Source organism: Salicola sp. AFF1 (assembly GCF_056783195.1).
This window is the reverse complement of record NZ_JBXAYL010000001.1, coordinates 227,723-285,393: the sequence shown is the minus strand read 5'-3', so window position 1 is coordinate 285,393 and position 57,671 is coordinate 227,723. Positions and strand designations below refer to the sequence as shown.

General features: G+C 60.6%; 52 protein-coding genes and 1 CRISPR repeat array (2 of these 53 running past the window's edge). Of the genes, 23 read left to right on the top strand and 29 right to left on the bottom strand.

Annotated elements, in window-relative coordinates:
- Positions 1 to 574, bottom strand: the 5' portion of a protein-coding gene (gene rluD, locus AC1RQI_RS01335; RefSeq protein WP_481903353.1) for a 23S rRNA pseudouridine(1911/1915/1917) synthase RluD. 398 nt of this gene lie to the left of the window's left edge; 574 of the gene's 972 nt are visible here — the first part of the coding sequence; the start codon lies at positions 572 to 574; the stop codon falls past the left edge of the window.
- 102 nt (positions 575 to 676) lie between these two features.
- Here rluD and AC1RQI_RS01330 point away from each other — a divergent pair, with 102 nt between their 5' ends.
- A complete protein-coding gene (locus tag AC1RQI_RS01330) occupies positions 677 to 1,564 on the top strand; it encodes an outer membrane protein assembly factor BamD (RefSeq protein WP_481903352.1) in 888 nt (295 codons plus the stop codon).
- 6 nt (positions 1,565 to 1,570) lie between these two features.
- Here the strand turns inward: AC1RQI_RS01330 and AC1RQI_RS01325 are convergent, their stop codons facing one another.
- A complete protein-coding gene (locus AC1RQI_RS01325; RefSeq protein WP_481903351.1) occupies positions 1,571 to 3,193 on the bottom strand; it encodes an NAD+ synthase in 1,623 nt (540 codons plus the stop codon).
- An 85-nt stretch (positions 3,194 to 3,278) separates the two neighbouring features.
- Here AC1RQI_RS01325 and AC1RQI_RS01320 point away from each other — a divergent pair, with 85 nt between their 5' ends.
- The 3 genes from AC1RQI_RS01320 to AC1RQI_RS01310 all read left to right on the top strand — a co-directional run bounded on the left by AC1RQI_RS01320 (position 3,279) and on the right by AC1RQI_RS01310 (position 6,955).
- On the top strand, positions 3,279 to 4,922 hold the full coding sequence (locus tag AC1RQI_RS01320; protein ID WP_481903350.1) for a two-component system sensor histidine kinase NtrB: 1,644 nt from the start codon (positions 3,279 to 3,281) through the stop codon (positions 4,920 to 4,922).
- Entirely contained in the window at positions 4,919 to 6,292 is a 1,374-nt protein-coding gene (locus tag AC1RQI_RS01315) for a sigma-54-dependent transcriptional regulator (protein ID WP_481903349.1), read from the top strand. The genes AC1RQI_RS01320 and AC1RQI_RS01315 overlap by 4 nt, the downstream gene beginning before the upstream one ends.
- 105 nt (positions 6,293 to 6,397) lie before the next feature.
- A complete protein-coding gene (locus tag AC1RQI_RS01310) occupies positions 6,398 to 6,955 on the top strand; it encodes a GspH/FimT family pseudopilin (protein ID WP_481903348.1) in 558 nt (185 codons plus the stop codon).
- A gap of 88 nt (positions 6,956 to 7,043) precedes the next feature.
- Here the strand turns inward: AC1RQI_RS01310 and AC1RQI_RS01305 are convergent, their stop codons facing one another.
- The 14 genes from AC1RQI_RS01305 to murJ form a co-directional block, all read right to left on the bottom strand.
- Complete coding sequence (locus AC1RQI_RS01305; protein WP_481903347.1) at positions 7,044 to 7,487, bottom strand: type IV pilin protein; 444 nt, start codon at positions 7,485 to 7,487, stop codon at positions 7,044 to 7,046.
- A gap of 8 nt (positions 7,488 to 7,495) precedes the next feature.
- Complete coding sequence (locus AC1RQI_RS01300; protein ID WP_481903346.1) at positions 7,496 to 10,702, bottom strand: pilus assembly protein; 3,207 nt, start codon at positions 10,700 to 10,702, stop codon at positions 7,496 to 7,498.
- A 15-nt stretch (positions 10,703 to 10,717) separates the two neighbouring features.
- Positions 10,718 to 11,074 carry a hypothetical protein gene (locus tag AC1RQI_RS01295; RefSeq protein ID WP_481903345.1) on the bottom strand — a complete coding sequence of 119 codons (357 nt, stop codon included), beginning with the start codon at positions 11,072 to 11,074 and terminating at the stop codon, positions 10,718 to 10,720.
- 32 nt (positions 11,075 to 11,106) lie between these two features.
- A complete protein-coding gene (locus AC1RQI_RS01290; protein ID WP_481903344.1) occupies positions 11,107 to 11,604 on the bottom strand; it encodes a pilus assembly PilX family protein in 498 nt (165 codons plus the stop codon).
- Between the two features lie 9 nt (positions 11,605 to 11,613).
- Complete coding sequence (locus AC1RQI_RS01285; protein ID WP_481903343.1) at positions 11,614 to 12,672, bottom strand: PilW family protein; 1,059 nt, start codon at positions 12,670 to 12,672, stop codon at positions 11,614 to 11,616.
- Between the two features lie 9 nt (positions 12,673 to 12,681).
- Entirely contained in the window at positions 12,682 to 13,188 is a 507-nt protein-coding gene (pilV, locus tag AC1RQI_RS01280) for a type IV pilus modification protein PilV (protein WP_481903342.1), read from the bottom strand.
- A 26-nt stretch (positions 13,189 to 13,214) separates the two neighbouring features.
- The gene (locus AC1RQI_RS01275; protein WP_481903341.1) at positions 13,215 to 13,799 is read right to left on the bottom strand and encodes a GspH/FimT family pseudopilin; all 585 of its coding nucleotides are present in this window, start codon (positions 13,797 to 13,799) and stop codon (positions 13,215 to 13,217) included.
- A gap of 308 nt (positions 13,800 to 14,107) precedes the next feature.
- Positions 14,108 to 15,829, bottom strand: coding sequence for a hypothetical protein (locus AC1RQI_RS01270; RefSeq protein WP_481903340.1), 1,722 nt, complete (start codon positions 15,827 to 15,829; stop codon positions 14,108 to 14,110).
- A 151-nt stretch (positions 15,830 to 15,980) separates the two neighbouring features.
- A complete protein-coding gene (gene ispH, locus AC1RQI_RS01265; RefSeq protein ID WP_481903339.1) occupies positions 15,981 to 16,937 on the bottom strand; it encodes a 4-hydroxy-3-methylbut-2-enyl diphosphate reductase in 957 nt (318 codons plus the stop codon).
- Positions 16,938 to 17,014: 77 nt separating this feature from the next.
- Positions 17,015 to 17,443 (bottom strand): FKBP-type peptidyl-prolyl cis-trans isomerase, encoded by a 429-nt coding sequence (gene fkpB, locus AC1RQI_RS01260; protein WP_481903338.1) that lies wholly within the window; start codon positions 17,441 to 17,443, stop codon positions 17,015 to 17,017.
- Complete coding sequence (gene lspA, locus AC1RQI_RS01255; protein WP_481903337.1) at positions 17,440 to 17,964, bottom strand: signal peptidase II; 525 nt, start codon at positions 17,962 to 17,964, stop codon at positions 17,440 to 17,442. The genes fkpB and lspA overlap by 4 nt, the downstream gene beginning before the upstream one ends.
- On the bottom strand, positions 17,957 to 20,776 hold the full coding sequence (ileS, locus tag AC1RQI_RS01250) for an isoleucine--tRNA ligase (RefSeq protein WP_481903336.1): 2,820 nt from the start codon (positions 20,774 to 20,776) through the stop codon (positions 17,957 to 17,959). Before ileS ends, lspA begins: the two co-directional genes overlap by 8 nt.
- Positions 20,777 to 20,803: 27 nt before the next feature.
- Positions 20,804 to 21,784 carry a bifunctional riboflavin kinase/FAD synthetase gene (gene ribF / locus AC1RQI_RS01245; RefSeq protein ID WP_416633743.1) on the bottom strand — a complete coding sequence of 327 codons (981 nt, stop codon included), beginning with the start codon at positions 21,782 to 21,784 and terminating at the stop codon, positions 20,804 to 20,806.
- Positions 21,785 to 21,865: 81 nt separating this feature from the next.
- Positions 21,866 to 23,455, bottom strand: a complete 1,590-nt coding sequence (gene murJ / locus AC1RQI_RS01240; protein ID WP_481903335.1) for a murein biosynthesis integral membrane protein MurJ — start codon at positions 23,453 to 23,455, stop codon at positions 21,866 to 21,868.
- Between the two features lie 152 nt (positions 23,456 to 23,607).
- Between murJ and rpsT the strand changes: the two genes are divergently transcribed.
- Positions 23,608 to 23,877, top strand: a complete 270-nt coding sequence (gene rpsT, locus AC1RQI_RS01235; RefSeq protein ID WP_416633741.1) for a 30S ribosomal protein S20 — start codon at positions 23,608 to 23,610, stop codon at positions 23,875 to 23,877.
- 75 nt (positions 23,878 to 23,952) lie between these two features.
- Here the strand turns inward: rpsT and proB are convergent, their stop codons facing one another.
- From proB to rplU, 4 genes are all read right to left on the bottom strand, one after another.
- On the bottom strand, positions 23,953 to 25,080 hold the full coding sequence (proB, locus tag AC1RQI_RS01230) for a glutamate 5-kinase (protein WP_481903334.1): 1,128 nt from the start codon (positions 25,078 to 25,080) through the stop codon (positions 23,953 to 23,955).
- Between the two features lie 11 nt (positions 25,081 to 25,091).
- The gene (obgE, locus tag AC1RQI_RS01225) at positions 25,092 to 26,264 is read right to left on the bottom strand and encodes a GTPase ObgE (RefSeq protein WP_481903333.1); all 1,173 of its coding nucleotides are present in this window, start codon (positions 26,262 to 26,264) and stop codon (positions 25,092 to 25,094) included.
- 110 nt (positions 26,265 to 26,374) lie between these two features.
- Positions 26,375 to 26,635, bottom strand: a complete 261-nt coding sequence (gene rpmA, locus AC1RQI_RS01220) for a 50S ribosomal protein L27 (RefSeq protein ID WP_416633737.1) — start codon at positions 26,633 to 26,635, stop codon at positions 26,375 to 26,377.
- A gap of 9 nt (positions 26,636 to 26,644) precedes the next feature.
- The gene (gene rplU, locus AC1RQI_RS01215) at positions 26,645 to 26,956 is read right to left on the bottom strand and encodes a 50S ribosomal protein L21 (protein WP_416633736.1); all 312 of its coding nucleotides are present in this window, start codon (positions 26,954 to 26,956) and stop codon (positions 26,645 to 26,647) included.
- Between the two features lie 217 nt (positions 26,957 to 27,173).
- Here rplU and AC1RQI_RS01210 point away from each other — a divergent pair, with 217 nt between their 5' ends.
- From AC1RQI_RS01210 to ispB, 3 genes are all read left to right on the top strand, one after another.
- Entirely contained in the window at positions 27,174 to 27,665 is a 492-nt protein-coding gene (locus AC1RQI_RS01210) for a hypothetical protein (protein ID WP_481903332.1), read from the top strand.
- On the top strand, positions 27,578 to 28,747 hold the full coding sequence (locus AC1RQI_RS01205; RefSeq protein WP_481903331.1) for a Na+/H+ antiporter NhaC family protein: 1,170 nt from the start codon (positions 27,578 to 27,580) through the stop codon (positions 28,745 to 28,747). Before AC1RQI_RS01210 ends, AC1RQI_RS01205 begins: the two co-directional genes overlap by 88 nt.
- Before the next feature lie 90 nt (positions 28,748 to 28,837).
- Positions 28,838 to 29,812 (top strand): octaprenyl diphosphate synthase, encoded by a 975-nt coding sequence (gene ispB, locus AC1RQI_RS01200; RefSeq protein ID WP_481903330.1) that lies wholly within the window; start codon positions 28,838 to 28,840, stop codon positions 29,810 to 29,812.
- On the opposite strand, the gene AC1RQI_RS01195 is transcribed toward ispB, so the two are convergent.
- Positions 29,804 to 30,820, bottom strand: a complete 1,017-nt coding sequence (locus AC1RQI_RS01195; protein ID WP_481903329.1) for a glutathione S-transferase family protein — start codon at positions 30,818 to 30,820, stop codon at positions 29,804 to 29,806. The two genes, ispB and AC1RQI_RS01195, sit on opposite strands and share 9 nt — an antisense overlap.
- A 120-nt stretch (positions 30,821 to 30,940) precedes the next feature.
- On the opposite strand from AC1RQI_RS01195, the gene AC1RQI_RS01190 reads away from it, so the two are divergent.
- The 3 genes from AC1RQI_RS01190 (at position 30,941) to AC1RQI_RS01180 (ending at position 33,696) form a co-directional block, all read left to right on the top strand.
- Positions 30,941 to 31,855 carry a LysR substrate-binding domain-containing protein gene (locus AC1RQI_RS01190; protein WP_481903328.1) on the top strand — a complete coding sequence of 305 codons (915 nt, stop codon included), beginning with the start codon at positions 30,941 to 30,943 and terminating at the stop codon, positions 31,853 to 31,855.
- Positions 31,856 to 31,895: 40 nt separating this feature from the next.
- Positions 31,896 to 33,323: a wax ester/triacylglycerol synthase family O-acyltransferase gene (locus AC1RQI_RS01185; RefSeq protein ID WP_481903327.1), complete on the top strand. Its 1,428-nt coding sequence runs from the start codon at positions 31,896 to 31,898 to the stop codon at positions 33,321 to 33,323.
- 154 nt (positions 33,324 to 33,477) lie between these two features.
- On the top strand, positions 33,478 to 33,696 hold the full coding sequence (locus AC1RQI_RS01180; RefSeq protein WP_416633731.1) for a DUF6316 family protein: 219 nt from the start codon (positions 33,478 to 33,480) through the stop codon (positions 33,694 to 33,696).
- Here AC1RQI_RS01180 and AC1RQI_RS01175 read toward each other — a convergent pair.
- The 8 genes from AC1RQI_RS01175 to glyA are packed head-to-tail and all read right to left on the bottom strand — an operon-like array spanning position 33,683 to position 40,264.
- Complete coding sequence (locus tag AC1RQI_RS01175; protein ID WP_481903326.1) at positions 33,683 to 34,189, bottom strand: phosphatidylglycerophosphatase A family protein; 507 nt, start codon at positions 34,187 to 34,189, stop codon at positions 33,683 to 33,685. The genes AC1RQI_RS01180 and AC1RQI_RS01175 overlap by 14 nt on opposite strands.
- Positions 34,182 to 35,141 carry a thiamine-phosphate kinase gene (thiL, locus tag AC1RQI_RS01170; RefSeq protein ID WP_481903325.1) on the bottom strand — a complete coding sequence of 320 codons (960 nt, stop codon included), beginning with the start codon at positions 35,139 to 35,141 and terminating at the stop codon, positions 34,182 to 34,184. Before thiL ends, AC1RQI_RS01175 begins: the two co-directional genes overlap by 8 nt.
- Before the next feature lie 16 nt (positions 35,142 to 35,157).
- Positions 35,158 to 35,631: a transcription antitermination factor NusB gene (gene nusB, locus AC1RQI_RS01165; protein ID WP_481903324.1), complete on the bottom strand. Its 474-nt coding sequence runs from the start codon at positions 35,629 to 35,631 to the stop codon at positions 35,158 to 35,160.
- Positions 35,628 to 36,107, bottom strand: a complete 480-nt coding sequence (gene ribH, locus AC1RQI_RS01160; RefSeq protein ID WP_481903323.1) for a 6,7-dimethyl-8-ribityllumazine synthase — start codon at positions 36,105 to 36,107, stop codon at positions 35,628 to 35,630. Before ribH ends, nusB begins: the two co-directional genes overlap by 4 nt.
- A gap of 26 nt (positions 36,108 to 36,133) precedes the next feature.
- The gene (gene ribBA, locus AC1RQI_RS01155) at positions 36,134 to 37,273 is read right to left on the bottom strand and encodes a bifunctional 3,4-dihydroxy-2-butanone-4-phosphate synthase/GTP cyclohydrolase II (RefSeq protein WP_416633726.1); all 1,140 of its coding nucleotides are present in this window, start codon (positions 37,271 to 37,273) and stop codon (positions 36,134 to 36,136) included.
- A gap of 22 nt (positions 37,274 to 37,295) precedes the next feature.
- On the bottom strand, positions 37,296 to 38,429 hold the full coding sequence (gene ribD, locus AC1RQI_RS01150) for a bifunctional diaminohydroxyphosphoribosylaminopyrimidine deaminase/5-amino-6-(5-phosphoribosylamino)uracil reductase RibD (RefSeq protein WP_481903322.1): 1,134 nt from the start codon (positions 38,427 to 38,429) through the stop codon (positions 37,296 to 37,298).
- A 21-nt stretch (positions 38,430 to 38,450) separates the two neighbouring features.
- A complete protein-coding gene (gene nrdR / locus AC1RQI_RS01145) occupies positions 38,451 to 38,969 on the bottom strand; it encodes a transcriptional regulator NrdR (protein ID WP_416633724.1) in 519 nt (172 codons plus the stop codon).
- 38 nt (positions 38,970 to 39,007) lie between these two features.
- Positions 39,008 to 40,264, bottom strand: coding sequence for a serine hydroxymethyltransferase (gene glyA / locus AC1RQI_RS01140; protein WP_481903321.1), 1,257 nt, complete (start codon positions 40,262 to 40,264; stop codon positions 39,008 to 39,010).
- A 257-nt stretch (positions 40,265 to 40,521) separates the two neighbouring features.
- On the opposite strand from glyA, the gene ettA reads away from it, so the two are divergent.
- The 12 genes from ettA to AC1RQI_RS01080 form a co-directional block, all read left to right on the top strand.
- Positions 40,522 to 42,183, top strand: a complete 1,662-nt coding sequence (gene ettA, locus AC1RQI_RS01135; RefSeq protein ID WP_481903320.1) for an energy-dependent translational throttle protein EttA — start codon at positions 40,522 to 40,524, stop codon at positions 42,181 to 42,183.
- Positions 42,184 to 42,246: 63 nt separating this feature from the next.
- Positions 42,247 to 42,612: a PilZ domain-containing protein gene (locus AC1RQI_RS01130; protein ID WP_481903319.1), complete on the top strand. Its 366-nt coding sequence runs from the start codon at positions 42,247 to 42,249 to the stop codon at positions 42,610 to 42,612.
- Entirely contained in the window at positions 42,584 to 44,266 is a 1,683-nt protein-coding gene (locus AC1RQI_RS01125) for an HAD family hydrolase (protein ID WP_481903318.1), read from the top strand. Before AC1RQI_RS01130 ends, AC1RQI_RS01125 begins: the two co-directional genes overlap by 29 nt.
- Positions 44,267 to 44,474: 208 nt before the next feature.
- Complete coding sequence (gene cas3 / locus AC1RQI_RS01120; protein ID WP_481903317.1) at positions 44,475 to 47,171, top strand: CRISPR-associated helicase Cas3'; 2,697 nt, start codon at positions 44,475 to 44,477, stop codon at positions 47,169 to 47,171.
- Positions 47,168 to 48,793 (top strand): type I-E CRISPR-associated protein Cse1/CasA, encoded by a 1,626-nt coding sequence (gene casA, locus AC1RQI_RS01115; protein ID WP_481903316.1) that lies wholly within the window; start codon positions 47,168 to 47,170, stop codon positions 48,791 to 48,793. The genes cas3 and casA overlap by 4 nt, the downstream gene beginning before the upstream one ends.
- Positions 48,790 to 49,395: a type I-E CRISPR-associated protein Cse2/CasB gene (gene casB / locus AC1RQI_RS01110; protein WP_481903315.1), complete on the top strand. Its 606-nt coding sequence runs from the start codon at positions 48,790 to 48,792 to the stop codon at positions 49,393 to 49,395. Before casA ends, casB begins: the two co-directional genes overlap by 4 nt.
- Positions 49,396 to 49,424: 29 nt before the next feature.
- Positions 49,425 to 50,462, top strand: a complete 1,038-nt coding sequence (cas7e, locus tag AC1RQI_RS01105) for a type I-E CRISPR-associated protein Cas7/Cse4/CasC (protein WP_481903314.1) — start codon at positions 49,425 to 49,427, stop codon at positions 50,460 to 50,462.
- Between the two features lie 14 nt (positions 50,463 to 50,476).
- Positions 50,477 to 51,199, top strand: coding sequence for a type I-E CRISPR-associated protein Cas5/CasD (gene cas5e, locus AC1RQI_RS01100; RefSeq protein WP_481903313.1), 723 nt, complete (start codon positions 50,477 to 50,479; stop codon positions 51,197 to 51,199).
- The gene (gene cas6e / locus AC1RQI_RS01095; RefSeq protein WP_481903312.1) at positions 51,199 to 51,894 is read left to right on the top strand and encodes a type I-E CRISPR-associated protein Cas6/Cse3/CasE; all 696 of its coding nucleotides are present in this window, start codon (positions 51,199 to 51,201) and stop codon (positions 51,892 to 51,894) included. Before cas5e ends, cas6e begins: the two co-directional genes overlap by 1 nt.
- Before the next feature lie 9 nt (positions 51,895 to 51,903).
- Positions 51,904 to 52,824, top strand: a complete 921-nt coding sequence (gene cas1e / locus AC1RQI_RS01090; protein WP_481903311.1) for a type I-E CRISPR-associated endonuclease Cas1e — start codon at positions 51,904 to 51,906, stop codon at positions 52,822 to 52,824.
- A 1-nt stretch (position 52,825) separates the two neighbouring features.
- Positions 52,826 to 53,119: a type I-E CRISPR-associated endoribonuclease Cas2e gene (cas2e, locus tag AC1RQI_RS01085; RefSeq protein ID WP_481903310.1), complete on the top strand. Its 294-nt coding sequence runs from the start codon at positions 52,826 to 52,828 to the stop codon at positions 53,117 to 53,119.
- Between the two features lie 111 nt (positions 53,120 to 53,230).
- Positions 53,231 to 56,859: a CRISPR direct-repeat array (repeat unit 29 nt; unit sequence CCGTTCCCCGCATACGCGGGGATCAACCG).
- A gap of 482 nt (positions 56,860 to 57,341) precedes the next feature.
- On the top strand, positions 57,342 to 57,671 hold the 5' portion of the coding sequence (locus tag AC1RQI_RS01080; RefSeq protein ID WP_481903309.1) for an L-serine ammonia-lyase. The gene runs 1,050 nt beyond the window's last position; the window shows 330 of its 1,380 coding nt (coding positions 1-330); its start codon is at positions 57,342 to 57,344; its stop codon lies beyond the right edge, outside the window.

Here is a 57,671-nt window from a genome sequence, read left to right as displayed (position 1 = left end):
CTATGGGCTCATCGATGCGCCCGCCGCCGGTCAGTTCACCCACGCACACAGCTTGATACTCACGCCCCATGCGCCGTTCCTGGAGCTGCTCCACCAGCGAGGTGTGGGCCTCCAGGCTGCGGGCCACGACCATGATGCCGCTGGTGTCCTTGTCCAGCCGGTGCACAATGCCCGCCCTCGGAATGCGCTCCAGCTCCGGGGCATGGTTGAGAAGCGCATTAACCAGAGTTCCGGCCTCATGCCCCGCCGCAGGATGGACAACCAGGCCCGCTGGCTTGTTCACCACGATCAAGTGCTCATCTTCATAGATGATATCAAGCTCAATGGCCTCCGCCTCCCAGCTCACTTCCGCTACGGGCGTGGCAGCCACCTCTACCTGGTCATCCACCAACACCCGGTCCCGGGGCCGGCGTTTCTCCCCATTAACCGTCAACTCGCCCGAGCGTACCCATCCCTGGATGCGCGAGCGGGAATGCTCCGGCATCAGCTGCGCAACAGCCTGGTCCAGCCGCTGGTCGCTGAGCTCCGGCGGTACGCTGAAGCTTGTTTCAATACGCTCTGTGCCGCTTGTCATCAAATGCGCCGTCCTGCCCTCTGCTGGTTCCGAATCATGATCCCGACCGTTACAATGGCCGTCAACTCAAAGCCTTCCCAACCACAGTATACAGGTAATCGCATGACGCGACGGGTTACACCCCACAATGCCCAAGGCACTCGCCCCCACACTGGCGCCAGAGTCATTGGCTGCGTGCTTGCCACGGTACTGCTCGCCGGCTGCGCCAGTACCAGCGAGGATGAAACCCTGCCCCAGGAAAAGTACTACGAGCAGGCTCGCAGCTCCATGAACGCCGGCAACTTCGAGTCCGCCCAGCAGAACCTGGAGGCATTGGAGACCTACTACCCGTTCGGCCGGTATGCGGAACAGGCTCAGCTCGACCTGATCTATGCCCGTTACCAGAACCTGGACCTCCAGGGCGCGCGGAGCGCCGCCGACCGTTTCCTGCGGCTCAACCCCCAGAGCGAGAACGCGGATTACGCCCTCTACATGCGGGGCATCGCCTCCTATTACATGGACCTTGGCCTTGGGGCCCGCTACTTCCCCATCGAAGTGGAAGCCCGGGACCCTGGCCAGCAACGCCAGGCCTTTAAGGACTTCTCCCAGCTGGTCAACCGCTACCCAGAGAGTGATTACGCGGCGGACGCCCGCCAGCGCATGATCGCCATCCGCAACCGGATGGCCGGGAAAGAGCTTGCAGCGGCGGAATACTACATTAAGCGGGAGGCCTATATTGCGGCCCTGAATCGCGCCCGCACCGTGGTGGAGGATTACAGCAGGACACCGGCGGCGGAAGAAGCCCTGATGATCATGGCGGAGATGTACGCACGCCTGGGGCTCGACCAGGAGCGCGCGGACACGGTGCGCGTACTGGCGCAGAACTTCCCGGAATCACCGGCGCTGGATGACAATGGGCAGTTCATACGCCAGAGCTTTGGCATCCAGGACCGCTCCCTGGCCAGCGTGCTGACCTTCGGGCTTCTCGGCGGCCCGAAAGAGGCCAGGTAGCGGGCATCAGCCGCCCGCCTGCCACCGGTTGGTGATCGGGTAACGCCGGTCCCGGCCAAACCCCCGCTTTGTAATGCGGGTACCAATGGGGGCCTGGCGGCGCTTGTACTCGTTAACGTCCACCAGCCGGACGGCCCGCCAAACCTCATCCCGATCATACCCCTCGGCAATGATGGCCTCAGCGCCAACGTCCTTTTCAACATACAACGCCAGGATCCGGTCCAGAACCTCATAGGGCGGCAGGCTGTCCTCGTCCTTCTGGTCCGGCGCCAATTCGGCCGAGGGGGGACGATCAATGATGCGCTGGGGAATCACGGTTTCATGGTGGTTGCGCCAACGTGAGAGCTGGTATACCAGCGTCTTGGACACATCCTTGAGCACACTGAAGCCCCCGGCCATGTCGCCGTACAAGGTGGAATACCCCACCGCCAGCTCGCTCTTGTTGCCCGTGGTCAGTACCAGGCTGCCGAACTTGTTGGACAGGCTCATCAACAGCATGCCGCGGATCCGGGCCTGCAGGTTTTCCTCAGTGGTATCCACGCCCCTGTCGCCAAAGGGGGCGGCCAGCGTATCCATGAAGGCATCGTAGATGGATTCGATGGAGAGGACCCGGTACTCAACGCCCAGCCCATGCGCCATGCGCTCCGCATCCTCCAGGCTCATGCTGGAGGTGTAGCGGAAGGGCATCATCACCGCGGAGACGCGGTCCGCCCCCAGAGCGTCCACGGCCACCGCCAGTGTCAGGGCGGAATCGATGCCGCCGGACAGCCCCAGCACCGCTGTCGGAAAACCATTCTTGCGCATATAATCCCGCAACCCCACACACAGGGCCTGATAGGCCACCGCCTCTTCACCGACTTCCGGTTGCCCCGCCGTCGCCTCAACCCCTCCATCATGGTTCACATGCACCGGGTGCAGGACCTGCTCAAAGCGTGGCGCCCGGGTGCATTCACGCCCCTGGGCATCAAAGGCCAGCGAGCCTCCATCAAAAACCAGCTCATCCTGCCCCCCGACGAGGTTGACATAGACAATCCCCAACCCATGGGACCGGGCCAGCGTTGCCAGCCGCTCCCGCCGCTCCGATTGGCGGTCCCAGTGGTAGGGGGAGGCATTGAGGTTGATCAGCAGACGGGCACCCTTTTCGGCGGCAGCGGCAACAGGCTGATCGTGCCAGATATCCTCACAGATGGTAACGGCCACGGGCAGCCCCCGCAGCTCAAAAACACACGTCTCAGTCCCGGGAAGGAACCAGCGCTTTTCGTCGAAAACATCCTGGTTGGGCAGATACTGCTTGACGGCCTCCCCCACCACCCGTCCGGCGTCCAGCACCATGGCCGCGTTGACCAGGCCCTCATCCGTCGCCCGTGGGGCTCCGAAAATCAGGATAACCTCCGGCATGGCCTCAGCAATGGACTCGACAGCCTGCTCGACACCCCCCTGCAGATCAGGCCGAAGCAGGAGGTCCTCTGGGGGGTAGCCGGTCAGTGCCAGCTCCGGGAAAACCACAATATCCGCGCCATGCTCCTGGACCGCTTCCCGGGTCATGGCAAGCATGCCGTCGGCGTTACCCGGGATATCCCCGACCGTGGCGTTGAACTGGGCCATCAGGACCCGCAAACCGGCTGTCATTCCCCTCTCTCCTGTCACCATAGGCATTGGAACGGTATTATAACCGCCTGAATCCATTTTGACGTTCCATCCAGAGGGAGTCCCCATGGAGGCGCCGCCACCGGCAGCAAGGCACGATCAGCGCGCCCGCCTGTTCCGGGTCTACAATTACTACCGGATCGTCATCAGCCTCCTCTTGGTGGCGCTGTTGCTGCTTGAAAGCGGGCTGGTCAGGACCCCCCTGTACAGCGAATGGCTCTTCCAGGCCACCGCGCTTCTCTACCTGGCCATGAATATTGGTACGGGCATGCTCATGCTGGCGGCCCACCGGCTCCGCGGCTGGCACATCACGGTCTCCATCCTGGCGGACCTGCTGATGATCCACCTGCTCGCCTTTTTCAGCGGCGGCATCAGCAGTGGCATTGTCAACCTGGGCATCATCAGCGTGGCGGCCGGCAATATCCTGATCCCGGGCCGGATCGGCATCTTCTACGCGGCACTTGCAACCCTGGCCTCCCTGCTCACGGCCGGCCTGCTGTTTTCCCAGGGTCTATCCGGGGCTGACGACATCGTTCGCGCCGGTGTTATGGGCGGGATCTATTTCGCCGCCGCTTTCCTGCTCCAGAACATCACGCGCCGCCTCGCCTCCAGTGAACAGCTGGCCTCGGAACGGGCACGCAGTATTGAGGAACTGGAACACCTCAACCATCAGATCATCCAGCGCATGCATACCGGCATCCTGGTGGCGGACCCCAATGGCACCATCCGCATGGCCAACGCCGCCTCCGGCGAGCTGTTGCTGGGTGAGCGGGCGGCCGCCCCCTGGCTTCTCGACCTTCCCCCCGCGCTGAAGCAGCGCCTCGACCAGTGGCTTGAGACCCCCGGTGCGCGCACCCCACCGTTCCAGGCACGCAACGAAACGCCCAGTGTTCAGGCCAATTTCATGCGGCTGGAGCAGCCATTGGAACACCTGATCCTGATCTTTCTGGAAGACACCGGCAAGATCACCCAGCAGGCCCAGCAGATGAAACTGGCCTCACTGGGACGGCTTACGGCCGGCATCGCCCACGAGATCCGCAACCCCCTGGGGGCGATCAGCCACGCGGCCCAGCTCCTCGGTGAATCCCAAACGGCCGACAAGGGGGACCAGCGGATGGCGGGCATCATCCAGCGCCACAGTGAGCGGGTGAACGCCATCATTGAGAATGTGCTGGAGCTTTCACGCCGGCGCAGTACCAGCGTCCGCCTGGTTGAGCTGGGCGAGTGGCTGGCACATGTCATCAACGACTATCGCGAGTCCGTCCCGGACCCCGTACTGATTGACCTCAAGCTCTCAAGTGCGCCCGGCTCGGCACGCTTTGACCCCTCACAGCTGCAGCAGGCACTGACCAACCTGATCGATAACGGCCTGCGTTACAGCCGCCAGCGTACCGGCGACGCCCAGCTCAGGGTGCGCACCGGTGTGACGGAGGACGGCCAGAGAGCCTATATTGATGTCCAGGACTTTGGGCCGGGACTGAATGAAAGCCAGCAGGCCTCCCTGTTCGAGCCCTTTCATACCACAGAAAAGAACGGGACAGGCCTGGGGCTCTATCTGGCCCGGGAGCTCTGCGAGGCCAACCAGGCCAGGCTCTTCCTTCTGGCGAACAGTGGGGAAGGGTGCTGCTTCCGCATCACCTTTGCGCATCCGGAGCGCCGGGCACTGGATGTTAGTGACTCGGGCGCCAACCTGACAGGGAATGAACCATGAGCGACTACAAGGCGTTGATCGTTGATGACGAACCGGACATCCGGGAACTGCTCGACATCACTCTCAGCCGCATGGCCATTGAGTGCACCACGGCCGCAACACTGGGCGAGGCGCGTGACCTGCTCGCCAGCCAGCCCTTCCACCTCTGCCTGACCGACATGAGTCTGCCGGATGGCAACGGCATCGACCTTGTGGAGTGGATGCAGAACCAGTATCCGGGCATACCGGTTGCCGTCATTACCGCTTACGGCTGCATGGACTCCGCCATAACGGCATTAAAGACCGGCGCGTTTGACTTTGTCTCCAAGCCCGTGGAGCTGCCGCGCCTGCGGGAACTGGTCGAGAGCGCGCTGCGGTTGCCCTCGGAAAGCGGCAACGATGAACCACCCGAAACCGCCCCCGAGGACGACGGCAAGCTCCTCGGCGAATCCCCACAGATCGAGGCGCTTAGGCGCCAGGCACGGAAGGTAGCGCGCAGCCAGGCGCCGGTCTACATCAGCGGGGAGTCCGGCAGCGGCAAGGAACTGGTCGCACGCCTGATCCATGAGCACGGGCCCCGTCGTGACCACCCTTTTGTACCGGTCAACTGCGGCGCCATTCCCCAGGAATTGATGGAGAGCGAGTTCTTCGGCCACCGCAAGGGCAGCTTCACCGGCGCCACCGAGAACAAGGATGGCCTTTTCCAGGCCGCCCATCAGGGGACGCTTTTCCTGGACGAAGTAGCGGACCTGCCCATGCCCATGCAGGTCAAGCTGTTACGCGCGATCCAGGAGAAGCGCATCCGCCCCGTAGGGGCCAAGGACGAAACCGCCGTGGATGTCCGCCTGCTGAGCGCCACCCACCACAACCTGGCGGCATTGGTGGAAGAGGGCCTGTTCCGCCAGGACCTGTTCTACCGCATCAACGTGATTGAACTCAGGGTTCCCTCGCTGCGCGAACGCGCCACCGACATCCCGATCCTGGCCCGGCACATCCTCGGGCGCCTGGCACGGGACTATGACCTGCCACCGGCGCAACTCAGCGACAACGCCCTCACCGCGCTCCAGGCACACCCGTTCCCGGGAAACGTACGGGAATTGGAGAACTGCCTGGAACGGGCCTTCACGCTGAGTGAGGACGACGTGATCCACGCCGAGGACCTCCAGCTGGGAGGCGGCCCCTCAACAGCCGGGGAGACCAGGGACAGAACGGACTTCCCCGACCCGGCCGAAAGCGGCATGGACCTGGAGTCCTACCTGGAATCCATTGAGCGCGCCACCCTTGAAAAAGCGCTGGAACAGACCGACGGCAACAAGACCGCCGCCGCCCGCCAGCTGGGGATCAGCTTCCGGGCCCTGCGGTATAAGCTCAAGAAACTGGGCATGGATTAACCACCCGGCCCTCAGGACCAGGCCATTGCCCTTTCCTGTCCCAATTGTCTAGAATCGATGTATCCGGACACGGATTGAACGGATTCGACAAGAGGGACTTCAGGGATGGAACGCACGGAAAGCGGTCTGACGCTGCTTGAGCTGGTCATTGTTCTGGTGATTGTGGGCATTGTGGCCAGCATGGCGGTTCCAGGCTTTCAAAGCCTTATCGAGGACACCACCCGCCGGAGCCAGATGCGGAGCATGGTGGGGCTCTTCAACCTCGCCCGCATCCGGGCCGTCAGCGAAGCCACAATCGTAACCGTCTGCCCTCTGGATGGCAGCGACCAATGCACGGGCGATTGGCATCAGCCAGTGCAGGTGTTCGCCGACCCGGACAACCAGCGAGCGCTCGCCAATAATACCACCGTCTTCCGCGTTAGGAAGCCGGTCCAATCTGGCATCTGGCGCGTGAACGTAGGCAATCGCGGCTATTTCCAGTACCGGCCCAATGGAATGGTCCGGGGTACGCTTGGCAACCTGACCTGGTGCCCAGAAAGCGGCAATGAGAAAAATGCCGGCCAGCTAATCGTCAATATGGGCGGCCGCCTGCGCTTCGCTCAGGACCACTCTGGGGATGGCATTGTTCAAGACAGCCGCGGGCAGCCTGTCAAATGCCCGTAATCCGCATGCAGGCAGTCACTACCATCAGAACCGGAACAGGGATCATGGCGAACGCGTAACCATCTCGTCGACTGCCAGACCACTGTCACTATTCCCAGTCATTTTCACCAGCGTCCACGGAACCGTTGTTATTTTCATCCCACCAACGCGTGCCGGTGTGATCCAACTCAAGCACGCCATCGCCCGACTGCGCATTTTTCGGTGTCGCGCGCAGTGTGTAGCTGGTTGCATCAACCGCACTGATGGTCAGATCGTAAAATTTCGGACTGCCGTCCTTCGGCACCTCATCGGGGTAGATGGAGGGGGCGCCCGTATCCGGGGAACCGGCGCCCGTATAGGTATTGTTCGAAGTCCGGTGACGCTCCATCGCGCTGGCCAGGCCCATCAGGGCCGCCTGGGCGTCAGAGCGCCGGGCGTCCTCAACGTACTTCAGGTAGCTGGGGTAAGCGATTGCCGCAAGAATACCGATGATCGCCACCACGATCATCAGTTCAATGAGGGTAAACCCGTTGCTCCGGCCTCGATTCCACATATTACCCTTTACTCCTCATACCAGTAGATCTTACGGACCAGCGAATCGGGCTCTGGTGTCTGAGTCGTTTCGGAGCCGGTCACGATGATTTCTTCGCCGTCAATCGTGATCGGTTTCGGAGACGGCGGTAGACCGGTTGTCTTCAGCTTCTTCTCGCGGTCCGAATTTGTCAGTTCCTCGTCACTGCCTTCACCATCATAGTTCATCACGGCACGGCCATCCCGAAGCTTCACATGGTAAAGGCGGCCCTGGCCAGCGGCCGGATTGCAGGGGTCCTCGTTGCCCGACGGTTCATAGGTGGAGATGTACACATCCCCACGCAGCGTGGTGCTGCTCGAAAGCACCTTCTCACCGGACCGAGTGAGCCGGATGTACCAGCCATCACTGTCAGCAAGGTCTTTTTCGGCCGCCTCTTTCTGAGAATCCGTTCCCTCCTGGATCAGGTTATCCGTCGTGTCATAGAGATCGTCTTCAGTCAGCGTTGTGTACTCAATGTTTCCATCGTCGTCGGTGGGCGCCGCAATACTTGATATATCAAGTTTGTAGAGACGGTCTTCGATCACCTCATCAAGCGGATGCGCCTGAAACCCCGAACCGATGACCAGATTAAGCTGTCGGGTGCCATTTTTGAGCGTACCGGACAGATCCGGCGTGTGGTAGAACCGGCGGTTCGAAGCCGCCGTATCGCCAGCAAGGTCCGCGATCACGCCACCGGTCGCAAAGTTGGATGCTGATTTACCGTGCGCAAAGTCCACCCGCCAGATCTGACCGCCCATGTCGCCGACGTAGATTTGATCGGCTAGATCATCCCCATTGACGTCAATTACGGCCGGAGTGGCAGGGATGCTGTAGTCCATGCTATCGAGTTCCAGATCGGCCCCACTGCCATCCGGTCCGGCCCACCAGAGGCGCTCGCCGGTGGTCGCATCCACCATGTAGATGGCGCGCCCCTGATCGTCAGCCGTGCGGGTATTGGCATCATCCTGATCCGGATCATAACCTCCACTGAAGATCAGCACATCCTTGACGGCATCCCCGATCCGTACTTTTTTCTTGACCGGGTCCGACCAGGACTGACCCAGCTCAGCGAAATCGCCCTGACCACCTTTGATCGTCCAGAGCATTTCCGGGGCCGAGCGATCGGTCACGTCCAGTCCATAGTAATTGCGGCCACCCCGGCGCATGCCGGAATAGATGTAGACGTGGTCTTCTCCGTTAACCTCATTATTGCCATCCTTATCCGCGAACCAACTGGTGATTGAACCATCCATCCCGTACGGGCGCAGGGACTCAGTTTCCTGATTCGCCATCAAAGCCGGTTGGTGCGCCAACAACGCCTCTGGGATGAAGGAGAAATGAGGCTGACCAGTCTCACCATCAATGGCATGGATGTAGCCCTGATTGTCCCCAAAGAAAACCGTCGTGTCGGGATCTTCTTCCGTGCCGCCGTAAACCTGGAGATTCGGTCGTGAGTGCAAAGGGTCTGCGATGTAATGCCGCGAATCGCTCACGTCGCCGTCTTGGTCAGCATCATTCACGTCGGCCCCGCGGGTCCACTTGATGAGCTTACTGTGATCCGCATCACTCATGTTCGCATCACCAAACATGGCCTTAGTGAGGTTATCGTTAGAGGTGGTCAACTCGTTCGCATTATCCGAGAGCGTCTGGCTTGTCGAGCCGCTGTAGTACGTGTACACCTCACGGCTCGCATTATCGTCAGGAAGCTGCTCTGCAACCCCGCCCTCTGACGCATCTCGGCCATCCGGCTCGTCACTCCAGTAGCTGCGAGCACCCTCCTTGAAGAATCCCGTCGCGGGATCAATCGCCGGCTCCCCGTTCTGATCGACAATCGTACCATCTGATTTGATACGGTACCGTTTCAGATTACCCGGCCAGCGCGGCTTGGTTGTCGGCTTAAATAACGCGTAATACAGGGAATCCAAGTGCTCAAGCTGATTGAAGTTATTGACACTGACACCCGGTGAAGAGAAGGTGTTGTCCGTGGAGAGCACTTTCTTGATGATGGCATTGAAAGCGTCCGTTAGGTCCTCCGCGTTATCGGCGAGATAGTATTCACCACCACCTTTTTCCGCCGTGCTAGACAACAAGTCCTGATCGGTCAGAAAACCAACCGTATGCGTCGTTACGCGCTGGTTACCGTTGTAATCATCCGCAATATCTGAGTTCTGCATATACCCGGCAATCTCATCCAGGCAATTACCGTCGCAACTGCCAATACCGAGCTCTCTCGCCATGTAGCCGGTGTGGTTATAGTCTTTGGTAGGCTTGCCGTCTGTCAGTACGACCGCATGATTCTGTTGACACTCGAGATTGATCGGGCTGTCGTACTGATTTCCATCCATTGCGCCAGCCGCCTGATCATCGGCATCACTGAGAAAGGGCGATTTGCCCTCATAATAGCGCTTAGCGCCAAATAGCGTCTCAGAAAGCGGCGTATTGGTCTCCGGCCCGAGCGCGTTCACACCCTCTTTAAACGTTTGCCGGTTCTGTTCGACATCAGCGACCGGAACAAGGATGCGCCCTCCTTCTCCCATGTACTGATTAATCCTTCTGTGATACCGGGTGTTGGCATTCGTATCAAATGCCATCATTCCAATATTAACGTTAGACAGCCCGTCAGCGAGATTATTCGATACTTCCTGAACAATCTCCAGCCGGGTCTTTGTTTGCGTCTCCCGATGATTATTGTACCAGTTCAGGTAATTCGCCGACATGAAAACCTGGGGCTCCTTGTTTGCCCAGTTAACCTGGTTATTCCCCTCGGCTTTGCATACCGTTGCAAACTCCGTGTTGTCGGTCCTGTTGAAAGATTGCCAGCCCTCGCCCCAAAACCCATCATAATAGTAGGACATGAGGTATGGAGCCGTTTTTCCCACCCTATCCAGCTTATTCAATACATCCTGACACTGAATTACATCTTTGCTTATTTTGTAATAATCACCATTGTCCTCATAATAGATGAAGCCATCATCAACCCTCCCAGAGTAATCCTTGCTACTGTCATAATCCGATGTTTGGACTTCTACCTGAGCGTCCATACTCCCGGAATTATCCAGAACAAAAAGAACGTTGGGACGACTAACATCCTGGTCGATGTTGAAAAATATCTCCGTATCATCAGCATGAACCGACGTTCCAAACGTCATAAACAGGACAGCGGATATGATACTCGTTAAAAATCGTTGGTACTTCATTACGTCCCCTCCCGACTACCGGGCGAAGAAGATGACCTTATCGGCCATCTCCGTTTCACTGTTGTAGATAATCGTGCCACCGGCGCCACTTAGCGCACTCGCTTCACGGGCTGTCAACGAACGCTCCCCCTGCTTAAACGCAATTGAATCCGCCGGAAGAAACCGCTCACCGGTACAGGACGGGCAAGGCTTAGCCACAACGCTGACAACCTCACCATCCTCATTAACATCGACGCGGACGTCAGAGCTCTCAACAGCCTTCTGAAGCAGCTCCATACCTAGCCCGCTACTCTGTGCCACTGACGCGGTTGGCCAGCTCATTAGAACCAACAAAAGAACCGTAATGCTCACCCCACCGTGAAACCGTTTCATCTCAAATCCTCCCCAAAACTGCGAGCGCCCCCTTAATTGGGAACAAACCCCTGTGTCACCGTTGCCCCTGCCTGTGTCGCTGTATTCTCAACAGACATACGCATTTCAAAACGCCTTGTGGGAAGGTCAGAATTCATGGATGATTCCTGCCCTTCTGCCGCAAATGGCGTATTTTCCCCCATGTAGGTCAGCACATACTCGGCGTTGAGCGACTGGCGCGACGTTCTGAACGTCTTGGGACTGCCGGGCTTACCAACGCCGCGCCTGATGGCGTTACCCAAATCCGCAGATGCCCCCCCCAGAATATCCTCATCCCGCATGGCCTGATCCAGCAGGCTCTCTGCCGACTGAAATGCGCGATTGCTGTCCTGAGCATTAGAGGCCATGCGCTCCTGCATCACGGACATTTCCATGACGCTGAGACCAAGCAGGGTCACCACCAGCAGAACAATCAGACTGACGAACAGGACTGACCCCTCATGGCGACCCACCAGCCTGCTTCCATCGTTACGGTAATGAAGGTTCTTCATGCCACTCCTCTATCTCGTCGGTATCTGATTACGCAGCTTGATCGTGGTGACGAACACCCGCCGAAGCCGTTGATCATCCGGGTAGGTCGCCGCTGCACCTGCCGTGCCAGCCGGCTGGACTGTCAGACCAGGCATGTTGTAGTCCTTGGCATCCGATGAAGGCATGACGCTCTGAGCGTCGCTGACGAGCAAACCGACGCGAATCGCTTCCACATCATTCCATTCGTCATTATTGACAGCCGCTGCGCCGGCGTACCGGATGTTGTCACCCTCCCGGACGCCATACTGCACCTGGAGCCGCTCAACCCCAGCCACGATTTCATTGCCATTCTGATATAGGGCGAATACAGCGTTTCCCTGATCATCCTCACGACCGGTGTCCTGAACCCAGTAAGTATCCGTCGAGAAATGAAAAACCTGTGACCCAGCCGGATAGACATTCGATAGCGGGTTGTGTTTAATCTTCTGGGTCTCACCGTCCTCGCTCTGAACCGTGAAAACATCGGCGTTGACGCAATTGGTGATGAGCGCGGCTTCGCTCTGAGTAAAATCCTGGGCACCCTTCTCATCGACAGTCTGGATCACACTTCCGGCCGTCGCCATGTCGGAATCAAGCACCGCTTTCGGCGCGGACGCACGATGCACCTGAACCACATCGGTTGCGGCAATGGCCGACGCCTTGATGTTATTCACGCCGATATGGTCGGCCGCCGAATCCCAGTTGCTGCCCCCTACTTCGATACCACGTAAACCGACACCGAAGAAATCGCCATCGAGTGAGGAGGCCGAAAACTTCGGAACAAGATCCTGCATTGGATCAGAGCACCCCTGAAACCCCGCCATCCGGATATCGCGGGTCATAATGCCAAGCGCAATACGGCCAGCCTCCTGCACCCGGGCCAACGACTGACTCATACGTGAGTTGTCACTTGAATCAAGGTAAACGGTCAGCACACCCAGCGTGAGAATCGAACTGAGCACCAGCGCCACCATTAACTCAATCATGGAAAGCCCTTCCTCACGGCGGTGGCATCGATCACGGAGCCAACTAATTCGATATGCGCTCATGCCAATGACCTATAGATTGAATGTCAGTTGAAAGGTCTGAGTCTGATCGGTCTCCTCGCCAGATCCCTCGTCCCACTGTGTCTCAACCCAATTGACCTCGACCGTGAGATCGTCACCATTCTGGGTCACTTTTCCCTGGGCCTCGGGAAGAAAAATAAAGTCACCTCCACTGCCCTGGATCGCCCTTGCCCATTGCGCTTTATCAGCCTCCACCAACTTGCTCGGGGAACATCCCGAACTACTACTGAGGCACTCCGGCACGCTGGTATCCGCATCTTTGGTGGTAAACCCTGCGTAGGAACTGACTTGCTCAGGGTTGAGCCGAATGCGGTCGGCCATGTCGTATGCCAACAGACTGGCCTGGGTTCTCAAGTAAGCGCTGCGATTGTTATTCAGGCCATCAAGTGTCATGGCTGCCACACCGAGCAGACCGACACTGACGATCACCATCGTGATCAGTACCTCGATAAGCGTGAGGCCACTATGGGGACCTGATCGTGTCTTAACATTGTTCATGGCGAGACGCTCTCCACGTATTCCGCTCACGGGCAGGTGATGGCGTTGCCATCATGATCCTGGCCATTCTTTACAAGACGGGTCTGGCCAGAGGCTGCGACAACAATCGCCCTCGCACCACTGACTCCGTCATCATTACACACCGTCAACGTCCCAACTCCAGCGCTCCCTGACGACGCTGATGGCATACCATTATCCTCAAACTGAATGCGCTTCCCGGTACCATCAAAACCAGTGACTCGCAGAGTGTTTCCCCCGGCCAACTCCGCGTGGACCCGCAGGACTTCGTCTCCGTCGCCGGCGTCAACGGATCCGTCACCGTCTTCATCCCGAAATACGATCCAGCCATTCTCCCATTTGCTGTTACCACTACACGACGTCTCATTGGACGACGAACAGATGGTCACCGTGGAACCGGGAGCGGTTGACGCGGCGCTTCGCGCATAGGCAATCAATCCGGACAGGGTGTTCACCTGGTTGGTCATCCGGTTGCTGGCCACCATGGCCTGGAACGATGGGACTGCGATGGCACTAACGATGCCCAGAATGGTCAACGTCACCAATAACTCCACTAATGTAAAACCGGCGTTGCCTTGTTTCTTCAACGGCATGATTGCTTAACTCCATGAATCCATTATCAGTTTAATCAAGGCCAACCGCCATCTCTACCACCAGACGACGGGCGGTACCGACTGTAGGATGGCCGGTCATACAATGTGAAATGGGCGTAACCCAGAACCACAAGGCTGTGTTACCCAACAGGCAATGAGTGATGAGGCAAAAGAATGAGCAGGAGGGAAATGTTTCAGGAAATAAAATTCAAAAACAGCCTCCCCGCACGCAGGGGGGAGGCTCCTGGAGACTCATTGAACAGCAATAAAGACGGTGCGACTACATTCAAAAAGAATGAGCTTCTTAACTAACCGGAAAGGTCAAGGAAGTCCTCAGCGGCTGACTCCCCTGTCTTCGGATCAGCCACAACAGTAAGCGTACCCGGGCCCACCGCATTGACACAGAACGTCTCGGCCACCCTGTTTCTGGGATTTTCTGACACGGTTCTCTCTGTCGTCTCGGAAGTGATTTCCCCGTCATCGTCGCTACCGTCGCTGTCAAATGAAAAGCTGATTGTGGTTCCGCTGGGCGGAGGCGTGGCATTGCCATTGCCTGTTTGGCCGGTAACCTCAGCGCAATACTGATTACCGCCATCGGTGGGGCCATTTAGCTGGATCTGGAGATTATCTGACGTCATCCAAAAGCCTGTTATCGCTCTCCAGATCGGCACAGGCCCTTCAGTACAGAACGAGGCACCAGCAGGGCAGCTGGCACCATCGTATGCGGAGGTTCCCGTAGTGCTGCGGCTCTCATTATTGTCTTGATCAAAGAAATACTCAGTATTGTCCCACGAGCCGTTCTGATTCGCGTCCAAATAGGGTTCACGTCTGGAGTTTCTGTATGGCTCGCCCTGGGAATATTCACGGTTCCCGTCTGTATCGGTGAAGCTCTCCTCACCCAGACTGCGAGCCATAATTGTCACGCGAGCATTGTCAGGTCTTGGCCGCTGGCTCCGCCACGTCACAGTACACTGACCACTGTCATCGAGAACACAATCCCCTTCGATGGAACCACCGGAGGTCACGAAGTTAACGACGGCGCCCCCCGAATTGTTGCCGTAGTTGTCAGTCGCCCGGACCGTGATTTCGGAGGTCACACCATCCGTGTTCCACGCAGCGGGAGGGAGCGCATCGGAGACCGATAGCGAGAACCCCTCCTGGGTTGGAATAGCACCATTGACAGCTATAGGTGCAGAAACCGTCCTGATAGCCGGGTTGTCCGCCAAAGATGCTGCTACACGAACAACCGCGTTACCTGTCCCTGCTGCAACACGAGCCGTCGCTTCACCAGAACTGCCTGTCTCAGCTTCTTGACTCTCCAACGAAGGCGCCCCGTCCCCACTAAGGCTCTCTGCACCAATCAGCTCAAATTCAACCTTTTCTCGCGCCACCTCCGCAGAAGCCTCTGCGTTCACGGTGAACACAACTTCAGAAATCTGCCCGCTGCCACTGACCCCTGAGCCCTTGGTATCCAGAGTTTGTGGCGATGGCGTGGCAGCACTGATCTTAAGATTTTCAGGAGGCGCGATATCAAGCGTGGAGCTGACCTCGGGAGTAGTGAAGTTGATCTCGCTGGATTCGTTTGCTCCGTCAACCGAGGATGCCGTGGCTGTTACTGTATCCTCCCCCTCGCATCCTTTTGCAGTGTAGCGTACGGATACATCGCCGGAACCGGTCTCAATTTCCAGTGGACCGTTGAGTTCCGCTTTTGGAGACGAACCCAACAGGCAGTTGGATCTGAAAGAAACCGCTATGGGGTCCCCATTATAGACCTGATTGCCTTTTTCCGTATTAACAATGTTAAAAGAAAGGTTGGTCGACCCACCAGCAGACAAGCTGTTAGTCCCAACCCGCATCTGCCCTGCCTGAAAACTATCTCCTGACCCTGTTCCTAGTGCCAAACTGACCTGCTCTGTGGTACCGGGGTCCTCATTACCCTCTTCGCTTTCATCAGACCCTTCGTCAGTACCGCAAGCAACGAGCACCATGCTCACGAGTAAAACCAAAAACTGTTTCGTCCAGGCAGACATTGAACTCCCTCTTATCTCTATAGTAACCAACAGTCGTAACGGACTGCTTACGTTGTGCAGATTAGCACACTCGGCAAAAAACGCCCTGAGACAATGCGTCCGGGCGTTACAGTTTGAAACCACGCTTACAAGAGGCCTTGATGGCCTGTCCTCAGGCCTCCACTTCCTTCGCCGGAATCCGCAACGCCTTAGGCATGCTGAACACCACGTTCTCCTGTTCGCCTTCCAGCTCATCCGGAGTCTGGCCACCGAACTCACGCAACCGCTCCACCACTTCCTCAACCAGAACCTCAGGCGCCGAGGCACCAGCGGTCACGCCCACGGCCTCAATGTTTTCAAGCCATGAAGCATCGATCTGGTCAGCGGTGTCGATCAGGTAACCTGGAGTGCCCATGCGCTCGGCCAGTTCACTCAGGCGGTTGGAGTTGGAACTGTTGGGTGAGCCTACCACCAGCATGATGTCACATTCGGCGGCCAGCATCTTGACCGCGTCCTGCCGGTTCTGAGTAGCGTAGCAGATGTCATCCTTGCGTGGGCCCTGAACGGACGGGAAACGCTTCTGTAGGGTCTCGATGATCCTGGCGGTGTCATCCATGGATAGCGTGGTCTGGGTTACGAACGCCAGGTTATCGGGGTTGTTAACCCTGAGGTTTTGCGCATCCGCTTCGTTCTCGACCAGGTAGATATCGCCACCATTGCTGCGGTCGTACTGGCCCATGGTGCCTTCCACTTCCGGATGGCCGGCATGGCCGATGAGGATGCACTCCCGGCCCTCGCGGCTGTAGGTCATGACCTCCATGTGCACCTTGGTCACCAGCGGGCAGGTAGCGTCAAAGACCTGCAGGCCGCGGTCCTGGGCTTCCTGCTGCACGGCCTGGGAGACACCATGGGCGCTGAAGATAACCCAGGCGTCGTCGGGCACCTGGTGCAGCTCGTCCACGAATACGGCGCCGCGCTCGCGCAGGTCGTCCACCACGAATTTGTTGTGCACCACCTCGTGGCGCACGTAGATGGGAGCACCGTAGACATCGAGCGCGCGTTTAACGATCTCAATGGCGCGATCAACGCCGGCACAGAATCCACGGGGGTTGGCGAGCTTAATCTTCATGGAGGCTCCGGTGGTCACGGGTCTCAGGTTGACGGTCAGGCCTGTTGAACCTGGCATGAGCGGCGCGAAGCCCAAACTCATTCAACACGAACAATTTCCACCTCGAACTGCAGGGTCTTGCCTGCCAGTGGATGATTGAAGTCAACCTCAACGGTATCATCATCAAACGCCTTGATCACACCCGGCACCTCGGCCTTGGCAGCATCCGCGAAGGACAGCACCATCCCCTCCTCAAGAGGCAGTTCAGGGCTGAATTCCCGGCGTTTGAAGGTCTGGATATTGTTGGGGTTGGGTTGGCCGAAAGCATCCTCGGGCGGCACGGAAAAACTCTGGCGGTCGCCGGCTTTGAGTCCATGCAAGAGCCGCTCGAACGGCTCCGGCAGGTTCCCGTCGCCTATCGTCAGGCTTGCCGGCTCCTTATCAAAGGTGGAGTCCACATCCGAGCCATCGTCCAGACGCAGTGCGAAGTGCAGCGTCACCTGGCTGTCGGGTCCGATTACGCTCATTGGCTGTTGCCCCTCCCCGGTGCGTCGCGGTCGCCCTGCTTGCTGCCCATGAACAGGTCCAGCAGCAGCATGATGGCGCCCACAGTAATGAAACTATCCGCCACATTGAAGGCGGGAAAATGGTAACCGGCCCAGTGGAAGTGGAAAAAATCCACCACATAGCCGTGCACTACCCGATCGTACAGGTTGCCCACGGCGCCACCGAGCACAAAGGCCAGGGCAATACCGAGCCAGGTTTCATGGGCCTTGAGGCGCGCCAGCCAAACCACCAGCACCCCGGAAATGGCCACGGCCAGTGTCACAAACAGCCACCGCTGCCAGCCGGAACCGTCCGATAGGAAGCTGAAGGCGGCACCGGTGTTGTGCAACAGCGTCAGGTTGAAGAACGGCAACACCGGGTTGGCTTCACCATAGTCCAGCAGGGCCGTGGCCGCGGCCTTGGTGGTCAGGTCCGCCACCACAATGAACGCCGCGATGATGATCCCGTTGCGGGCAAGGGGCGTCAGCATCGGATCAGGCAAACCGGCGTGTTTCGCCGTCCCCGTTGATGTTGCTGATGCAGCGCCCACACAGGTCCGGATGGTCGCTGTGGTCACCGACATCCGGCCGATGGTGCCAGCAGCGCTCGCACTTGGTATGGCTCGCGGCTGTAACCGCCACCTTCAGTCCCTCGACCTCGGTGGCCGGCGCCTCGCCCGCTTCAGCCAGGGGCGCCACCTTCGCCTCGGAGGTAATCATCACGAAGCGAAGCTCATCGCCCAGGCGCTCCAGCAGCTCTTTCAGGCTGCCGTCGGCATAGAGCGTCACGTCCCCACTCAGCGAGCCCTTGATAGTGCCCTCGTTACGCGCTGTTTCCAGCTGTTTATTCACCGCGCTGCGAACGTCAATCAGCGTATCCCACTCATCCTGCTTGATGGGGGCATCCGCTGGCAGTGCCTCCAGCCCCTCGTGCCAGGTGGCCCAGTGCACACTCTCGTCCCGCTCACCGGGAATATGCTGCCAGATCTCATCCGCGGTGAAGGTCAGGATGGGCGCAATCCAGCGCGACAGCGCCTCCGCCACATGGTAGAGCGCGGTCTGGCAGGACCGCCGTTCGCGGCTGTCCGCCTGGGTGGTGTACTGGCGGTCCTTGATGATGTCCAGATAGAACCCGCCCAGGTCCAGAATGCAGAAGTTGTGCACCTTCTGGTACACCTGCAGGAAACTGTAACGGTTGTAGGCATCGATCACCTCCTCCTGCAGCCGCCGTGCCCGATCCACCATCCAGCGATCCAGGGCGACCATGTCGTCAAAGGGGATGCTGTTGGCCGCCGGATCAAAGCCGTCCAGGTTCGCCAGCAGGAAGCGCGAGGTATTCCGGATCCGCCGGTACGCATCCGCGGTGCGCTTGAGGATGTCCTGGGAAACGGACATCTCGGCGCTGTAGTCGGTGGCCGCTACCCACAGGCGCAGGATGTCCGCGCCCAGCTCGTTCATGACCTTCTGGGGCGCGATCACGTTGCCCATGGACTTGGACATCTTGTAGCCCTTCTCGTCCACGGTGAAGCCGTGGGTCAGCACCTCCTTATAGGGCGCCATCCCCTTGATCGCGATGCCGGTCTTCAGGGAGGACTGGAACCAGCCCCGATGCTGGTCCGAGCCTTCCAGGTAAAGGTCCGCAGGATAGCGGTTCAGGTCCTCGCGCCGGTCCAGGACCGAGGCGTGGGTTACGCCGGAATCGAACCAGACGTCCAGGGTATCCGTGACCTTCTGGTAGGTATCGGCCTCGTCACCGAGCAGATCACGAGGGTCCAGGTCGTACCAGGCATCAATGCCGCCCTTTTCGATGGCCTTGGCCGCTTCCTCGATCAGCTCCGGCGTGCGCGGGTGCAGCTCATAGGTGTCCTTGTGCACGAAAAGCGTGATGGGCACGCCCCAGGTGCGCTGGCGCGAGATGCACCAGTCCGGGGACTGCTCGATCATGCCCTCGATGCGCTGCTGCCCCCAGGAAGGAATCCAGCGCACCCCTGGGATTGCCTCCAGGGCCCCCTTCTTGAGGCCGTTGCGATCCATGCTGATGAACCACTGGGGCGTCGCCCTGTAGATCAGAGGTGTCTTGGTGCGCCAGCAGTGCGGGTAGCTGTGCTGGAAGGGCTCCTTGAACAACAGGCAGCCTTCGCGCTCCAGCGCCTCGCACACTGGTGTGTCCGCCTTGTAGATGTGGATACCGGCAAACTCGCCGGCGGCTTCGGCATAGGTGCCGTCCGCCTTCACCAGGTTGAGCGTGCCGATGCCGTTTTCCCGGCCGATCTCGAAGTCGTCCGGGCCGTGGTCTGGGGCCGTGTGCACCAGGCCGGTGCCGGCATCGGTGGAGACGTGATGCCCGAGCACCACAGGCACCTCGCGCTCGTACAACGGGTGCTGCAACATCAGCCCTGTGAGCGCCGCGCCACGGCACCGAGCCACGACCTGGGCATCCTGCAGGTTCCAGCGCGCCGTGACCGTTTCGCGCAGCTCTTCAGCGACCACAAGGTATTCAGGGCCCCGGCCAGCATCCGCGCGAATCAGGGTGTACTCCAGTTCCTCATGAACGGCCACCGCCTGGTTGGCGGGGATGGTCCAGGGCGTGGTGGTCCAGATCACCATCGAGACGGGCGCATCCAGCCCGCTCTGGCCGAAGGCGCCGGCCACTTTCTCCGGCGCCACTGCCGGGAAGCGCACATCAATCTGGATGGAGGTCTTCTCGTGGTATTCCACCTCGGCTTCCGCCAGCGCGGATTGCCCCACCACGCTCCAGTAAACCGGCTTGAAGCCGCGCTCCAGGTGGCCGTTGTCGATGATGCGGCCCAGGGAACGCACGATGTCCGCCTCCACCTTGGGGTCCATCGTCAGGTAGGGGTTGTACCAGTCCCCCATAACGCCCAGGCGGATGAAGTCCTGGCGCTGGTCATCCAGCTGCTCGGCGGCGTAATCGCGGCAGGCCTGACGGAACGTCTTGTAGTCCACCTTGTCGCCGGCCTTGCCGATGTCCTGCTCCACCTTGTGCTCGATGGGCAGGCCGTGGCAGTCCCAGCCCGGCACATAGGGGGCGTCGTAGCCCATCAGGTTGCGGGACTTGACCACCATGTCCTTGAGGATCTTGTTGACGGCATGACCAATGTGGATGCTGCCGTTGGCGTAGGGCGGGCCATCGTGCAGCACGAAACGCTCCGCGCCGGCGCGACGCTGGCGCAGCGTGCCGTAGAGGTCCAGACGGTTCCAGCGCTCCAGCATCTCGGGCTCGCGCTTGGACAGGTTCCCGCGCATGGGGAAATCCGTCTTCGGCAGGTTCAGCGTGTCTTTGTAATCACTCATGAAGGTTCCCGGAGTCTGTCGTTTCGGTCAGCGTTCCACATTGGTCGGTACCGGGCGGTTGTTCGCCAGCCAGTCACGCCCCTGGTTGATGTCCTCGTGAATGCGGTGTTCAAGCTCGTCCACGGAGTCAAAGCGCACCTCGTCGCGCAGATGGTACAGGAAGGTCACCCGCAACCGCCGGCCGTAGAGGTTGGCGGAGAAATCCAGCAGGTGCACCTCCAGTGACGGATAATGCCCATCCACCGTGGGACGCATGCCGATGTTCGCCAGACCCCGTTCCAGATGCCCTCCCGGCATCTCAACCGTCACCACATACACACCCCGCAGCGGTGGTTTTCGGCCACTGAGCAGAATATTGGCCGTGGGCACGCCCAGTTCCCGGCCCAGGGCCTTGCCGTAGACCACCCTGCCGGACAGCGCATAAGGGCGCCCGAGCAGTTCACTGGCATCCGCCAGCCGGTTTTCCCCCAGCGCCTGGCGCAAGCGGGTGGAACTGATGCGCTCACCCCCCACCCGGATGGTCTGGGTATGCTCCACCTCAAAACCACGCTCGGCGCCGACCTCCTGCAGGAGCCGGAAATCCCCCTTGCGGTCACAGCCAAACCGGAAGTCATCGCCGACCACGAGGTGGCGCACGTTCAGCCCCTCCATCAGGACCTGCTCAATGAAATCCATCGCGGAGAGGTTGCGCAACCGGGAACGGAACTGCAGGCAGACGACGATATCCACATCATGCGCCAGAAGCCCTTCCACTTTTTCCCGGAAGCGCATCAGCCTCGGTGGCGCATCAGCACCGCCAAAGAACTCTCGCGGCTGGGGCTCGAACACCATCACCACCGATGGGACTCCCAACTGATGGGCCCGGTCCCGGACCTGGTCAATAATCACCTGATGACCGCGATGGAGGCCGTCAAAGTTGCCTATGGTGGCGACACACCCGTTGGCGAGGGGGGTGTCACTGCGTTCCGCCCAGCGCTTGAGGTTGTGCAACCCTCGGATCAGCCGCATGCAGGGCTCCTCCTGATTTTCGGGGACCGCGGATTATACCGCAATGGCGGGACCAGGCCCAATGCCTGCCGCCATCCAGCGTCATTGCATACGGAAGTGGCGCACACGGATGCCCGACAGGAACAATACCGCGAAGTATGTCAGGGCCCCACCCGCGACCAGTGCCGCAGTGTAGCCAACACGCATCCACAAGCTGAAATCCAGCCACTGCGCCACCGCCGGCGAGACCCCATACAACACGGCTCCCATCACCGTATTGGCCGCCACCAGCTGCAGCGCAAAAAGCCCCCAGCCGGGCTGCGGCTGAAAGACTTTTTCCCTGTAAAGCCCGCGCAGCAACAGACTGCCATTCATCCAGGCGGACAACGCCGTGGCCAGGGCCAGCCCGGCATGAGCCAGTGGCCAGACAAGAACCAGGTTGAACACCATGTTGGACGTCATGGCAATCACCGCAATGCGCACCGGCGTCTGCATGTCCTGTCTGGAGAAAAACCCCGGCGCCAGCACCTTCACCATCATGAAGGCAATCAATGCCAGGGCGTAGGCCCGCAGGCTCTGGGCGGCCATGAACACATCCCGGGCCGTTGTCTCGCCGTAATGGAAGAGCGTTACGAGCAGCGGCTCCGCGAGCAGGCACAGCGCCAGCCCCGCCGGAATACCCAGCAACAGGACGCTGCGCAACGCCCAGTCAAGCGTGCGCGAGAATGCCTCCATGGATGCATCCGCGTGCTTGCGCGACAGGTTGGGCAGGATGACGGTCCCAATGGCCACGCCAAAGATGCCCAACGGCAGCTCCGACAGCCGGTCTGAGTAATACAGCCAGGACACGCTCCCGGTCTCCAGCATCGAGGCCAGAATGGTATCCAGCAACAGGTTGACCTGGCTCACCGAGACCCCGAACAGCGCCGGCGCCATCAGCTTCATGACCTGGATCACGCCCTCGTGCCGGTAGTCAATCCTCGGCCTCGGCAGCAGGTTGAGGCGGGCCAGAAACGGCAGCTGGAACAGCAGCTGTAGCACCCCGGCAATCAGCACCCCCCACGCCAGCGCCATGATGGGTTCCTGCATGTAGGGGGTCAGATAGATGGCGCTAACGATCATGCTCAGGTTGAGGATCACGGGCGTGAATGCCTGAACCCCGAAGATGTCGTAACTGTTGAGCGTGCTGCTGCAAAAGGCGGTGAGCGAAATCAGCATGAGATAGGGGAAGGTGATGCGCAGCATCTCCACCGCCAACGGATAACGGACTTCATCCCCGATGAACCCCGGCGCAAACGCCGCCGTGATCCAGGGCGAGCCCAGCACCGCCAGAACCGAGAGCACCAGCAGCACGAAGCCCAGCGAGCCAGCTACCGTACTGACCAGTGAGTGCACCGCCCGGGTGTCGTACTTCTGGCGATACTCGGAGAGCACCGGCACAAACGCCTGATTGAACGCGCCCTCGCCAAACAGGCGCCGCAGGAAGTTGGGAATCTTGAAGGCCACGAAGAAGGCATCGGCGTCCGGACCGGCGCCGAAGTAGCGGGCAATCACAATGTCACGGGCCAACCCCAGGACCCGGGAGAGCATGGTGAAAACCGCAAAAATGCTGGAAGAGCCCAGAAGGCCACGGGAATGGCCTGCTGCCGCCTCTCCTTCCGGTGCTGGCTCGGTCTGCGACTCCTGAGTCATGCCTGATGATCCCGGGTAAAACGCCGGATACTACCACCCCGCCCGCCGGCTGACGACAACAGGGCGGCCGGTCCTTGACAACATGCCACCTGCACGGCATTATTCCGCGTCATTTCAGACCCATTGGTAACCCGAATTCGAGGAGTCAAACGGTGGCTAACTCTCCGCAAGCAAGAAAGCGTGCCCGCCTCAACGAGGTTCGCCGCAAGCACAATGCTGGCCAGCGCTCACGCGCCCGGACCTACATCAAGAAGGTTGAATCCGAGCTGCGCAAGGGCAACGCCGAAGGCGCCCGCGAAGCGTTCCGTCAGATGGAACCCGTGCTCGACAACAGCGTGAACAAGGGCGTGTTCGCCAAGAACAAGGTGGCCCGCCACAAGAGCCGCCTCAACGCCCGCATCAAGGCGCTGCAGACCGCCTGAGCGCACCGGGTTGCCGTACACAACAGACCCCGCTTCGGCGGGGTCTGTTCGTTTCAGCGGGAAAGGCAGGCGGCACTAGACCAGGACCATGTTGTCCCGGTGGATCAACTCCTCCTCCTGAACATAGCCCAAACGCTCGGCAATCCGCTCGCTGGGGCAGCCCACGAGCTCACGGGCTTCAGCCGCATCATAGCTGACCAGCCCGCGCGCAACCTCCTGCCCCTGCTCATCCACACAGGACACCATCTCGCCACGGTGGAAGCCGCCTTCAACACGGCACACGCCCACAGGCAGAAGGCTCCGTCCTCCTTCACGCAATACCCTGACGGCCCCATCATCCAGGACCAGGCGTCCACGGGTCCGTAGATGGCCGGCAATCCACTGCTTGCGAGCGTCCAGCCGCTCCTGGTCCGGAATCAACAGTGTTCCAACCGACTCATCAGAACGGATCCGCGCCAGAACCCGCTCCATACGCCCGCCCACAATCAGGGTAAACGCCCCTGAGCGTGCGGCCAGCCGAGCCGCCCGCACCTTGGTGGCCATGCCCCCGCTGCCGAGGGCCCCACGACTGCCTCCGGCCACCATGGCATCCAGACGCGTGTCACTGGCACGCGCCTCAGGAATCAGGGCGGCCTCCGGGTTGTCGCGGGGGTCACTGTCATACAGCCCCACCTGGTCGGTCAGAAGCACCACCCCATCGGCCTCCACCAGATTGGCAACCAGCGCCCCCAGTGTGTCGTTATCCCCAAAACGGATCTCATCCGTCACCACAGTGTCGTTCTCATTGACGATGGGCACCACGCCCATGGGCAAAAGCGTCCTGAGGGTGCTGCGGGCATTCAGGTAGCGCTTGCGGTCGGAGAGATCATCATGGGTCAGAAGAACCTGGGCGGTATGGGTGCCGTGGCGCTGGAACTGAGCCTCCCAGGCCTGAACCAACCCCATCTGACCAACCGCAGCGGCAGCCTGGAGTTCGTGCACATGCTCCGGGCGCTGCTTCCAGCCAAGACGGCTCATCCCCTCGGCCACGGCCCCGGAAGAAACCAGAACGATCTCCACCCCGGCCCGCCGCCAGGCCATGAGCTGATCCACCCACTGGGTCAGCGTCTCCCGGGAAAGACCGCGACCATCATCCGTCAGCAGGGCACTGCCGATCTTCACCACCAGCCGGCGCGCCCCAACCACGCGCTGGCGCTCAGTCATGACCCACAGCCTCAGCGCGCGTAGACCACCTCGACATCGTGATCATCGTCCTCGTCGTCATCATCGTCCTCGTCCTGCTGAGGCCCTCGGAGCGACTGGATATGCTCCCGGGCCTCCTCATCGACACGCGCGCGCCGTTCCGCTTCAGCCTGCGCATATTCAGGATCGCCCTGCTCACGCTCATCCCGCTGCTCAAGCCAACGCATGACCGCCTGGGAGAGCGCCTGAACCCCATCACCACTCAGCGCCGAAACCAGGAAGATGGGCCCCTCCCAATCCAGCGCCTCGCGCAGGCGCGCCACCTCTTCGTCGGCATCCGGCAGGGAGTCCGACTTGTTGATCACCAGCCAGCGCTCACGCTCGGCAAGCGTCGGACTGAAGCACTCCAGCTCCCGGGTAATGGTCCCGACCGAATCCAGGGGATCTCCATCATCCCAGGGCATCGGGTCCACCACATGCAGGAGCAGACGGGTACGCACCAAATGGCGCAGGAAGCGGATCCCCAGACCCGCGCCCTCGGAGGCGCCTTCGATCAACCCCGGTATATCCGCCACCACAAAGCTCTGGTGGGCGGCCACCGAGACCACGCCCAGGTTCGGCACCAGCGTCGTGAACGGATAATCCGCGACCCGTGGCTTGGCGGCGGACATGGCACGGATAAGCGTGGACTTGCCGGCGTTGGGCAGGCCAACCAGCCCCACGTCCGCCAGCACCTTCATCTCCAGACGGATCTCCCGGGATTCGCCGGGCGAGCCGGAAGTGGTCTGGCGTGGAGCCCGGTTCACACTGGACTTGTAGCGCGTATTCCCAAGACCGTGGAAACCACCCTGGGCCACCCGCAGGGTCTGGCCCGACTCTGTCAGGTCGCCCAGGATCTCGTCCGTGTCGCACTCGACCACGGTGGTGCCCACAGGCACATCCAGAACCCGGTCTTCGCCCTTGCGGCCGGAACAGTTGCTGCCGCGGCCATCCTCGCCGGTGCCCGCGCGGAACTTGCGCTGGTAGCGGTAATCCGCAAGGGTATTCAGGTCGCCATCCGCGCGCAGGATGATGGAGCCACCATCACCGCCATCTCCCCCGTCGGGCCCGCCCTTGGGCACATACTTCTCTCGGCGGAAACTCAGGCAGCCATTACCGCCCTTGCCGGCCTGAACCACGATGCTGACTTCGTCGACGAACTGCATGGTGTGCCTCGAATCAAAAAACCCCGTACCGCTTTGCAGCCGCTAGACTGGCTTGGCCAGCAGCGGACAGCACCTCGGCACGGGGTTGGTGAGCGTCCGGAAAGCGCGGTTCAGCCCGCGGACTCGATGCTCACGTACTTACGGTTGCGGGGCCCCTTAACATCGAACCGCACCACGCCCTCGTCCAGAGCGTACAGGGTGAAGTCCTTGCCAATGCCCACGCCCTGACCAGCGTGGAAGCTGGAGCCGCGCTGGCGAACAATGATGCTGCCGGGCTGCACTGCCTGGCCGCCGAACGCTTTCACGCCCAGTCGTTTCGACTCGGAATCGCGTCCGTTCTTGGTACTACCTGCTGCCTTTTTGTGAGCCATGCTGCCCCCTTAAGCCTTGATACCGGTAATCTTGACTTCAGTGTACCACTGCCGGTGCCCCATCTGCTTCATGGAGTGCTTACGGCGGCGGAACTTGATGATCTGGACCTTATCATGACGACCGTGGCTGACCACTTCGCCGGTCACCTTGGCCCCTTCCAGGTCCGGGGTCCCGATCTTCACATCGTCCCCTTCACCAGCCAGCAGGACACGGTCGAACTCAACCGTACCGCCGGTCTCGGTCTCGATCTTCTCGAGCTTGATCTTCTCGCCTTCGCGAACACGGTGCTGTTTACCACCGCTGACAATCACTGCGTACATGCGTTTTCTCCATTGATGACCCATCCCTGCTCTTTGGCCTGGTTCTAAGGGAAGCGCTCTGGCAACCCTATAGCAGGGAGCGCAGGTATTGGGATGAGTTGCAGAGTAGCGGATTATAGACAAAACTGGTCCCCGAAACAAGCGCGTGCCTTTTCTCGCGGGCACCATCCGGCGGCTTTGGCCGCCACAAGACAGTACCCAGAACAAGGAGGCAGTAATGAACGGAAACCACCCTGTCACCGGCCCAGCGCAAGGCCCGAGCAAGCGCGTTATCGCCGCGCTCACGGCAATCGGGCTGGGCGGCATTGGCCTGTATTTCGTAGGCCAGTCCTACCCAGCCGGGGCGGAGCACTTTGGGATGTGGTCCCTGGTGCCCCCCGCGCTAGCCATATTGCTGGCATTCTGGTTGCGCGAGGTGATCAGCGCCCTCGCCATCGGCATCCTCGCCGGCGGGCTCATCGCCGGCCAGGTGAACGTGATTGATGCCTTCCTGATTCCCTCCATCGGCACCGAGAACTATGCCCTCATCCTGCTGGTGTACCTGTGGGCCCTGGGCGGACTCATTGGCATCTGGACCGAACCGGCGGCGCCGCCCGTTTCGCCGAATGGGCTGGCGAGCGGATGGTCCGCAGCCCCCGCAGCGCCCGGCTTTTCACCTGGTGCATGGGGTTGGTCTTCCACCAGGGGGGCACCATCTCAACGGTTCTGACAGGCACCACCGCCCGTCCGCTGGCGGACCAGCATCGGGTCTCCCACGAGGAGCTGTCCTACATCACTGACTCCACAGCCTCCCCCGCAGCCACCCTGATTCCGTTCAACGTCTGGCCGATCTATGTTGGCGGGCTCCTGGCGGGAACCATTCCCCTGTTCAGCAACAGCCAGGAAGGAATCCAGTTCTTCTTCCAGGCACTGCCCTACAACTTCTACGCCATTGCAGCACTGCTGCTCACGCTGCTGTTCGCAATGGGACGGCTGCCCTTTTCGCCCGGGCGCCGGATGCGCAACGCCATCAACCGCGCTCGCGAAACCGGCAAACTGGACCGCGATGGCGCCCAGCCCATGACCGCCAAAGAGCTGACCGAGCACCGGGTTCCGGAACATTACCGCACTGACCTGATTGATTTCCTGGCTCCAATGGGGGTGCTGCTCGGGACCGCCATCATCCCCTACTTCGTGAGCTATTTCCTGCTCGGCTGGACCGGCGGCGAGAAGGACCCACTCCTGCTGGTGGCCGAAGCCTTCATTCTCGCCGTGATCACCGCCATTGTGGTGGCACTGGTTAAGGGCATGCCCTTTGAAGAAGTTATTACCGGCTTCGTGGACGGCTGCAAGGGCGTCACCATTGGCGCCATCATCCTGGGCCTGGCGGTGTCACTCAAGGAAGTCACCGATGCCGTTGGAACCGCCCAGTTCCTGGTTTCCGCCGTTGGCGACAGCATTCCCGCCGTGCTGATGCCGGCCCTGCTGTTTGGGCTCTGCCTGATCACCGCCTTTGCCACGGGAACCTCCTGGGGCACCTATGCGGTCATGATCCCCATCGCCATGCCCCTGGCCTGGCACATGGCGCCGGACCCCTTCTTCATCACGCTGTGCTTCAGTGCCGTTATCGGCGGCGCCGTGTTTGGCGACCAGTGCTCGCCCATTTCGGATACCACGGTACTGTCATCACTGGCCACGGGCGCGGACCTGATGGATCACGTACGCACCCAGATCCCACTAACCTTTATAGCGGGTGGCATTGCAGTGGTGTGCTACACCCTGCTGGCACTTGTAACGGGAGCGGGAAACTGAGCGCTCAAGTTGACAGCCCCCGGCACGCCCCATAATGTACGTTGCCTGCATGTCCCGTAGCCCGATGGGGCGTTGCCCGACAACTGCCGAATGCCTATGAGTCTGGATGCCATTTACGCCCCGGTGCGGGACGACTTCAAGCGTGTCAACGCACAGATCCACGACCAGCTGAACTCGCGAGTTCCGCTGGTTGAACACATCGGCCACTACATTGTGGACAGTGGCGGCAAGCGCCTGCGCCCGCTGCTGGTGCTGCTCAGCGCCGGCGCGCTGGGCCAAAGCGGTGAACGCCAGGCCACCCTGGCAGCAGTGATCGAATTCCTGCACACAGCCACCCTGCTGCACGACGACGTGGTCGACACCTCCGAGCTGCGCCGTGGACGGGCAACGGCCAACGCCCGCTGGGGCAACGCCCCCAGCGTTCTCGTAGGCGATTTTCTCTACGCCCGCGCTTTCCAGATGATGGTGCGCCTGGAGAACATGCGGGTGATGGACCTGCTCTCCGAAGCCACCGGCGTAATCGCCGAAGGCGAGGTATTGCAGCTGACCAATGTCCGCAACCCGGACCTTTCAGAGGCGGACTACCGCAACGTCATCCACAGCAAGACGGCCATGCTGTTCCAGGCAGCCGCCCATTCCGCCGCTGTTCTCGCGGCCACCGATGAGGCCACCGAAACCGCCCTGCGCGATTACGGCCAGCACCTGGGCATGGCGTTCCAGATCGTGGACGATGTTCTGGACTATGAAGGCAGCGCTGACACCATGGGCAAGAATGTGGGCGATGACCTGGCCGAGGGCAAGACCACCCTGCCGCTCATCCACACCATGGCCCGGGGCAACGCCGGAGACGCCAGCACGGTGCGCCAGGCCATCCGTACAGGCGGTCCGGACCAGCTCGCTCCCGTTCTGGAAGCCGTGCACAACAGCGGTGCCATCGCGTACTGCCGCCAGTGTGCTGACCAGGAAGCGGAGAAGGCACGCCGGTGCCTGACACAGCTGCCCGACTCCCCCCACCGCCAGGCCCTGGATCACCTGGTGGACTTGGCGATCCAGCGCTCAGACTGACTCGGCGGCACAGGCCTCTGGAAAGTCCGGGCCCAGGTGACGCCGACCGTGCGCCCCGTCCAGCTCCAGCGTTGGACCAGCCGGCACAATCTGGGTCGGATTGATCGTGCGCTGGCTGCGGTAGTAATGGCGCTTGATCTGGTCAATATTCACCGTGTCCGCAATCCCCGGGATCTGGTATAGATCCTTCAGGTAACCCTGCAGGTTCGGGAAATCCCGCAGCTGGTGCCGGTTGCACTTGAAGTGGCTGTAGTAGACCGCGTCAAAACGCACCAGGGTCGTGAACAGGCGCCAGTCCGCTTCCGTCAGGCGATTGCCCACCAGGTAGCGCTGGTTGGCCAGGCGCCCTTCAAGCCAGTCCAGGGCCTCAAACACCTCCGTGAAGGCCTGCTCATACTTGTCCTGGGCTGTGGCGAATCCCGCCCGGTAGACGCCATTGTTCACGCTGTTGTACACCCGTTCGTTAACGGTTTCGATCTCATCCCGAAGTGACGCCGGATGGAAATCCAGCGGCCGAGCCCCCTGCCCGTCAAAGGCGCTGTTGAACATCCGGATCAGATCGGCGGACTCATTGCTCACGATCCGCTGACGGTGGGTATCCCACAGGCACGGGATCGTCACCCGGCCGGTGTAGTCCGGCGTATCCCGGGTATAGATCTCGTGCATGAAGCGAGCACCGTTCTCATGATCGCGATGGAAGGGGTCCTCCGGCCGGAACGCCCAGCCGTTTTCCAGCATGTCCGGGTGCACAATGGACACCGGAATCATGCTCTCCAGGCCCTTGAGCTTGCGGAACACCAGGGTGCGGTGCGCCCACGGGCAGGCCAACGCCACATAGAGGTGATAGCGCCCGGGCTCGGCCGCAAAGCCCGCCTCCCCCGTAGGCCCGGCACTGCCGTCCGGAGTCACCCAGTTGCGGAACTGGGCGCTCTCGCGCACAAAGGCGCCACCGCTTTTCGCGGTGTCATACCATTGATCATGCCACTGCCCGTTGATAAGCAACCCCATGAAACCTCTCCTTCTTGCCGGAAAACCCTGACGAATCGAACACGCTTATCCTCAGAATGCGTTAGACTGGGTCCGACAACAATCACTCAAATCTGGCCAACCCATTCAGTTTTTCTGACCATGGCATTCCCCATTACCATTGACGCCCTGCGCGTGCTCGACGCCATCGCCCGCAAGGGCAGCTTCGCGGCTGCCGCCGAGGAAATGCACCGGGTGCCCTCCGCCATCAGCTACACGGTCCACAAGCTGGAAGAGGACCTGGATGTACTGCTGTTTGACCGTTCGGGCCACCGCGCCACCCTGACCGATGCTGGCAATTACCTGCTGGCGGAGGGCCGGCAACTGCTGGAGGCCGCGAACACACTGGCGCGCACCACCCGCCGGGTAGCCGAGGGCTGGGAAACCAGCGTCACCATCGCCGTGGATGCCCTGCTGCCCATGACGGCGCTGTTCCCCGCCATCAGCACCTTCAACGAACTCGATGTGCCGGTGGAGATCCACCTGATGGACGAAGTCTTCAATGGCCCCTGGGACGCGCTGCACACGGGACGCGCTGACCTGATCGCCGGCGCATCCCGGGAAATCCAACCACCGGGACATTTCGATCGCCAGGCTATTGGTCAGGTTCCTTTTGTCTACGCGGTCGCCAAGGATCATCCCCTGACCCTTGAAACCGGCCCGCTCTCCGAGGAGGTCCTGAGTGCGTGGCCGGCGGTTGTGGCGGCAGACAGCTCCCGCCAGCTTCCTCCTGGATCAGCGGGCATCTTCGCGCAACAGCGCACCCTCACGGTGTCCAGCATGGACCACAAGATTGAGGCCCAGAAGGCCGGGCTGGGGGTGGGCTGGCTGCCCCACCCCCAGGTGGCGTCGGCTCTGGCGTCCGGGGAACTGGTCGCCCTGGACGTAGCCACCAACCGCTCTCCAGTGGTACTTTGCATGGCCAGACGGCGCGGCGACCAGGGCAAAGCGATCAACTGGTTCTGGGAGCACCTGTCCAGGCCGGACTATTTCAGCCCCTGGCTCGACCCGGTCTGAAACGGACACCTTCCATCACGGAACAAAACGGATTTCCCTGATGCATCAACTGAACGAACTGGACGCATCGTTTCTTTTCCTCGAGTCCGAAACCACGCCCATGCATATTGGGGGCCTCCACATCTTCGATGCCTCGGAGCGGGAAACGGCCCTGACATTCGACGACTTCCGGGAGTACCTCAACCATCGCCTGCATCTGGCCGACTTTTTCCGCCAGAAGCTGATGCAGCTTCCGCTCAACCTGGACCGCCCCTACTGGATCGATGACCCGGATTTCGACATTGACCGTCACCTTGAGTCCGTCAACCTTGAAGGGGCCGGCTACGGGGCGCTCAAGGCGGTAGCGGAGGCGCGAATCGCAACGCCCCTGCCCCGCACCCGGCCGCTGTGGCAGGTCACCTGGGTGGAAGGTTTTGGCCCGGATGCCCTGCTGCCCGAGAATGGATTCGCCCTGGTGGTGCGCGTGCACCACGCTGCGATTGATGCCTTCAGTGGCGAGGAAGTCATGGGCAAGCTTCTGGAATACACGCCGGACACCCCAACCAAGACCCGGCCCCCGGCGTGGCACCCGGAACCGGCGCCACGCACTGAACAGCTGCTCACCCGGGCGTCCATGAACCTGCTCCGCAAGCCTTTCCAGCTCATGAGCCTGACCCAGTCAACCGTGACGGCGACACTGCGGGCGTTCATGGAGCAACCCGTTGGACGCCTGAGGACGCCCAGGGATGTGCTCGGAGCCCCACGTACGCCCTTTAACCGCAACCTCACCGAGCACCGGCGCCTGCACAGCACCTCCATTGACCTGGCACGACTCAAGACCCTGAAGGCCGCCATCGGCCCGGACATCAGCCTTAACGACCTGGTCCTCGGAATCTGTGCCGAAGCCCTTAAACGCTACCTGGCGGGCCACGGCATTGACCCGGAAGAAAGCCTGGTGGCCCTCACGCCAGTCTCAGTGCGCTCACGCAGCCTGCGTCAGCCCACGGGCAACCAGATGTCCGCCATGCTGGTGAACCTGGCCACTGACGAACAGGACCCCGCCCGCCGGGTCGCCTGCATCCGTGACAACACCCGTACCTCCGAGAACTACCGCGAAGCCATTGCCGCGGACCGGCTGACAGAGCGCCTGCCCTCAACGCTGGTCGCGCTCTCAACGCGCCTCTACAGCGAGTTTCACCTGGCCCAGAACTATCAGCCAGCGTTCAACCTGCCCATTACCAATGTGCCCGGCCCCCAGGTCCCGCTCTACCTGAAGGGGGCGCGCATGGTCCATCAGGTGAACTCCGCGCCGCTGTTCCACGGTGCCGGCTTAGCGATCCTGGCCCTGAGCTACGCCGGGGCCATCCACCTCAACCTCACCACCTGCCCGGACCTGGTACCGGATGGGGACCAGCTTGCAGAACAGATCGAGACTGCCGTTGAAACCATTGAAGCCAGCGCCATGACGCCTCCTGGCAACCAGCGGTGATCCCGGCAAGACCAGGTAGCCTGAAAAAGGATTCAAACGATTTGCCCCGATGGACGATACTTGGTCTACACTGGAGACAAGGTTGGTCAAAGACTAACCAGAAACGAGCCGAAACGAATAACAATCTGGGTCACATGGTAATAAGGGGGCAGCCATGGAACCGATACCAAGAGCGGGTGATGCACACACTCCCATCCCGTTCCGCAGCAGCCGCTTTTTCTGCGTGGGCAACCGCTGGTACTTCACGACCCGGGAAGGCTTTGACAGCGGGCCCTATGCCACCCGCGAGCGCGCTGAAGCGGGCCTTCGGCGCTTTCTGACCGTTGTCCGGATGCTCCCCCATGAAGACGAGGAGGAGGCTACCCGACACTGACTCCCTGTATTTGAATCCCCCACTGGAGCAACGCCATCAAGGCCAGTGCATAGGCCCCGGCCACGACATCATCAATCATGATGCCGAGGCCGCCGGGCATGCGACGGTCCAGCCACCCGATGGGCCAGGGCTTGATAATGTCGAAACCACGGAACGCCAGGAAGGCGAACAAAAGCCAGAGCCCACCGGTTGGCTGCAGGGCCAATGCCAGCCAGACTCCCACGAATTCGTCCCACACAATGGCTGGGTGGTCATGCACGCCCAATGCGTTCGCCGTGCGCGCGCACAGATAAACACCGAGGGCGAAGGTCAGTACCAGAAGGGCGCCATAAAGCGGCCAGGGCAGCCCGACCATCAGCGAATAAAGCAGCAGCCCTGCCAGCGTCCCCCAGGTCCCGGGCGCCCGCCGGATACACCCGGATCCCAGACCCAGCGCCAGGCAGTGGCCGGGGTCGCGCAGCAGTGAACGCGGCTGGATGGATGTCTCAACCATGACGCCCTCCAAAATGGGTATAGCCCTGCTGAGTCAGCTCGACCCTGCCTTCAGGCCCCATCAGCGTTACGCCGGGCTCCTCTGTCACCGTTCCGATGACGGTCAATGCCAAGGAATCCACCGGTTCCGGGGGTAAAGGCTGATCGGCAGGCCAGACAAACAGCAGCTCATAATCATCCCCCGCAGAGGCGGCAAGTCGCCGGGCCTCTTCCTCCCCACGCAAAGCAACCAGCTCACTGGAAACCGGCAATGCGCCCCACTCCAGACGGGCACCACGCTCACCCAGAAGGTGGCCCAGATCCGCCACCAAACCATCACTCACATCCACCGCCACGGCCCCTGAGGCCCGGAGCCACTGACCCAGGGCCAGACGGGGTTGCGGATACCGGTATCGCTCAAGCACCGCCGCCACAGCTGGCGTGGGCGCGCCCGTCGCCTCCAGCCAGTTAAGCGCCTCACCGGCCTCGCCAAGCGTGCCACTGACACAGACCTGGTCCCCTGGGGTCACCGCTCCCCGCCGCAAGGCTGACCCTTCCGGCAACAGCCCATGGGCCTGGATCGTGATGCTGAGGGGACCCCGGGTGGTGTCACCGCCCACCAGCTGGACGTTTTCCCTGACAGCCAGCGACTGCATGCCATCCGCTAATGCCGCCAGCCAGGATTCCGAGGCTTCGGGCAGGGTCACTGACAGGGTAAAGCACAACGGCTCTGCCCCCATGGCGGCAAGGTCACTGAGGTTGACGGCCAGGGCGCGCCACCCGAGGGCGTGAGCGGGCATGTTTCGGGGAAAGTGGACGCCCTCAACCAGGGTGTCCATGGTCATCACCTGATCCCGACCGGGCGGACAGCGCACCACGGCACCGTCATTACCAATGCCCTCAACCACCTCGCTCCGGGCAACAGCGTCGCCCAGAGGCTGCCAGAACCGGTCAATCAGGCTGAATTCGTCCATAGGGGATCAGGCGGGATCAGGCCTGTCGGGAACGCGTCTCCGCCGGCCGCAGCCGGACACAGAGACGATCCAGAATACTGTTGATGTACTTGTGGCCATCCGTGCCGCCAAAGCGCTTGGCCAGCTCAATGCCTTCGTTGACGACCACCCGGTAGGGAATGTCGCTGCGGTTCATCAGCTCAAAGGTCCCGATACGCAATATCGCCAGCTCGATAGGGTCAAGCTCGCTGACCGACCGATCCAGCAGGGGCTCGAACTGCTGGTCCAGGTCGCCACGGGACCGGTCCACCCCCTTCAGGAGCTCCCTGAAGTAGGTATCATCCAGCTTCTCCATGTCATTATCGGTGACAAACTCCGCCTCAATCTGACTGATCGGGCTGTCGGAGAAATGGCGCTGGTACAGGCCCTGCAGTGCCAGCGCACGCGCCTTGCGGCGATCCGCCGGACGGGACTTACCCTGGTTGTTCTTGGGCTGACCGCCTTCGCTCATTGTGTGTCGATCCTCCGGAACAGGCTGACCATTTCCAGTGCCGTCATGGCCGCATCAGCGCCCTTGTTGCCGGCCTTGGTGCCGGCACGCTCAAGCGCCTGCTCAATCGTGTCCAGGGTCAGCACACCGAATATTACCGGCAGGCCGGTATCCAGGCTGACACTGCCCACACCGGAGGAGCTGGCGCCAGCCACATAGTCGAAATGCGGTGTTCCACCCCGGATCACCGCACCCAGCGCGATGACGGCATCGTGACGTCCCGTGCGCGCGACCTTCTGGGCCGTCACAGGGATCTCATGGGCCCCTGGCACACGGTAGATGGTGATGCTGTCCCGGCTGATGCCGTGGCGGACCAGGGTATCCGTGGCCGCCTCGACCAGGCTCTCGACCACGAATCCGTTGAAGCGCCCCACCACCAGCGCGTAATCGCCGCGGCAGTCGGTGAAGTCCCCTTCAATGGTTTTAATGTCTGTCATTGCTGTCTCCGTACCGGGCATGACCGTTATTGGTCTTTCCCGTCATCGTAGGGGAGGTATTCCACAACCTCCAGATCAAAGCCCGAAATTCCCGAGAACTTGATGGGCGCGCTCATCAGCCGCATACGGCTTACCCCCAGGTCCCGCAGAATCTGGGAGCCGGTTCCAACGGTCAGGTAGACCCCGGAGCTGCCGGAGGCCTCCGATGTCCCCTTCCCTCCCTGGGAACGGGCTTCGAAGAACCCGCGTATGCGTTCTTCCAGCGCGTAGCTGTCCTGGCCGTTATTCAGCAGCACAATCACCCCGGCCCCTTCAGCCGCGACCTTGCGCATGGCTTCATGCAACGGCCAGCGTGGTGAGCCCGGATAATGCGCGTGCAGCAGATCCCGCAGGGTATCCGTGATGTGAACCCGCACCAGTGTGGGCGTTTCCGGATCCACTTCCCCCATGGTCAGCGCCAGGTGGGTCTCACCCTGAATGGAATCGCGGTACGTGTGCAGTCGGAATACCCCGTACTCGGTTTCCATCTCATAATGATCAACGCACTCAACGGTCCGCTCATTCATGGTGCGGTAATGGATCAGGTCCGCGATGGTGCCGATCTTGAGCCCGTTCTGCTCTGCGAACGCCTCCAGCTGGGGCCGACGCGCCATGGTGCCGTCATCGTTCATGACCTCGCAGATCACCCCGGCGGACTCGAACCCAGCCATTGCCGCCAGATCACAGGCCGCCTCCGTGTGCCCGGCCCGCGAGAGTACCCCTCCGGGCTGAGCCATCAGCGGAAAGATGTGGCCGGGGCTCACAATGTCTTCCGCCTGTGCCCCGCGAGCGGCCGCCACCTGCACGGTGCGCGCCCGGTCCCCGGCAGAGATCCCGGTGGTCACCCCTTTCGCGGCTTCAATCGAAACCGTGAACTTGGTGCCAAACCCGGAGCTGTTGCGCTGAACCATCAATGGCAGATTCAGGCGCTCGCAGCGCTCCCGGGCCATGGGCATGCAGATCAGGCCCCGCGCCTCGGTGGCCATGAAAGTGATGTGCTCAGGCTGGACGCATTCCGCCGCCATGATCACATCGCCTTCGTTCTCCCGGTCCTCATCATCCATCAGGATCACCATCCGGCCCTGACGGATGTCGTGGAGGATTTCCTCAATATTGTTCAGCGCCATTCTGTACCCTGTTCGCTCTCACTTAATGGCCGCGCGCGGCGGGTTCCAGGATCAGTCGCTGGTCCGCTCCGACCACCCGCCGATCCCCCACAACCATCCGGTGCTGCTGCGCCATTCGATCCAGCGTCAGCGCCGCCATGGGTTTCGCCCGACTGCCCAGCATTGTCGGGGCCTGGTACAGCCACAATTCGTCAGTCAGGCCCGATTCCAGAGCCGAGCCCGCCAATGTGGCGCCCGCCTCAATGAGCACGTCATTGATATCACGCGCCGCCAGCAGCGCCATCACCGCCGATACGGCCGGCCGCCCACTGCCATCCGGCGCCACCGTGACCACCTCGGCCCCCTGTTCACGGAGCCGCGACGCCCGGCCATCATCCAGCGTGGCCGTGGTGCTTACCACCAGACACTGGCCCTCTCCCGTCACCACACGGGACTCGGGGTCCGTGCGCAGCCGCGGATCCAGAACCACCCGCAGAGGCTGGCGCACCGGCAATGCCTTGGTACCCGTATCCCCCAGTTGCGCCGGGCGTACGGTCAGCGATGGATCATCCGCCAGCACGGTCCCGACCCCTGTGATAATGGCACCAGAGCGTGCCCGCAATCGCTGTACGTCCATGCGGGCCTCGGGCCCTGTTATCCACTGGCTTTCGCCGGACGCCATGGCAGTCCGTCCGTCCAGACTGGCCGCGATCTTGAGCCGGACCCAGGGATTTCCGCCAGCCACACGGCGCAGAAACCCCGCGTTGAGCGTGCGTGCCGGCCCGGCCAGAACACCGCTCACCGTCTCGATGCCCGCAGCCTCCAGCAACGCCAGGCCCTGACCGGAAACCGCAGGATTCGGATCGCCCGTCGCGATCACCACCCTCGCCACACCCGCATCAACCAGTGCCTGGGCACAGGGCGGCGTACGCCCATGGTGACTGCATGGCTCAAGGGTCACATAGGCGGTAGCCGCCTTCGCACGCTCCCCCGCCTGTTCAAGCGCATTGACTTCCGCATGGGGTTCTCCGGCCTGGCGGTGCCAGCCAGTACCGACCACTTCACCACCGCTGACCACGACACATCCCACCCGCGGGTTGGGATGCGCGCTGTAGAGCCCGCGCTCGGCCAGCTGCAGCGCCATGGCCATGTATCGGGTATCAGTGGCATTGGTCAACGGTGAGTCACCCGGTCCGGACTATTTATCCACGGATTCCTTCAACGCCCGCGCCGCAACGGTCACGGGAGACTCATCCCCAACGTCACCGGAACGACTCAGCCGTTCGATCTCTTCCTTGAACTCATTGATGTCCTGAAAACTGCGATACACAGAGGCGAAACGCACGTAGGCCACTTTATCGAGCTGGCGCAGTTCGTACATGACCTCCTCACCGATCATCAGGGATTTCACTTCCCGTTCACCGGTGGAGCGCAGCCGGAACTTGATCCGGTTGATGGCGGCCTCAATGGCCTCAATATCGACAGGGCGTTTTTCGAGGGCCTTCATCAGGCCCTCACGCATCTTGTCCTCATCGAAGGGAACCCGCGAGCCGTCCTGTTTGACCACACGGGGCATGATCAGCTCGGCCCCCTCAAAGGTGGTAAAGCGTTCACGGCAGGAAAGGCATTCGCGCCGACGCCGCACCTGGTCGCCGTCGCCGACCAGGCGCGAATCGATCACTTTGGTATCCGCCTCGCCACAGAAGGGGCAATGCATCCAGTCACACTCCCGGACGGCAAGCGGGTTGGCAATGGTCAGTCAGCGTAGACCGGGAATCGCCGGCACAGCTCCTGAACCTCTTTACGGACCCGCTCGATGGTCTCTTCATTATCCAGATCATCAAGGATATCACACATCCAGCCTGCCAGGTCGCGTGCCTCGGTCTCGCCGAAACCACGCGTAGTCATCGCCGGTGTGCCAATCCGAAGACCGGACGTCACGAAGGGGGAACGGGGATCGTTGGGGACCGCGTTCTTGTTGACCGTGATATTGGCCTTGCTGAGCGCCGCGTCCGCGTCCTTGCCGGTGATGTCCTGCTTGATCAGGCTCAGCAGGAACAGATGGTTCTTGGTACCACCGGAAATCACCTCAAAGCCACGCTGCTGGAACACCTCAGCCATGGCCTGGGCATTCCTGACCACACGCTGCTGGTATTCCTTGAAGTCATCCTGCATGGCTTCCTTGAAGCACACCGCCTTGCCGGCAATCGCATGCATCAGCGGGCCACCCTGACTGCCCGGGAAGACCGCCGAGTTGAACTTTTTCTCCAGATCCGGGTTGGACTTGGCCAGGATCAGGCCACTGCGCGGCCCCCGCAGTGTCTTGTGGGTCGTGGTGGTCACCACGTCCGCGTAGGGCACCGGGTTCGGGTACACGCCAGCGGCAACCAGCCCCGCGAAGTGCGCCATGTCCACAAACAGGTAGGCGCCCACCTTGTCGGCGATCTCGCGGAAACGCTTGAAGTCCAGCTCCTGGGAGTAGGCGGAGAAGCCCGCCAGGACAACTTTCGGCTGGCTCTCAACCGCCAGGCGCTCAATCTCGTCGTAATCCAGCAGACCGGTCTCCGGGTCCAGCCCGTACTGCACGGCGTTGTAGATCTTGCCGGAGAAGTTGACGCTGGCCCCATGGGTAAGGTGCCCACCGGCATCCAGGCTCATGCCCAGCACCGTCTCCCCGGGTTTCATCAGGGCCATGTAGACCGCATTGTTGGCAGAGGAGCCCGAATGCGGCTGGACGTTGGCGTAGTCAGCCCCGAAGAGCTGCTTGGCACGCTCGATGGCAATCTCCTCAACCACGTCCACGTGCTCACACCCTCCGTAGTAGCGCTTACCCGGGTAGCCTTCGGCGTACTTGTTGGTCAGCGCCGAGCCCTGCGCTTCCATAACGCGCGGACTGGTGTAGTTTTCGGACGCGATCAGTTCGATATGCGCTTCCTGTCGGCGGACTTCCGCCTCCATGGCATTCCAGACTTCCTCGTCGTAACCGGCAATGGTCATATCTCGCTTAAACATTGTCAGCCTCTTGTGTGCTGGCAATTGACGCGCCCCGAGGAACGCCTTTGCCAGAAATGGTCGATGATGAACTCTCGGGGTCTGTTTCCTGTAGGAAACACCATTCTACCTAAAAGGGGCCGCAATAACATCCGCCCCGCGTAAATGCGGCATAACGCCCGCCACCAGCGGTTTTCATTGCCTCAACGGCAGCGATTGGTTAACGTACGCACAAACCACGCTTCCATTTTCCGACTCCTGATCAGGACATCGACTCCATGGCTCAGTACGTATTCAGCATGAGCGGCCTCGGCAAGGTCGTTCCCCCGAAGAAAGAGATCCTCAAGGACATCAACCTGAGTTTCTTCCCCGGCGCCAAGATCGGCGTGCTCGGTCTCAACGGCGCGGGCAAGTCGACCCTGCTGCGGATCATGGCCGGCGTTGAGACGGACTACGTGGGCGAAGCCCGGCCGCTGCCCGGTCTCAATATTGGCTACCTGCCCCAGGAGCCGGAACTGGACGATACCAATACCGTCCGCGAGATCATCCAGGAAGCGGTTGAAGGCATCCACAAGGCGCTGGCGCGACTGGACGAGATCTACGCCGCCTACGCCGAACCGGACGCGGATTTTGACGCCCTTTCCCAGGAGCAGGGGGAGCTGGAAGCCTTCATCCAGGCTGCCGAGGGTCACGATATTGAACGCCGCATGGAAGTGGCCGCCGAGGCGCTGCGGCTGCCGCCCTGGGACGCCGAGGTGCATCACCTTTCGGGGGGTGAGCGCCGCCGCGTGGCCCTGTGCCGGCTGCTGCTTTCCAGCCCCGACATGCTGTTGCTGGATGAGCCCACCAACCACCTGGATGCCGAAAGCGTCGCTTGGCTCGAACGCTTCCTGCACGACTTCCCGGGCACCGTGGTGGCGATCACCCACGACCGCTACTTCCTGGACAACGTCGCCGGCTGGATCCTGGAGCTGGACCGTGGCGAAGGCATCCCCTTCCAGGGTAATTACAGCCAGTGGCTGGAACAGAAAGAGAAGCGACTGGAACAGGAAGCCAAACAGGAAGCCTCCCAGCGCAAGGCCGTCAAGCAGGAGCTGGAATGGGTGAAGAGCCAGGCCAAGGGGCAGCAGGCGAAGAACAAGGCCCGCCTGAAGCGCTTTGAGGAGCTCAATTCCCAGGAGTTCCAGAAGCGCAACGAAACCAACGAGCTCTACATTCCACCGGGGCCGCGCCTGGGTAACAAGGTGATTGAGGTGGAAGGTGTGACCAAGCGCTACGGGGATGAGGTGCTTTTCGAGGACCTGACTTTCAGCGTGCCCCCGGCCAGCATTGTGGGCATCATCGGCGGTAACGGCGCCGGCAAGTCCACCCTGTTCCGGATGATCACCGGCACCGAAGAACCGGACGAAGGCCAGATCGTGCTGGGCGAGAGCGTCCAGCTGGCCTATGTGGACCAGATGCGCGAGCTCAACGAGGAGAACAGCGTCTGGGAGGAAATCAGTGGCGGCCAGGACATCATCCAGGTCGGCCATTACCAGACCCAGTCCCGCGCCTACGTGGGCCGCTTCAACTTCAAGGGTGCCGAGCAGCAGAAGCGCATCAAGGAGCTGTCCGGCGGTGAGCGCAGCCGGGTGCATCTGGCCAAGCTGCTCCAGGAAGGCGGCAACGTGCTGCTGCTCGACGAGCCCACCAACGACCTGGACGTGGAAACACTGCGCGCGCTGGAAGAAGCCCTGCTGGTCTACCCGGGCTGCGCCATGATCATCTCCCACGACCGCTGGTTCCTGGACCGCGTGGCCACCCACATTCTCGCCTATGAGAGCGACGGCGACGTCGTTTTCTTCGAGGGCAACTTCTCCGAATACGACCGCGACCTGCGCGCCCGCAAGGGCGAAGACGCCTGGGTCCCGAAACGGGTCAAGCACAAAAAACTTGCCTGAGCGGTTTTCCCCATCAGGGCATCTTTCACTATAGTGAAAGAAACGCCCTGATGAGGTTTGACCATGGCCAGCGAAGAACGCCGCTTTTTCAGTCGCATACTGTTCGATGCCCAGTGCGAGATCCACCTTGGGAACCGCGTCTGGTCGAGCGAGGTATTGGACATTTCGCTCCATGGCGCGCTCCTGAAAGCGCCGCCGGATTTTGACGGCGAGGAAGGGGACGGTTACACCATCGCCATCTGGCTGTCGGATAACACCACCCGGATCACCATGGACGCCATCCTGCGCCACAAGGAAACCGACCAGCTGGGATTTGAATGCCGCTCGCTGGATCTGGACAGCGCCACCCACCTCCGGCGCCTGGTGGAGCTGAACCTGGGCGACGAAGCGGAGCTCCACCGTGAGCTGGCCCGCCTCAGCGACGCCTGAGCTGATTCTCTTCGACTGGCACGGAACCCTCGTGGATACCCACGATGCGATGTTTTCGGCCATGGAGGAAATGCTGCCCCAGCTGGAGGGGCTGGGGCTGGTGGAGGAGCTGCTCCCGGAGGACCAGTGCAAAACCACGGACGACGCACGGCTGGTTCGCTATATCCGGCTTTTCCGCCGCCTCCACCCGCGCATCCTCTCGGAACGGCGCGTCTCCAGGACGGACATCTTCAACGCCATCTTCGGTGACAACACCGAGGCCAAGCAGATTGCCCACGAAGCCTATAACGCCTGTTACCGCAACCATTATGGCGAGGTCTTCCCGTTTCAGGACGGGATCTACGAGTACCTGAACGCCTGGCGCAGCACCGGCATCCGCCTGGGGGTGGCCACCAATCGCAACCGGGAGTTCCTGGAGCACGAGCTGGCGCTGGTCGATGGCGGGCGCTGGCAATCACTGATCGACATCATTGTCTGTGCCGGTGATGTCACCGCCTACAAGCCCGACCCCGAGGTCATCCTCAAGGCCGGGTGGCGCGCCGGTCTGAAGGCCGATACCCACATCTGGTACGTGGGCGACAGCACCACTGACATGGTCACCGCCGGCAATGCCGGCGTGACCCCGGTGTTCTTCAACGGCGGCCAATGGGATCCGGACTACATTGAACGCCGTTTTGCCGGCGATCCAGACCATCACCCGTCATTGATTGCCCATTCCTTCGAGGCGCTGACGGACCGCATCGCGGACAGCCTACAGGGCAATGCCCGGGCCGCCCTCCAGGCCAGGCGCCCAGCCCCCTATCCGGCGCCACAGCCCCCTGAACCACGCATAGAGCCGGACTGGCACCCTTCCTTGGTCAACCTGACACCCCCCAAGGTCATCCTGTTCGACTGGCACGCCACCCTGGTCGACACCCTGGACGCCATGTACCACGCCGTGGATGACATGCTCCCGGAACTGCGCCAGCTGGGCCTTCTGGATGACATTGCCACCTCCGCCAATGCCCGTTCCGACGAGGAACAGCGTCTCGTGGATTACGCTCGCGACCATTCCCGGCTGCATCCCCAGGTGCGTGCTGACCGCAAGATTTCCCGGACCGACATCTTCGAAGTCCTCTTCGGTGACGACGATGCGAGCAAGAGCCAGGCGCACCAGGTCTTCCGCCATCACTATCGACGCCACTACGGTGCCGTTCTGGCGCTGGAGCCGCGCGTGAAGGAGCTGCTATCGACCCTGAACACGCTGCCGCTGCGCATTGGCGTGATCACCAACCGTGATCGTGAATTCTTCGAGGATGAACTAAGGCTCGTGGACGGCGGTGGCTGGACGGACCTGTTCAACATCGCCATCTGCGGTGACGACGTGCCGCATCGCAAACCGCATCCGGATCAGCTCCTACTGGCCGCACACCGGCTGGGGGAACGCCCGGACCAGGGCATCTGGTACGTGGGCGACAGCACCACGGACGTCAGCGCGGCGCGCCGGGCCGGCCAGACGGCGGTTTTCTTCAACAGCGCCCAATGGGACCTGCCCGCGCTCAACCGATTGTTTCCCGGCGATGCCCACCATCCCTACCGCCCGGATGTGGTGGTGAACGACTTTTCCGAGTTCTGGGCCATGCTGCTGGCCTGCCTGGATGGCGCCACCGGTTGATCGGGTAATGGACCTGAGAGCTTGACGCGGGAACTGCATACCAAGTCTCACGAATGCATAGGATTTACTGGTGTTTTTTCCAGTGGTGGACGTGGTGGGGCAGCAGGGCTGCTAAGGTCCCCAATATACGATCATCAGGAAAGCTCGAGTAAGGATAATGCAGAAAAACCACTGCCACCAGAGTTACCACCATTACTGGGGTAAGGCTATGCCGCAGAGCAATGACTCTCAAAGCGGACCCCGCTGCCATCTTCTGCCTTATCACTCACTGGACGTAGCCGCGGTAGGTCACGTCCTTCTCTCTGAAGACACATCAAGAAACCGTTCTCTGGCCGCTTATCTTGGCATGAGACCAAGAGAATTACAGGCTGTTTTCACATTTCTCCTGTCTATCCACGACATCGGGAAGTTCGCGAGAGCATTCCAGAGCCTGGCGGAACCCGCACCGGAACGGCTTGTCCAGCCTGATCCTCAACTGCCTTACCGGCTACGTCACGACGCACTCGGCATGCTGCTGTGGAAGCAATGCTTCTTACTGGACGGCAAGCTTCCCGAAGCATGGTTTTGGCCGCTAGGCAAAGCAATGGAGCGTCAACACAAGCGTTCCCTGGAAACCCTCCTGAACATCACGTTTGGCCATCACGGCAAGCCAGTCGAGGCTGGCAGTGAGGCACTCGACGACCATTTCTACCCTGAAGACGTAGAAGCCGCCTGGACCTTTAGCCGGGACTGTGCAGAGCTGGTCGCTCCCGCATGGCCCTGGGGACTGATGGGAGACAAACAGTGGGGGAAGACACTCAAACGCCTAAGCTGGCACCTGGCCGGTCAAGCCGTGCTCGCGGACTGGATAGGATCCGACCAAAGCGTTTTCACCTACAAGGAGGATCCCGTTTCACTCGAAGACTACTGGCATGAGACAGCACTACCGAAGGCTATCGAAACCGTTCACAGGATCGGCCTAAATCATTCTCCAACAGCCGCCCCGTTCAATGGTTTTGAGACGTTCTATGGCTTTCCCCCTACCCCGTTACAAAACTGGGCTGAAGAAACAGCCATCGAGACCCCCTCCAATCTCTTCATTCTTGAGGACGTAACGGGGGCAGGGAAGACGGAGGCAGCCCTGACGCTGGCGCATCGATTGATCGAAAGGGGCTGTGTGGAGGGCGCCTATTTCGGTCTCCCGACCATGGCAACATCTAACGCCATGTACTCACGCATTGCCGATATTTATCCGCGCTGGTTCTCGAAGAACGATTCACCCAGCCTTGTGCTGGCTCACAGTGCGAGGCACCTCAATGAATCGTTTACCGCCTCCCTGGAGCACCAGCAGCACGATACTCAGTACGGCAGTAGCGAACCAACAGCGTCAGCCGCCTGCAATCACTGGTTCGCTGACTCCCGCAAGAAAGCGCTACTGGCTGACGTTGGCGTTGGAACGATAGACCAGGCCCTTATGGCCGTCCTACCGTTCCGGCACCAATCGCTGAGGCTGGCGGGACTAGCTAATAAAGTGCTGATTGTCGACGAAATCCATGCGTGTGATGACTACATGCTCACGCTTTTGACCGCCGTTCTGGAAGCGCATGCCAAACAGGGTGGATCCTCGATACTGCTCACGGCCACCCTCCCTATGGAGATGCGGGAAAAGCTCATTATGGCCTGGAACAACGGACTCGGAGAAAAAGAACAGCCAACGCTCAACTGCCATGATTTTCCATTGGCGTCTCAGGTCAGTCGTAATGGGCTCACCGAATCGCCGGTAGAAACCCGTCAAAGCGTGCAACGTCACGTCCTAACTCAGCGGCTCGACAGTACCGACGATGTCATCGCAACGCTATGGAGCGCCACTCAGCAAGGCGGATGCGCATGCTGGATCCGCAATACGGTGGATGACGCGATTACAGCCGCACAGCGATTATGGGAATCAGTAGCTGACCCCAGCCGGGTCATCCTGTTTCACAGCCGGTTCATTATGGCCGACCGACAATCAATTGAAGCAAAAGCACTGGCTCACTTCGGTAAGGACTCAGGCGCCACCGACCGGTGTGGCTGCATACTGGTTGCTACCCAGGTGATCGAGCAGTCGCTGGACCTCGACTTCGACTGTATGATCTCAGACCTCGCCCCCGTGGACCTGTTGATACAACGGGCCGGCCGCCTCCACCGCCACGCCCGGGCTCTTAACGGGGACCGGTGTCAGCAACCGGATGCCCGTGATGAACGACCCACTCCCGTGCTGCACATTCACGCGCCCCCAGCCAACACTGACGTGGACAAGGACTGGATAAGACGCTTCCTACCGGGAACAGCCGCCGTCTACCGGAATCATGGTCAACTCTGGCTAAGCCTCAGAGTGCTGGAATGGCGTGGAGGCATCCGTATGCCCGAAGAAGCACGTCACCTGATCGAAACCGTTTACGGACCGGACGCGGACGCGCAGATTCCTGAAGCACTGACGGATAGTTTTTTTGAGCAGGAAGGCGAACGTCAGAGCCAGGTCACCATGGGTCACTTCAACCGGCTCAATCTGGACAAAGGATACTCAACGGTAAGCGCTAATGGCTGGCGGGAAGAAATTGATATCGGAACCCGCCTGTCGGACGAACCCAGTGTCACCGTCACACTGGTGCGGTTGAACGAAGCAGGTACCGCCCTGAAGCCCTGGGCCGATAACGCCCAGCATCCGTGGGAAATGAGCCAGCTTCGGATTCGCCAGTCCCTGGCCAATCAGCTTCCAGAGCTTTCACTGGCAATCAATGCCCTATGGGAGGCAACCGTGGAGCAAAAACCAGGCCTCAAGTTTTCAGTCCCATGGTGCGCAGAACAGGAAACTGATTCACTGAATTACCATGAACGTTTCGGGCTATACCGGCAAAGTGCTCTAAGCATAGAGGATAAAACATGAACCTCCTGAAGGATCCATGGCTACCGTTAAAGCATCGCAATGGCGGCATCCAGTACCACCAAGTGTCTGCCATTACCTCACCGGATGTCGTCGACCTCGCCCTCCCCCGTGCGGACTTCCAGGGTGCTGCCTATCAATTCCTAATTGGGCTGCTCCACACAGCTCTGGCGCCAGAAGACACTGAGCAATGGTTGGACCGGCTTGAAGAACCGCCTTCGACAGGCGACCTTGACGAAGCGCTCGCACCGTTTACTGACTCATTCTGGCTCGACGGGGAAGACCGTCGCTTCATGCAGGACTATGGTTCCCTGAAGGATGAGAGCGCAGTGCCCGCCTCCAGTCTACTGATTGACGCACCAGGTGCCAGCACCGTCAAAAACAATACGGATCATTTTGTTAAAGCGGGTCGAGCGGAAACCTTCTGCCCAGACTGTTCCGCCATTGCCCTCTTTACAATGCAGATCAATGCGCCCTCAGGCGGCAAAGGGTACCGCACTGGTCTCAGAGGAGGCGGACCGCTCACCACACTTGTTATGCCGGAAAGCCCCCACATACCACTCTGGCAGAAACTATGGCTCAACGTGTTGGACCGAGAGACCTTTGAATGCCCGGAAACCGACCCGGACTCCCCAGACCTGTTTCCCTGGATGGGACCAACGCGCACCAGTGAGCACGGTGAGCAAACACGGCTCGATGATGTTCACCCGCTTCAAATGTTCTGGTCCATGCCCCGACGTTTTCGCCTTGTGTTTGAAACCCACAACAGTTATTGCGACCTGTGCGGGCGCCACAGCAACTCGGCTGTTTCACGGGTACGAGCCCGGAACTACGGAATCAATTACGACGGCCCGTGGCGCCACCCCCTAACCCCCTACCGCTGTGATCCCAAAAAGCCCGAGGAGCCGCCTATCTCGATCAAGGGTCAACCAGGGGGCATCGGTTATCGCCACTGGGAGAGTCTGGTTCTCGAAGATAAAGAAGGACACGGCAATCTGCCTGCACCAGTTGTCCTCGACTACCCCAGAAAGGTTGCTGAAGCAGCCATGGGGAACATGACACTTCCCCGGATCGCCCGAATCTGGGCTTTCGGTTACGACATGGACAACATGAAACCCCGGTGCTGGTACGCCGCCCAGGTACCCCTGATAGCCCTTCCACCTGCCAAGCAGGATCGCTTGCTGGACTGGTTAAAAGTGCTGCTCGAGCTGGCACAAGCCGCGGCGATGCAGGTACGCAACCAGGTAAAAGGCGCGTGGTTCAACAACCCCAAGGAAGTGAAAGGCGACCTGACCTTCGTTGAAAACCGCTTCTGGGAAAGAACCGAACACACCTTCTACCAACTGCTCAAAGAGCTTGGTCAACTTCTTGTCGAGCAAGAAGTCTCAAGACTGCCTCCGGAACCCGCCGCACAGTGGTTCCGCCATGTCCAGAACCAGGCGATCGAGATATTCGATGAATTCGCTCTATCCGGCCCTGCGGACACACCGAACATGAAACGCATCACCCATGCGCGAAATCAACTGCTCGGTTGGTTTTCGCGCAACAAGACAGCAAAAGATTTCCGGAAACAGGCAGGGCTTGAAGGGGTCAACACCACAAACACGAAGAAGGAGCCGTCATGAGCCAGGATTCCATCTATTACCACGTAATGCGACAGCAAAACCTCAGGACCAAAGTCCTGGTCTGGTGGTCCAGACTGCATCGGGATGCGCAAACGCTCCAGAGACTGGAGTGGAACGGGAACACACAGCTTCTTCCCCGTGGTATCGCCGCTGAGCTGCGCCGTTGCCATACCGTTGACGACGCCATTCTTACCGAGGGGTTTCGCCATCTCTGGTTGTCCCTGAACGAAGATCAAGCGGGCCAATCATGGACCATGACGGCATGGGCAACCGTTGCGGCGGTGCTGGCCGAGGTTCGCAGCGACTCCTCAACCCCATTCGCCCGTGCCCTGGGCAGCCAAAAGGACCAGACAGGTAAGCCTTATCTGAGTGAGCTCAGGTTCGCGCAACTGCAGAAAAGCCACGACGCCGACATCTTTCTGAAGCGTGCCCGACGTGCGGTGGCATTGCTGGGCAAGCAGGCTCACGTTCTCTCGCTGGCCGACAGCATACTTCACTGGCACCAGGAGAAACATGGCCAGATCAGTCACCAGCCGGAAAAGAGGCTTACAGTACGCTGGGCCATGGATTACTTCACGGCCCTCTCTGAATACCAGAAATAACCCGGACGCTCGAACAAGGAGACCTCACAATGAGCACTTTCATCCAACTGCACCTTCTCACCTCTTACCCACCGGCAAACCTGAATCGTGATGATCTGGGGCGCCCCAAGACGGCCCGCATGGGCGGTGTTGACCGGCTGCGGGTTTCATCCCAGAGCCTTAAGCGGCACTGGCGAACCTCTGATGTCTTTCAGGAAGCGGTGGCAGGGCACGCGGGAACCCGCACCAAGCTCCTGGGCACTGACGTTCGTAACCAACTTCTGGAAGCAGGCGTAAAGGAAAAGGATGCCAAAGAATGGGCTTCCAAGATCGCCAATGTTTTCGGTGCGCTCAAGAAAGACGATGTGGAAATTGAACAACTGGCCCATATCAGCCCTGAAGAGCGAGAAGCGGTGGAAAATCTGACCCAGACACTCGCTGAACAAAACCGGGCTCCCCAGGATGAAGAACTCAAGTTGCTCCGAAAGAAACCGCAAGCTGCGGACATCGCGCTTTTCGGACGAATGCTGGCAGCTGATCCCGCTTTCAATGTTGAGGCTGCCTGTCAGGTCGCGCATGCCATCACGGTCCACCCTGTTGTAATCGAGGATGACTACTTCACCGCTGTCGATGACCTGAACAGCGGTGAAGAAGACCGAGGGGCCGCCCATATCGGCGAAACCGGCTTTGCAGCGGGCGTTTTCTACAGCTACCTGTGCATCAACAGAGACCAGCTTATCGATAATCTACGGGGAGACAGCAATCTTGCTGATCGGACTATTGCAGCCCTTACAGAGGCTGCCATAAAGGTCGCGCCAAGCGGCAAGCAGAACAGTTTTGGTTCACGCGCCTATGCGAGTTATGTCCTTGCGGAGAAAGGCTCGCAGCAACCCCGTTCGCTCTCAGTCGCCTTCCTGAAACCGGTAAACGGGCAGGACCAGATCGACGAAGCGATTAAACAGATTCAAGGCCAGGTCCGAAATTTCAACCAGGTTTACGGCCCCTGTTCCGAAAAGCATTACGAACTCAACGCCCACGCCGGGCAGGGCCAATTCAGCGAGCTGCTAGACTTTCTCAAGCCTGAATAATAGGGGACGCCTCAATGGACTTTCTCATCATCCAACTCTACGGCCCCCTGGCAAGCTGGGGCGCACCTGCTGTCGGTGAATCCCGTCCCAGCTCAGATCACCCGACCCGTGGGGCGCTTCTCGGGCTTGTGGCGGCCAGCCTTGGAATAAAGCGGGAAAACGCTTCCGCTCAAAGTGCGCTGTCAGAGGCTTTGCGCTTCGCAGTGCGACAAATCACACCTGGGGGCATTGTTCGTGACTTTCATACCATTCAAGTGCCCAAGAGGGACAAACAAGCCCAGTACGCAACGCGCAGGGACGAACTTGGCGTTGGGAAAGATAGGCTCAATACCATCATTTCCCGCCGTGAGTACCGCGCCGATGGCCTATGGCAGGTAGCTATTTCACTCACCCCGGAAAGCCGCTGGTCCCTGGAAGATCTGGCAAAGGCTTTGCACGAACCCGTCTTCACCCCCTACCTGGGGCGCCGCTCATGCCCACTGGCCGCACCTCTTGCCCCCGAAAGGGTGCAGGCGGAGGACATCCACGAGGCCTTTTCAAAGGTTTCACCGTTGATCCATGACGACCAGAACCGGTTACTGAGGTTTGATGGGCAAATTGATTATTTCTGGGAAGATCAAGGGAGTAACCTCACAGTACAGGACACCCGTTTCCCGGAGGATGATGTCATCAGCCGGGATCGTTGGCAGTTCCGGGGGCGCGCCGAACACCACGCAAGAGTCAAGGAGGACCTGTGATGTACCTGTCCCGAGTGCGCGTCGCAACTGAAGGGTTGGACCGCAGAGCGCTCCTGAATCTGCTGTCAGGCAATGCCTACACAACTCACCAACTGCTTTGGCGACTTTTTGAGGATCACGCAGAGCGGCAGTTCCTTTTCCGTCAGGAGATGGAATCGGAACAGATGGGTGCGGAGCAGGACCCTCGTGGACTGCCCCTGTTTTACGTATTGTCCCAGTCGACCCCCACTGATGTCCCGGGTCTTCTGCAAACCGACACAAAACCCTTTGCGCCAAAACTCCAGGAGGGACAACAGCTAGCTTTTCGCCTCAGAGCCAACCCCACCGTCGACAGAAAAGAACCGGGCAAAAAGAACGCCACAAGACACGATGTCCTTATGGATGCGAAAACCCAGTGTCGACGGGATAACATTACCGACCCGGAGCACATCCAGGCCCTGATGAACGACGCCGCCCTCCATTGGCTGCACCGTAAGAGCCAGTCGGCTGGATTCAGGCTGGAGGGCACTCCCCAGGTTACTGGATACAGACAGCAATCCATGCACCGAAAGGGACGAGACATTCGCTTTTCATCCGTTGATTACGAAGGACTGCTGTCTGTCACATCCGCTGAATCCTTCACATCGTCGCTCAGCCAGGGCCTTGGTCGCAGCAAGGCCTTCGGATGCGGGCTGATGATGATTCGACGGCCGTAAGGGGGAACCATGCCTTATGTTCCCCTCAAACCCATCCCCATCAAGGATCGCGTTTCGATGATTTTCGTCAGGCCGGGACAAATCGACGTCAAGGACGGCGCCTTTGTTGTTATTGACGACGTGAATGGTGAACGGATGCATATCCCCGTCGGTTCAGTCGCTTGCCTTTTGCTCGAGCCCGGGACACGCGTATCACACGCAGCCGTCAAACTCTCCGCCACAACCGGAACCCTGTTGATCTGGGTAGGCGAAGCCGGGGTCCGGCTTTATTCGGCGGGCCAGCCGGGCGGGGCCCGCTCCGACAAGCTGCTCTACCAGGCGCAACTTGCCCTTGATGACAGCTTACGGATCAAGGTGGTGCGCAAAATGTTCGAGATCCGTTTTGATGAACAAGCCCCTCAAAGACGCTCAGTCGATCAGCTGCGGGGCATTGAAGGAGCAAGGGTACGAAAACTCTACAAGTCGCTGGCCCATCAGCATGGACTTAAATGGGACGGGCGGCGGTATGACCCGAACAACTGGGACAGCTCTGATCCGGTGAACAAATGTCTTTCTGCCGCGACAGCGTGCCTTTATGGCGTAACAGAAGCCGCCGTCCTTGCCGCTGGATACGCACCGGCCATTGGATTCCTCCACACCGGAAAGCCCAAGAGTTTCGTCTACGACATTGCAGACCTGGTCAAGTTCGAAACCGTTGTTCCGGCAGCCTTCAAGGTGGCGGCCTCATCACCAACAAAACCCGACCGGGATGTTCGCATCGCCTGTCGCGACGCCTTTCGTAAAACGAAACTGCTGAGCCGGCTCATCCCCCTTATTGAAGACGTCCTGGCTGCGGGAGAGATAACGCCCCCAGAGCCCGCATCGGAGAGCCAACCGCCGGCAATCCCGGAACCGGAATCTCTCGGGGATGAAGGTCACAGGAGCCAATAATATGGCAATGCTGGTTGTTGTAACCGAAAACGTACCGCCGCGCCTGCGTGGCCGACTGGCAGTGTGGCTACTGGAGATCCGCGCCGGTGTCTACATTGGTGACGTCAGCAGGCGCATCCGGGAGATGATCTGGGAGCAGGTTAATGCACTTGCTGACGAAGGCAACGTGGCCATGGCTTGGTCCAGCAACCACGAGTCGGGTTTCGAGTTCCAAACCTACGGAAAAAATCGCCGCATTCCAGTTGATTATGACGGCCTACGTTTGGTGCAATTTCTCCCCTTTGATCATAACTAGCTGATAACAAAAGGTTCTTTAAAAAATCAGACTGGCTTTTTGCGCCCGCAAAAATTGGTGCAGTTCCGGGGGCCTTGATTTCTGTTTTTCAAACAGGAAGATACAATTGGACCGTTCCCCGCATACGCGGGGATCAACCGCGAGCCGTCAGCCAGTAATAGTGATTGGGCGGCCGTTCCCCGCATACGCGGGGATCAACCGGCGTTTATCGACTGGGGAAGCCGGGATATTACCCGTTCCCCGCATACGCGGGGATCAACCGTAAGCGAGCTGATCCCCAGAAAATAAATCAGCCCGTTCCCCGCATACGCGGGGATCAACCGTTTGCCGATGGCTTTGAGCGCCAAGCCGAACGCCGTTCCCCGCATACGCGGGGATCAACCGGGCGCGTGCCTGATAGGCTGGTAGAAAACCTGCCGTTCCCCGCATACGCGGGGATCAACCGCCAACGGAGGCGCCAATGGTTGCCCCAACGCCCCGTTCCCCGCATACGCGGGGATCAACCGTTGATTGTGCGGCCTTGCTCGCGTGCAAATGCCCGTTCCCCGCATACGCGGGGATCAACCGCAGGAAGTGCGTGACGAGATTTTCCAGGCTGCCCGTTCCCCGCATACGCGGGGATCAACCGTCAGCTTGATGCGGAACTGGAGTCAATACGTCCCGTTCCCCGCATACGCGGGGATCAACCGACAATATAGGACTCTGGCAACCGACTGTTGTCCCGTTCCCCGCATACGCGGGGATCAACCGTCGTTTGTCATGTTCCGACAGTGGTGTGGCCGCCGTTCCCCGCATACGCGGGGATCAACCGTGCGCCGGGAAGCTGGGCATCAGCAAGAACGCCCGTTCCCCGCATACGCGGGGATCAACCGATTGAGGCTGACCGCGAAAGCCAGCGTGAGAGCCGTTCCCCGCATACGCGGGGATCAACCGCCTATCAGAACGTGTCAGCGGCGCCGGCGGACCCGTTCCCCGCATACGCGGGGATCAACCGCCCGTATATCGGCTTTGTGGGCAATGACGTGACCGTTCCCCGCATACGCGGGGATCAACCGGTTCTCGTTGATGCACTGGACAATGCACCAGACCGTTCCCCGCATACGCGGGGATCAACCGTGCTCCTGATTGTCCACCTTGAGCGGCGTGGACCGTTCCCCGCATACGCGGGGATCAACCGTCGTTCTCTATCGGTGTTCCGGTCATGCGTTTCCGTTCCCCGCATACGCGGGGATCAACCGTCATCCGGCGGATCGGCCGGCGCCGCGCCACCCCGTTCCCCGCATACGCGGGGATCAACCGCGCGCTTTTGATTCGATGGTCTGCCACATTCTCCGTTCCCCGCATACGCGGGGATCAACCGTGCCGGGAGCACACCGGAACCGCGCCGCGCAACCGTTCCCCGCATACGCGGGGATCAACCGCCGGAGTCGCGCCGGGACGTGGAGGTTAAAGACCGTTCCCCGCATACGCGGGGATCAACCGCTCGGCCATCCACACAGCGTGGCGGCGGCTGTCCGTTCCCCGCATACGCGGGGATCAACCGTCTTCGGAGCAGGGTGGCAAGAGGTCGGAGTCCCGTTCCCCGCATACGCGGGGATCAACCGGGATGACCACGGGTTGGCGTTAGAAATGGTGACCGTTCCCCGCATACGCGGGGATCAACCGGGAGAGGAAGTTACCTGATGACAGAAACAGGCCCGTTCCCCGCATACGCGGGGATCAACCGGGAGGGCTGCGGCATGAGGCAGGCAACCAGAGCCGTTCCCCGCATACGCGGGGATCAACCGCTGAAAAGACAACCATACCCCGCAAGCGAGCCCCGTTCCCCGCATACGCGGGGATCAACCGGCGGAAGCCTCCCCGGAGCGGGGGGGATCTCCCCCGTTCCCCGCATACGCGGGGATCAACCGGCTTGTCGATCCCGATGTATGCCCACAGCGCACCGTTCCCCGCATACGCGGGGATCAACCGTCTTGTCGGGAATGTAGTCGAAGTCCACGTCTCCGTTCCCCGCATACGCGGGGATCAACCGGATTCGTGAAACTCCACCTGCTTGCGGGTAAGCCGTTCCCCGCATACGCGGGGATCAACCGCCGTCCATCATGTAGCCTCCTCGACGCCCGGTCCGTTCCCCGCATACGCGGGGATCAACCGTCACCCCGATTTTCGACCTTACCCCTTGACCTCCGTTCCCCGCATACGCGGGGATCAACCGCTGGTTCTCGACGCATAAAGGCTGGGCTACACCGTTCCCCGCATACGCGGGGATCAACCGTCAGTGAGGCGTCACTGGCGGCCAATATCGAGCCCGTTCCCCGCATACGCGGGGATCAACCGGCGCCCGAAGGTGCCGTCCGGGGCGTAAGCGACCGTTCCCCGCATACGCGGGGATCAACCGACACAGAAGATCGCGACAGAGAGCGATTTAACCCGTTCCCCGCATACGCGGGGATCAACCGCTACGCCGCTCGATATGCCCCAATCCGTCTGTCCGTTCCCCGCATACGCGGGGATCAACCGGGTGTTTGATGATAGACAATATCGCCTTACAACCGTTCCCCGCATACGCGGGGATCAACCGTCAAACACAAGCGGATTCAACGGCGTTTCCTACCGTTCCCCGCATACGCGGGGATCAACCGCCTTCGGATACCGCCATAATTCACCTATTACCCCGTTCCCCGCATACGCGGGGATCAACCGCCAGAACGAGCAATGGGCTGACCAGTTCTGTCCCGTTCCCCGCATACGCGGGGATCAACCGGATCAGCTGCGCCGCATGACGGAACTTAACGCCCGTTCCCCGCATACGCGGGGATCAACCGTCCAGCTCGTTGATGACCTGTTGCATAGGCGGCCGTTCCCCGCATACGCGGGGATCAACCGCCGGCGACATGAACGCCTTTGGCGCGGATGACCCGTTCCCCGCATACGCGGGGATCAACCGGCGGCCTGAGTCCACCAGTCACTCACCCGGGCCCGTTCCCCGCATACGCGGGGATCAACCGTACCCGAGCACCTCCAGAACAACGAGGGCCTGCCGTTCCCCGCATACGCGGGGATCAACCGACCCGTGGCTCGAACCGCACCGTCGAGCTGATCCGTTCCCCGCATACGCGGGGATCAACCGTCTACGACTTCCGTTTCAGTATTCGTCATTCCCCGTTCCCCGCATACGCGGGGATCAACCGCCGAAGAGCAAGCGCGCTCAGAGCACGAGGAACCGTTCCCCGCATACGCGGGGATCAACCGTCAGCGCCCTAGCCCTGGTAGCAGTTAGCGCGCCGTTCCCCGCATACGCGGGGATCAACCGCGCGGAGGTCTGCGGCATGAAATACCTCATCACCGTTCCCCGCATACGCGGGGATCAACCGTCCGGGTCTTCGGCTCTCAGAATCGGCACACCCCGTTCCCCGCATACGCGGGGATCAACCGGCACCTGGTATCTGATCCGCGACAGCGGGGGCCCGTTCCCCGCATACGCGGGGATCAACCGCCGGTACCGGCCAGCTGGTCGGTCATGGTCTGCCGTTCCCCGCATACGCGGGGATCAACCGTCGGGTTCGTGACCACGGATGACGGCTGGATTCCGTTCCCCGCATACGCGGGGATCAACCGATCGTTCGCGACCCGCTGGAGCGCCGGCCCTACCGTTCCCCGCATACGCGGGGATCAACCGCCTGCGGACCTCAAGCGGCGTCAGCGCCTGGACCGTTCCCCGCATACGCGGGGATCAACCGCGCGCGAGGTGAGCAGTGCACGGTCCGAGTGCCCGTTCCCCGCATACGCGGGGGATCAACCGATCACCTTCAGGTACAGGTCCGCGAACCGCTGCCGTTCCCCGCATACGCGGGGATCAACCGGGCGTGACCCGCTATATCCGGCCGACCAGTGGCCGTTCCCCGCATACGCGGGGATCAACCGCGTCAGTATCCGGATCGCACATTCCGTCGCTACCGTTCCCCGCACCCGCGGGGATGAGCCGGGTACCGGAACATTTATGGCTTGTACTGGTAGTGGGAGTTGGCTGGGCCATGCTGCTGGCCTGCCTGGATGGCGCCACCGGCTGACCCGAACCGCTCTCCCCGTGCGCTCCCCGACGGCAGTAGACCCATCCAAACGACACAACGGCACGGTTGCTGTCAGTTGGCTAAACTTTCTTTGTACCGATGCCACTAGTGGCTGGTGCAAAACTGACCACTTTCTGTAAGGTAGACAGGGCATGCCAATCAGCGTTTTCGATCTCTTCAAGATCGGCATTGGACCATCCAGCTCCCATACCGTCGGCCCCATGTGGGCCGCTTTGCGCTTCATCGGCGAACTGGACAAAAACAGCCTGTTGAACGAAGTAGCCCGCCTTGAGGTGCACCTCTTCGGCTCCCTCTCCGCCACAGGGGTTGGGCACGGTACCGACCACGCCGTGATCATGGGGCTGATGGGGAAAAGACCAGACGACATTGACGCAGATATTATTGCGCCCTCTATTAATGCCCTGAAAGCCTCTGAGGTATTACACCTGAACAGCCAATACAGCGTGCCCTTTCAGTGGCAC

Coding starts and splice junctions, on each gene's coding strand:
- cas6e (WP_481903312.1), top strand. CDS start 51,199: ATGTACCTGTCCCGAGTGCGCGTCGCAACTGAAGGGTTGGACCGCAGA.
- AC1RQI_RS01190 (WP_481903328.1), top strand. CDS start 30,941: ATGGCATTCCCCATTACCATTGACGCCCTGCGCGTGCTCGACGCCATC.
- AC1RQI_RS01175 (WP_481903326.1), bottom strand. CDS start 34,189: ATGGTTGAGACATCCATCCAGCCGCGTTCACTGCTGCGCGACCCCGGC.
- AC1RQI_RS01325 (WP_481903351.1), bottom strand. CDS start 3,193: ATGACAGCCGGTTTGCGGGTCCTGATGGCCCAGTTCAACGCCACGGTC.
- AC1RQI_RS01195 (WP_481903329.1), bottom strand. CDS start 30,820: ATGGGGTTGCTTATCAACGGGCAGTGGCATGATCAATGGTATGACACC.
- nrdR (WP_416633724.1), bottom strand. CDS start 38,969: ATGCATTGCCCCTTCTGTGGCGAGGCGGATACCAAAGTGATCGATTCG.
- ispB (WP_481903330.1), top strand. CDS start 28,838: ATGCCTATGAGTCTGGATGCCATTTACGCCCCGGTGCGGGACGACTTC.
- AC1RQI_RS01305 (WP_481903347.1), bottom strand. CDS start 7,487: ATGTGGAATCGAGGCCGGAGCAACGGGTTTACCCTCATTGAACTGATG.
- AC1RQI_RS01270 (WP_481903340.1), bottom strand. CDS start 15,829: ATGTCTGCCTGGACGAAACAGTTTTTGGTTTTACTCGTGAGCATGGTG.
- obgE (WP_481903333.1), bottom strand. CDS start 26,264: ATGCAGTTCGTCGACGAAGTCAGCATCGTGGTTCAGGCCGGCAAGGGC.
- cas5e (WP_481903313.1), top strand. CDS start 50,477: ATGGACTTTCTCATCATCCAACTCTACGGCCCCCTGGCAAGCTGGGGC.
- ileS (WP_481903336.1), bottom strand. CDS start 20,776: ATGAGTGATTACAAAGACACGCTGAACCTGCCGAAGACGGATTTCCCC.
- AC1RQI_RS01130 (WP_481903319.1), top strand. CDS start 42,247: ATGGCCAGCGAAGAACGCCGCTTTTTCAGTCGCATACTGTTCGATGCC.
- rpmA (WP_416633737.1), bottom strand. CDS start 26,635: ATGGCTCACAAAAAGGCAGCAGGTAGTACCAAGAACGGACGCGATTCC.
- pilV (WP_481903342.1), bottom strand. CDS start 13,188: ATGAACAATGTTAAGACACGATCAGGTCCCCATAGTGGCCTCACGCTT.
- ettA (WP_481903320.1), top strand. CDS start 40,522: ATGGCTCAGTACGTATTCAGCATGAGCGGCCTCGGCAAGGTCGTTCCC.
- AC1RQI_RS01320 (WP_481903350.1), top strand. CDS start 3,279: ATGGAGGCGCCGCCACCGGCAGCAAGGCACGATCAGCGCGCCCGCCTG.
- murJ (WP_481903335.1), bottom strand. CDS start 23,455: ATGACTCAGGAGTCGCAGACCGAGCCAGCACCGGAAGGAGAGGCGGCA.
- AC1RQI_RS01290 (WP_481903344.1), bottom strand. CDS start 11,604: ATGAAGAACCTTCATTACCGTAACGATGGAAGCAGGCTGGTGGGTCGC.
- AC1RQI_RS01330 (WP_481903352.1), top strand. CDS start 677: ATGACGCGACGGGTTACACCCCACAATGCCCAAGGCACTCGCCCCCAC.
- AC1RQI_RS01180 (WP_416633731.1), top strand. CDS start 33,478: ATGGAACCGATACCAAGAGCGGGTGATGCACACACTCCCATCCCGTTC.
- AC1RQI_RS01300 (WP_481903346.1), bottom strand. CDS start 10,702: ATGAAGTACCAACGATTTTTAACGAGTATCATATCCGCTGTCCTGTTT.
- casA (WP_481903316.1), top strand. CDS start 47,168: ATGAACCTCCTGAAGGATCCATGGCTACCGTTAAAGCATCGCAATGGC.
- cas1e (WP_481903311.1), top strand. CDS start 51,904: ATGCCTTATGTTCCCCTCAAACCCATCCCCATCAAGGATCGCGTTTCG.
- fkpB (WP_481903338.1), bottom strand. CDS start 17,443: ATGAGCGTAATCGGACCCGACAGCCAGGTGACGCTGCACTTCGCACTG.
- nusB (WP_481903324.1), bottom strand. CDS start 35,631: ATGAGCGAAGGCGGTCAGCCCAAGAACAACCAGGGTAAGTCCCGTCCG.
- ribBA (WP_416633726.1), bottom strand. CDS start 37,273: ATGGCGCTGAACAATATTGAGGAAATCCTCCACGACATCCGTCAGGGC.
- AC1RQI_RS01315 (WP_481903349.1), top strand. CDS start 4,919: ATGAGCGACTACAAGGCGTTGATCGTTGATGACGAACCGGACATCCGG.
- proB (WP_481903334.1), bottom strand. CDS start 25,080: ATGACTGAGCGCCAGCGCGTGGTTGGGGCGCGCCGGCTGGTGGTGAAG.
- cas7e (WP_481903314.1), top strand. CDS start 49,425: ATGAGCACTTTCATCCAACTGCACCTTCTCACCTCTTACCCACCGGCA.
- rplU (WP_416633736.1), bottom strand. CDS start 26,956: ATGTACGCAGTGATTGTCAGCGGTGGTAAACAGCACCGTGTTCGCGAA.
- glyA (WP_481903321.1), bottom strand. CDS start 40,264: ATGTTTAAGCGAGATATGACCATTGCCGGTTACGACGAGGAAGTCTGG.
- thiL (WP_481903325.1), bottom strand. CDS start 35,141: ATGGACGAATTCAGCCTGATTGACCGGTTCTGGCAGCCTCTGGGCGAC.
- AC1RQI_RS01295 (WP_481903345.1), bottom strand. CDS start 11,074: ATGAAACGGTTTCACGGTGGGGTGAGCATTACGGTTCTTTTGTTGGTT.
- AC1RQI_RS01310 (WP_481903348.1), top strand. CDS start 6,398: ATGGAACGCACGGAAAGCGGTCTGACGCTGCTTGAGCTGGTCATTGTT.
- AC1RQI_RS01285 (WP_481903343.1), bottom strand. CDS start 12,672: ATGAGCGCATATCGAATTAGTTGGCTCCGTGATCGATGCCACCGCCGT.
- AC1RQI_RS01275 (WP_481903341.1), bottom strand. CDS start 13,799: ATGCCGTTGAAGAAACAAGGCAACGCCGGTTTTACATTAGTGGAGTTA.
- casB (WP_481903315.1), top strand. CDS start 48,790: ATGAGCCAGGATTCCATCTATTACCACGTAATGCGACAGCAAAACCTC.
- AC1RQI_RS01185 (WP_481903327.1), top strand. CDS start 31,896: ATGCATCAACTGAACGAACTGGACGCATCGTTTCTTTTCCTCGAGTCC.
- ispH (WP_481903339.1), bottom strand. CDS start 16,937: ATGAAGATTAAGCTCGCCAACCCCCGTGGATTCTGTGCCGGCGTTGAT.
- ribH (WP_481903323.1), bottom strand. CDS start 36,107: ATGACAGACATTAAAACCATTGAAGGGGACTTCACCGACTGCCGCGGC.
- AC1RQI_RS01210 (WP_481903332.1), top strand. CDS start 27,174: ATGAACGGAAACCACCCTGTCACCGGCCCAGCGCAAGGCCCGAGCAAG.
- AC1RQI_RS01205 (WP_481903331.1), top strand. CDS start 27,578: ATGGTCCGCAGCCCCCGCAGCGCCCGGCTTTTCACCTGGTGCATGGGG.
- cas3 (WP_481903317.1), top strand. CDS start 44,475: ATGCCGCAGAGCAATGACTCTCAAAGCGGACCCCGCTGCCATCTTCTG.
- cas2e (WP_481903310.1), top strand. CDS start 52,826: ATGGCAATGCTGGTTGTTGTAACCGAAAACGTACCGCCGCGCCTGCGT.
- ribF (WP_416633743.1), bottom strand. CDS start 21,784: ATGCGGCTGATCCGAGGGTTGCACAACCTCAAGCGCTGGGCGGAACGC.